This window comes from Macrococcus sp. 19Msa1099 (assembly GCA_019357535.2).
Taxonomy (GTDB): domain Bacteria; phylum Bacillota; class Bacilli; order Staphylococcales; family Staphylococcaceae; genus Macrococcoides; species Macrococcoides psychrotolerans.
In genome coordinates this window covers 1-57671 of the sequence record CP079957.1, presented here as the reverse complement: position 1 = coordinate 57671, position 57671 = coordinate 1, and the positions used below count along the sequence as shown (strand labels likewise).

The 57671-nt window shown below is 30.0% G+C and carries 59 protein-coding genes and 2 pseudogenes (1 of these 61 running past the window's edge); 11 read left to right on the top strand and 50 right to left on the bottom strand.

The window, feature by feature from the left end; all coding sequences use genetic code 11:
- A protein-coding gene (locus tag KYI10_12305) for a 2,3-bisphosphoglycerate-independent phosphoglycerate mutase (GenBank protein QYA34142.1) crosses the window boundary here: on the top strand, positions 1-305 show its 3' end. It extends 931 nt beyond the left edge of the window; only the last 305 of its 1236 coding nucleotides appear in the window; its start codon lies off the left edge, out of view; the stop codon is at positions 303-305.
- 348 nt (positions 306-653) lie between these two features.
- Here the strand turns inward: KYI10_12305 and KYI10_12815 are convergent, their stop codons facing one another.
- From KYI10_12815 to mecB, 9 genes are all read right to left on the bottom strand, one after another.
- Positions 654-857, bottom strand: coding sequence for a hypothetical protein (locus KYI10_12815; protein XBW67598.1), 204 nt, complete (start codon positions 855-857; stop codon positions 654-656).
- Between the two features lie 248 nt (positions 858-1105).
- Positions 1106-1546 carry a YolD-like family protein gene (locus KYI10_12295; protein ID QYA34141.2) on the bottom strand — a complete coding sequence of 147 codons (441 nt, stop codon included), beginning with the start codon at positions 1544-1546 and terminating at the stop codon, positions 1106-1108.
- Positions 1524-1820, bottom strand: a complete 297-nt coding sequence (locus KYI10_12290; GenBank protein QYA34186.2) for a hypothetical protein — start codon at positions 1818-1820, stop codon at positions 1524-1526. The genes KYI10_12295 and KYI10_12290 overlap by 23 nt, the downstream gene beginning before the upstream one ends.
- 444 nt (positions 1821-2264) lie before the next feature.
- Entirely contained in the window at positions 2265-3065 is an 801-nt protein-coding gene (locus KYI10_12285; protein QYA34140.1) for a DUF5677 domain-containing protein, read from the bottom strand.
- A gap of 13 nt (positions 3066-3078) precedes the next feature.
- Positions 3079-3645, bottom strand: a complete 567-nt coding sequence (locus tag KYI10_12280) for a recombinase family protein (GenBank protein QYA34139.1) — start codon at positions 3643-3645, stop codon at positions 3079-3081.
- A gap of 257 nt (positions 3646-3902) precedes the next feature.
- Positions 3903-4223, bottom strand: a complete 321-nt coding sequence (locus tag KYI10_12275; GenBank protein QYA34138.1) for a hypothetical protein — start codon at positions 4221-4223, stop codon at positions 3903-3905.
- Between the two features lie 236 nt (positions 4224-4459).
- Positions 4460-5589 (bottom strand): IS3 family transposase gene (locus tag KYI10_12270; protein ID QYA34137.1). Its coding sequence is split into 2 segments (ribosomal slippage): positions 4460-5343 and positions 5343-5589, totalling 1131 coding nucleotides; the frame shifts between segments, so codons are not numbered across the junction.
- A 121-nt stretch (positions 5590-5710) separates the two neighbouring features.
- A complete protein-coding gene (gene bla, locus KYI10_12265; GenBank protein ID QYA34136.1) occupies positions 5711-6571 on the bottom strand; it encodes a class A beta-lactamase in 861 nt (286 codons plus the stop codon).
- Between the two features lie 6 nt (positions 6572-6577).
- Positions 6578-8602: a PBP2a family beta-lactam-resistant peptidoglycan transpeptidase MecB gene (mecB, locus tag KYI10_12260; protein ID QYA34135.1), complete on the bottom strand. Its 2025-nt coding sequence runs from the start codon at positions 8600-8602 to the stop codon at positions 6578-6580.
- A gap of 83 nt (positions 8603-8685) precedes the next feature.
- On the opposite strand from mecB, the gene KYI10_12255 reads away from it, so the two are divergent.
- Together KYI10_12255 and KYI10_12250 are read left to right on the top strand one after the other, a co-directional pair.
- Positions 8686-10389, top strand: a complete 1704-nt coding sequence (locus KYI10_12255) for a M56 family metallopeptidase (GenBank protein QYA34134.1) — start codon at positions 8686-8688, stop codon at positions 10387-10389.
- 16 nt (positions 10390-10405) lie between these two features.
- Positions 10406-10783, top strand: a complete 378-nt coding sequence (locus KYI10_12250; protein QYA34133.1) for a BlaI/MecI/CopY family transcriptional regulator — start codon at positions 10406-10408, stop codon at positions 10781-10783.
- Between the two features lie 30 nt (positions 10784-10813).
- Here KYI10_12250 and KYI10_12245 read toward each other — a convergent pair.
- Positions 10814-11012: pseudogene (locus tag KYI10_12245) on the bottom strand (IS256 family transposase).
- 76 nt (positions 11013-11088) lie between these two features.
- Between KYI10_12245 and KYI10_12240 the strand changes: the two are divergent.
- The 3 genes and pseudogenes from KYI10_12240 to KYI10_12230 all read left to right on the top strand — a co-directional run bounded on the left by KYI10_12240 (position 11089) and on the right by KYI10_12230 (position 13203).
- A pseudogene (locus KYI10_12240) lies at positions 11089-12194 on the top strand (IS3 family transposase).
- 22 nt (positions 12195-12216) lie between these two features.
- Positions 12217-12831 carry a hypothetical protein gene (locus tag KYI10_12235; protein ID QYA34132.1) on the top strand — a complete coding sequence of 205 codons (615 nt, stop codon included), beginning with the start codon at positions 12217-12219 and terminating at the stop codon, positions 12829-12831.
- 54 nt (positions 12832-12885) lie between these two features.
- A complete protein-coding gene (locus KYI10_12230; protein ID QYA34131.1) occupies positions 12886-13203 on the top strand; it encodes a hypothetical protein in 318 nt (105 codons plus the stop codon).
- Here KYI10_12230 and KYI10_12225 read toward each other — a convergent pair.
- Positions 13195-14154 (bottom strand): IS30 family transposase, encoded by a 960-nt coding sequence (locus tag KYI10_12225; protein QYA34130.1) that lies wholly within the window; start codon positions 14152-14154, stop codon positions 13195-13197. The genes KYI10_12230 and KYI10_12225 overlap by 9 nt on opposite strands.
- Positions 14155-14433: 279 nt before the next feature.
- Between KYI10_12225 and KYI10_12220 the strand changes: the two genes are divergently transcribed.
- Positions 14434-15246 (top strand): N-6 DNA methylase, encoded by an 813-nt coding sequence (locus tag KYI10_12220; GenBank protein ID QYA34129.2) that lies wholly within the window; start codon positions 14434-14436, stop codon positions 15244-15246.
- The gene (locus tag KYI10_12215) at positions 15239-15853 is read left to right on the top strand and encodes a restriction endonuclease subunit S (GenBank protein ID QYA34128.1); all 615 of its coding nucleotides are present in this window, start codon (positions 15239-15241) and stop codon (positions 15851-15853) included. The genes KYI10_12220 and KYI10_12215 overlap by 8 nt, the downstream gene beginning before the upstream one ends.
- Before the next feature lie 641 nt (positions 15854-16494).
- Here KYI10_12215 and KYI10_12205 read toward each other — a convergent pair.
- From KYI10_12205 to KYI10_12110, 20 genes are all read right to left on the bottom strand, one after another.
- Positions 16495-17358 carry an SEC-C domain-containing protein gene (locus KYI10_12205; GenBank protein QYA34127.1) on the bottom strand — a complete coding sequence of 288 codons (864 nt, stop codon included), beginning with the start codon at positions 17356-17358 and terminating at the stop codon, positions 16495-16497.
- A gap of 25 nt (positions 17359-17383) precedes the next feature.
- Entirely contained in the window at positions 17384-18028 is a 645-nt protein-coding gene (locus tag KYI10_12200; GenBank protein QYA34126.2) for a class A sortase, read from the bottom strand.
- Between the two features lie 306 nt (positions 18029-18334).
- Positions 18335-18553 (bottom strand): hypothetical protein, encoded by a 219-nt coding sequence (locus KYI10_12195; protein ID QYA34125.1) that lies wholly within the window; start codon positions 18551-18553, stop codon positions 18335-18337.
- An 82-nt stretch (positions 18554-18635) separates the two neighbouring features.
- Entirely contained in the window at positions 18636-18959 is a 324-nt protein-coding gene (locus KYI10_12190) for a hypothetical protein (protein ID QYA34124.1), read from the bottom strand.
- 33 nt (positions 18960-18992) lie between these two features.
- A complete protein-coding gene (locus KYI10_12185) occupies positions 18993-19478 on the bottom strand; it encodes a restriction endonuclease (protein QYA34123.1) in 486 nt (161 codons plus the stop codon).
- Positions 19475-20773, bottom strand: coding sequence for a DUF3991 and TOPRIM domain-containing protein (locus KYI10_12180; GenBank protein QYA34122.1), 1299 nt, complete (start codon positions 20771-20773; stop codon positions 19475-19477). Before KYI10_12180 ends, KYI10_12185 begins: the two co-directional genes overlap by 4 nt.
- A gap of 146 nt (positions 20774-20919) precedes the next feature.
- Complete coding sequence (locus KYI10_12175) at positions 20920-21360, bottom strand: CPBP family intramembrane glutamic endopeptidase (protein ID QYA34121.1); 441 nt, start codon at positions 21358-21360, stop codon at positions 20920-20922.
- A gap of 48 nt (positions 21361-21408) precedes the next feature.
- Positions 21409-23544 (bottom strand): DNA topoisomerase, encoded by a 2136-nt coding sequence (locus tag KYI10_12170; GenBank protein QYA34120.1) that lies wholly within the window; start codon positions 23542-23544, stop codon positions 21409-21411.
- Positions 23545-23600: 56 nt separating this feature from the next.
- On the bottom strand, positions 23601-25091 hold the full coding sequence (locus tag KYI10_12165; protein ID QYA34184.1) for a zincin-like metallopeptidase domain-containing protein: 1491 nt from the start codon (positions 25089-25091) through the stop codon (positions 23601-23603).
- Positions 25092-25093: 2 nt separating this feature from the next.
- Positions 25094-25282: a hypothetical protein gene (locus tag KYI10_12160; protein QYA34183.1), complete on the bottom strand. Its 189-nt coding sequence runs from the start codon at positions 25280-25282 to the stop codon at positions 25094-25096.
- Positions 25283-25314: 32 nt separating this feature from the next.
- Complete coding sequence (locus tag KYI10_12155; protein ID QYA34182.1) at positions 25315-25608, bottom strand: hypothetical protein; 294 nt, start codon at positions 25606-25608, stop codon at positions 25315-25317.
- 59 nt (positions 25609-25667) lie between these two features.
- Positions 25668-27083: a MobP2 family relaxase gene (gene mobP2, locus KYI10_12150; protein QYA34181.1), complete on the bottom strand. Its 1416-nt coding sequence runs from the start codon at positions 27081-27083 to the stop codon at positions 25668-25670.
- Between the two features lie 17 nt (positions 27084-27100).
- Positions 27101-27451 carry a hypothetical protein gene (locus KYI10_12145; protein ID QYA34180.1) on the bottom strand — a complete coding sequence of 117 codons (351 nt, stop codon included), beginning with the start codon at positions 27449-27451 and terminating at the stop codon, positions 27101-27103.
- A 24-nt stretch (positions 27452-27475) separates the two neighbouring features.
- Positions 27476-27742, bottom strand: coding sequence for a hypothetical protein (locus tag KYI10_12140; protein ID QYA34179.1), 267 nt, complete (start codon positions 27740-27742; stop codon positions 27476-27478).
- Positions 27743-28062: 320 nt separating this feature from the next.
- Positions 28063-28905, bottom strand: coding sequence for a hypothetical protein (locus KYI10_12135; GenBank protein ID QYA34178.1), 843 nt, complete (start codon positions 28903-28905; stop codon positions 28063-28065).
- A 21-nt stretch (positions 28906-28926) separates the two neighbouring features.
- The gene (locus KYI10_12130) at positions 28927-29601 is read right to left on the bottom strand and encodes a hypothetical protein (protein QYA34177.1); all 675 of its coding nucleotides are present in this window, start codon (positions 29599-29601) and stop codon (positions 28927-28929) included.
- A 17-nt stretch (positions 29602-29618) separates the two neighbouring features.
- On the bottom strand, positions 29619-30770 hold the full coding sequence (locus tag KYI10_12125; GenBank protein QYA34176.1) for a lysozyme family protein: 1152 nt from the start codon (positions 30768-30770) through the stop codon (positions 29619-29621).
- A gap of 54 nt (positions 30771-30824) precedes the next feature.
- Positions 30825-32798 carry a hypothetical protein gene (locus tag KYI10_12120; protein QYA34175.1) on the bottom strand — a complete coding sequence of 658 codons (1974 nt, stop codon included), beginning with the start codon at positions 32796-32798 and terminating at the stop codon, positions 30825-30827.
- Positions 32799-32893: 95 nt separating this feature from the next.
- Positions 32894-33454 carry a hypothetical protein gene (locus tag KYI10_12115; GenBank protein ID QYA34174.2) on the bottom strand — a complete coding sequence of 187 codons (561 nt, stop codon included), beginning with the start codon at positions 33452-33454 and terminating at the stop codon, positions 32894-32896.
- 30 nt (positions 33455-33484) lie between these two features.
- Positions 33485-33817 carry a DUF5592 family protein gene (locus KYI10_12110; protein ID QYA34173.1) on the bottom strand — a complete coding sequence of 111 codons (333 nt, stop codon included), beginning with the start codon at positions 33815-33817 and terminating at the stop codon, positions 33485-33487.
- 145 nt (positions 33818-33962) lie between these two features.
- On the opposite strand from KYI10_12110, the gene KYI10_12105 reads away from it, so the two are divergent.
- On the top strand, positions 33963-34055 hold the full coding sequence (locus tag KYI10_12105; GenBank protein ID QYA34172.1) for a type I toxin-antitoxin system Fst family toxin: 93 nt from the start codon (positions 33963-33965) through the stop codon (positions 34053-34055).
- 119 nt (positions 34056-34174) lie between these two features.
- Positions 34175-34267 carry a type I toxin-antitoxin system Fst family toxin gene (locus tag KYI10_12100; GenBank protein ID QYA34171.1) on the top strand — a complete coding sequence of 31 codons (93 nt, stop codon included), beginning with the start codon at positions 34175-34177 and terminating at the stop codon, positions 34265-34267.
- Between the two features lie 208 nt (positions 34268-34475).
- Here the strand turns inward: KYI10_12100 and KYI10_12095 are convergent, their stop codons facing one another.
- From KYI10_12095 to KYI10_12050, 10 genes are all read right to left on the bottom strand, one after another.
- The gene (locus tag KYI10_12095; protein QYA34170.1) at positions 34476-37406 is read right to left on the bottom strand and encodes a pLS20_p028 family conjugation system transmembrane protein; all 2931 of its coding nucleotides are present in this window, start codon (positions 37404-37406) and stop codon (positions 34476-34478) included.
- Between the two features lie 9 nt (positions 37407-37415).
- Positions 37416-40346, bottom strand: a complete 2931-nt coding sequence (locus KYI10_12090) for a VirD4-like conjugal transfer protein, CD1115 family (protein QYA34169.2) — start codon at positions 40344-40346, stop codon at positions 37416-37418.
- Positions 40347-40371: 25 nt separating this feature from the next.
- Entirely contained in the window at positions 40372-40917 is a 546-nt protein-coding gene (locus KYI10_12085) for a hypothetical protein (protein ID QYA34168.1), read from the bottom strand.
- Positions 40918-41853, bottom strand: a complete 936-nt coding sequence (locus KYI10_12080; protein ID QYA34167.1) for a hypothetical protein — start codon at positions 41851-41853, stop codon at positions 40918-40920. It abuts the gene before it with no gap.
- Positions 41854-41876: 23 nt separating this feature from the next.
- Positions 41877-44336 (bottom strand): hypothetical protein, encoded by a 2460-nt coding sequence (locus tag KYI10_12075; protein QYA34166.1) that lies wholly within the window; start codon positions 44334-44336, stop codon positions 41877-41879.
- 52 nt (positions 44337-44388) lie between these two features.
- Positions 44389-44706 carry a TrbC/VirB2 family protein gene (locus KYI10_12070; protein ID QYA34165.1) on the bottom strand — a complete coding sequence of 106 codons (318 nt, stop codon included), beginning with the start codon at positions 44704-44706 and terminating at the stop codon, positions 44389-44391.
- Between the two features lie 12 nt (positions 44707-44718).
- Positions 44719-44982 (bottom strand): hypothetical protein, encoded by a 264-nt coding sequence (locus tag KYI10_12065; protein ID QYA34164.1) that lies wholly within the window; start codon positions 44980-44982, stop codon positions 44719-44721.
- A 71-nt stretch (positions 44983-45053) separates the two neighbouring features.
- The gene (locus KYI10_12060) at positions 45054-48419 is read right to left on the bottom strand and encodes an isopeptide-forming domain-containing fimbrial protein (protein ID QYA34163.1); all 3366 of its coding nucleotides are present in this window, start codon (positions 48417-48419) and stop codon (positions 45054-45056) included.
- A 189-nt stretch (positions 48420-48608) separates the two neighbouring features.
- Positions 48609-49799, bottom strand: a complete 1191-nt coding sequence (locus tag KYI10_12055; protein QYA34162.1) for an XRE family transcriptional regulator — start codon at positions 49797-49799, stop codon at positions 48609-48611.
- Positions 49800-49829: 30 nt separating this feature from the next.
- On the bottom strand, positions 49830-50579 hold the full coding sequence (locus tag KYI10_12050; GenBank protein QYA34161.1) for a hypothetical protein: 750 nt from the start codon (positions 50577-50579) through the stop codon (positions 49830-49832).
- 170 nt (positions 50580-50749) lie between these two features.
- On the opposite strand from KYI10_12050, the gene KYI10_12045 reads away from it, so the two are divergent.
- Positions 50750-51337, top strand: a complete 588-nt coding sequence (locus KYI10_12045) for a DUF6037 family protein (GenBank protein ID QYA34160.1) — start codon at positions 50750-50752, stop codon at positions 51335-51337.
- Here KYI10_12045 and KYI10_12040 read toward each other — a convergent pair.
- From KYI10_12040 to KYI10_12005, 9 genes are all read right to left on the bottom strand, one after another.
- Positions 51300-51677 (bottom strand): hypothetical protein, encoded by a 378-nt coding sequence (locus KYI10_12040; GenBank protein QYA34159.2) that lies wholly within the window; start codon positions 51675-51677, stop codon positions 51300-51302. The two genes, KYI10_12045 and KYI10_12040, sit on opposite strands and share 38 nt — an antisense overlap.
- Before the next feature lie 169 nt (positions 51678-51846).
- Positions 51847-52152 (bottom strand): hypothetical protein, encoded by a 306-nt coding sequence (locus KYI10_12035; protein QYA34158.1) that lies wholly within the window; start codon positions 52150-52152, stop codon positions 51847-51849.
- Positions 52153-52208: 56 nt separating this feature from the next.
- Positions 52209-53117, bottom strand: coding sequence for a hypothetical protein (locus KYI10_12030; GenBank protein ID QYA34157.1), 909 nt, complete (start codon positions 53115-53117; stop codon positions 52209-52211).
- 25 nt (positions 53118-53142) lie between these two features.
- Positions 53143-53400, bottom strand: coding sequence for a hypothetical protein (locus tag KYI10_12025; protein ID QYA34156.1), 258 nt, complete (start codon positions 53398-53400; stop codon positions 53143-53145).
- A gap of 42 nt (positions 53401-53442) precedes the next feature.
- Positions 53443-53595: a hypothetical protein gene (locus KYI10_12810; GenBank protein ID XBW67599.1), complete on the bottom strand. Its 153-nt coding sequence runs from the start codon at positions 53593-53595 to the stop codon at positions 53443-53445.
- Positions 53592-54056, bottom strand: a complete 465-nt coding sequence (locus KYI10_12020; GenBank protein QYA34155.1) for a hypothetical protein — start codon at positions 54054-54056, stop codon at positions 53592-53594. The genes KYI10_12810 and KYI10_12020 overlap by 4 nt, the downstream gene beginning before the upstream one ends.
- 443 nt (positions 54057-54499) lie before the next feature.
- Positions 54500-54835 carry a hypothetical protein gene (locus tag KYI10_12015; protein ID QYA34154.1) on the bottom strand — a complete coding sequence of 112 codons (336 nt, stop codon included), beginning with the start codon at positions 54833-54835 and terminating at the stop codon, positions 54500-54502.
- Positions 54836-55400: 565 nt separating this feature from the next.
- Positions 55401-55877 carry a hypothetical protein gene (locus KYI10_12010; GenBank protein QYA34153.1) on the bottom strand — a complete coding sequence of 159 codons (477 nt, stop codon included), beginning with the start codon at positions 55875-55877 and terminating at the stop codon, positions 55401-55403.
- Positions 55878-56180: 303 nt separating this feature from the next.
- Positions 56181-57671, bottom strand: coding sequence for a primase C-terminal domain-containing protein (locus tag KYI10_12005; GenBank protein ID QYA34152.1), 1491 nt, complete (start codon positions 57669-57671; stop codon positions 56181-56183).

The window sequence follows — 57671 nt, the reverse complement described above, 5'->3', positions numbered from 1 at the left end:
ATCAACCACATCAAAAAGCAAAAGCAATTGAACTTTTTGATACATTAGTACATGATATACACAAGAAAACACGAGAACAAGTGTATATTGCATTAGCAGCAGACCATTCAACACCTTGTGCTAGAAGAGAACATAGTGGAGAAGCTGTACCTGTGTTGATTCATGGTTCTGGAATTCGAACCGATCACGTTACAACATTCGATGAAATTGCTTGCGCTACTGGTGGACTAAGCACATTAACCGGCAATGAATTCATATCACTCCTATTAGATTATATTGAAAAAACTGTAAAGTTAGGTAATTGATACAATAAGTAGACACCCTCCACGTTTTTCAACGTGGAGGGTTCTGATGTCATGATAATATTGTTATACTCACTAATATAATCATGACATATTTTTATATACTGTTACAATTATACTTTATAATCATATTAATACTTATTAGAAGTAGTATTATTCAATTTTTTTATTTTTATTGCAACCTTTAAATATACAACGACAAACATTATTTTCAAATGATCCAAATAATGTAATTATGTTTAAACCAAAGTACTTACTTGTAGCACTTAATGATTTTACTCCATGACCTACTTTTAAGTGGTTATACATTGCGCCGATTTTTGAAAACTTTTTATTAAATACTGATAACATCTAGAAGATTGAACCGATTAATTCAAAGTATCCTGCGATTTTCATCATACTCGGAGATAGGTTGAATCCTTCTTTAAATTGCTGAACCATCGCCCTTTCATTTTTCACTTTCAGTAAACTACTTTTAAGAATGTCTTTTGCTACGTATCCATTTACAATATGTTTATGCAGTCTATTGCCTCCTAAAACTAATATAATTAACATACTAGAATATACTTAGTGTACCAGAAATCCATTAGACTGATTTTCACTTTGAGGATAGCGTAAAGATAAAACTAATCCAAATAATGAAAATAAGAACATACTTATATAAGTAATATTCATTTGAAATCCCGATTGTACTGACAAATTCATTATCGTAATAAATATTGCAGTTCCGATAGCAGCCGATATTTGTCGTATCATATCTTTCATTGACTTATAGATTTAAAAATTCGACTTAATAACCAAATTTATATAATCTCTATAATCTTATTAAATTCTAAATCTTTAAACTCTTGCTGCACGACTAGAAAGACATTTACCCTCATATTATATTCATCTAATTTATTTATAACTGTCTGAAGTAAATGAATTTTTTCATCTTCATAGTAATATATAAAACATGCTGATGGCTTATTACTGTAATGATTTAGTTTATTGTTGATATCGTCTATTTGTTCCTGAGATAAATCAGGCATAAACTCTTTAGTTTGTTGTTCAATTTGTTTTCTTATGTCTTCGAATTGTTGTGGCATCGTTGCAAATGGGGCCCATTTTATCATTTTTCGACCTTCTGGAATGTTCCTGGATAAATATTCTCTTGGTATCTCTTTATAATTTGTCACTGTCTCTAACTCAACCGGGACTTTTGGATGCAGTGGATTTAGATTATGGGCTTTCAAGTGATTCACCTGCTTTATATACGATACAGTATGATATATCTGAACTATCAAATCCATCTGATTCAAATAAAGTTCCTACAGGAACCATCGTAGCTTCAGCTAAAACTTGTTCGTCTGATATATCAAAATTGCATAGCATATTTACGATATGTCCCTTCTTAGTCTGAAGATCCTCTAGTCCAAATTTACGTTCATGATATAAATCTTTTAGAATCTCAAATGTTATTTCATCAATTATTACACATTCGTATTTTTCCATAATGTCTTTATGGCTAATCATCATAAGCCACCTCTTTCGCCTAATTACAGAACATACGTTCTCTATTTTCAAGCATTTTCAATGCTGAGAAAGCGATTTTAACGCCTCGAAATTGATTTTTGTGGACCGTAGTAAGTTAAATGTCTTAAAATCTACTTTAGAATTATAACTTAAATAATCTTTCTATTTATATTAATAAAAATTCTAATAATTTTATAATTTAATGTATAGCACCATACTTTTCATATGGAAAGGAGGTGCTGGTGTCATGCTTGAAGTTGTTATATCCGTTTTAACAGTACTGATTTGTCTTATTATCACAGGTCTAGCAGTAAACTACATCTATGTTAAGATAAAAGGATAGACAAAACCCCACGTCGGCCAACGTGGGGTTTTCTGATGTCATGATGATATTTGTTATATTCGTTAATACAATTCTAACATATTTTTATATAATGTTAGAATTATTCATTTTCTTTTTTTAATTATATCATCAGCTTTATATTTAAGATTTATATTAAATAATGCGAGTTCATTTTTCATTTTATATTTTAAATATATCATCCTTACTATATCTATAGTTAACCTTTGTACAGATTTAATTATTAAATCTGTTTCTATTGGATCATATTCTATTAATTCTAAATATGCGTTATTGGAGTCAATATTTGTAAGATTAAAGTTCTTATTACCTCTAACATGAACGTCTAAAGACCATGACTGATAAAGAATTTCATATAATATTGATTCGTTTAGGTATTCACATAGTTTAGCAAAATTATTTATATTACCGTTATGATTATACCAGTTCCTTTTATTTTGTAGTATTTTTTTGTATTCAATAATAAATTCTTCTTTTTCTTGCATGTAGTTTGTTTCTTTAACAAATTTTTGTATTTTTTCGTAATCTAAATTAAATTCTTTCCTTATTTCACTGCCTCTATCATTATCAAGATAGATATTCTCATATATCTTTCCACGCTCATATCGAGCATGAAATAAAAATTTTTTTGCTCTTGTCTCTGTATCAGCTTCTAGTAGATATTTAATATATATATAATGTTCAAATAAAACTCTAGTAATAATACTAATTGAACTATAAGTGTTATTTTTGATTAACACTTCTATAGATTTATAATGTGAAGCATAAGAATCAATCAGCTGGATAAATGCGAGATCTTGACTACTAAGTTCCCTTGGTTGAACTTTTTCTATTAATTGTAAAGGAATTTTGTTTAGATATTTACATTTAACAATTATTTCATTCATACATTGTCCTTTCCTACTTATCATTGTGTTTCATTTCTTTTATAATATTATAAATTGTGCCTCTACTCACACCAGCCATTCTTGCTATTTCTTCCCCAGTATAGTCTTTACTATTATATAATCTTATAATTAAATCTTTTTTCTCTTCCGAAATAGATGGTCGGCCACCCAATCGCCCTCTTGATCTAGCAGCTGCTAAACCTTTTTTTGTCCTTTCACTCAGTAGATTTGCTTCTAATTCTGCAAAAGCTGACATCATAGTAAAAAACATTTTGCCCATCGCATCTTTGGTATTAATATTATTATCTATTATAAATAATTCAATTCCTTCATTTTCTAGATACTGTGCTAGTTCGATTAGTTGTTTGGTTGTTCTGCCTAGTCTGTCTAGTTTCGTGATTACCAGCATATCTCCTTCCCTCATATAATCTAAACAATTATCAAGCTCAGTTCTATTTATTTTTCTACCACTGGCTTTCTCTGAAAATATTCGGTCACATCCGAACTGTTCCAATGCATCTAACTGATGATCTAACGACTGATCCTTAGTACTTACTCTTGCATATCCAATTTTGGCCATATTTATACGCTCCTTATTTTGTCTTTAAAAGACTATCTATCACGAAATCATTTAAAGTGTGCTTAAAATCGACTACGATATGTAAAAAAACTCAAACATTTTTTTAATAATATACATAGATTATTATACACAGTTTTTATACAAAATGAATATAAAAATATCCAGAAATTTTTATATTCCTGGATTGTATAAATAACGGTCGTTTTATAAACTTTACTTTAATAGAGTTTCTTTAGTATAAAAATTAGATTTTAAGTTCAATAAGAAGCAATTTCTTCTATTTTTAAGATTTTATCTATCATGGGTAATGAATTATGTGAATTAAAGTCCTGCTCTTTTAATTTAGATCTTAGTATTTCTCTATCATATCCAAATAAGAATTTATACCTTTCATAAAAATCTTTATATTTAAATTTTTCTACAATATAATGTTTTTTATTTTCCCATGAATAGTATTCATTAATGTCAAAATATAATAATGTTCCATGCCAAATATTAATCTCTTGTTTAAATTTTGGATTAATATTAGATACTGTATTTAAAATTATATCAATATCTCCAATTTTATTTCTTTTCATTTCATCGTATAACAAGTTTAAACAATATCTCCTTATGTTCACATAATATCCATTCTTCTTAAAAAAAGGATTTTCTTGATATTTTCTAGGAAAAGAACTTAATACTCCAAATGAAAACTTTCTATTATAAAAGATATAATCACTTAGTATAATATTTTTTAAAGTTTCTATATTATTTCTACTAATTAATACTAAAACTATCTCCAGGTATGAAAAATTGGAATGTCAACAGTTTCTTAGACACTTTTCATGTGTAAATTTTTAAACGCCACAGGCGTTAAATAATGTAATGAAGAATGTGGTCTAAAATTGTTGTACCAATTCACATAATCAAATAATTCGGCTTCTAACTGGTTCAAGTCTTCAAATTTCATTTGTTTTACAAATTCAGTTTTTATTGCTTTCATCGTTGCTTCTGCAACTGCGTTATCATAAGGACAGCCTTTTGTACTTAATGAACGTTTGATGTTAAATGTTTTTAATACTTCATCTATTAATTTGTTGTCGAATTCTTTACCTCTATCTGTATGGAATAATTCTATTTGTTCTAAATTATGATTAATTTTACTAATTGCTTTCGTCACTAAATGGGCGTCTTTATTCTTACCTGCACTATAACCAACGATTTCTCTATTGAAGAGATCAATAAATAAACATATGTAATGCCATGTTCCTGCGACTTTAACATACGTTAAATCACTGACTAAAACTTCTAAAGGCTGTTCCCTTGTAAATGAACGATTCAAGTGATTTTTTATTAATTTTTCATTTGTTTCTTTCTGATGATTTTTATATTTAGCTTTAGTATAAACTGATATTAAATTATATTTTTTCATAATACGACCTATTTTTCGTCTAGATACAATAATACCTAATTTATTTAATTCGTTTTTAATTTTTCTTGTACCAAAGCTCTTTCTATTTGAGTTAAAAGTACTAACAATAGCTTGTTCTAATTCCAAGTCATCTTTTTTGGGTTTATTTGGCATTCGTTTTATTGAATCATAGTAAGTGCTTCTTGGTATTTTTAGGACTTTGCACATTGCTGATACTGAATATTGATAAGCATTCTGTTGAATGACTTCTATTTTCGTCCCATGATCAGCGCTGCTTGCTTTAAAATATCATTTTCCATCTTTAATTGTTGATTTTCTTTACGCAATTTTCTCAGCTCTTTTTCCTCATCAGTTAGATTATCAACAACATTAAATGAACCACTATTTTGATGATTCTTAATCCATTTATCTAACGCCGAAGGTGTTAAGTCATATTCTCTAACAATATCAGATTTAGATTTTCCATTTTCAAATAATCGCACCATTTGAAGTTTAAATTCTGGTGTAAATGTTCTTCTAGTTCTAGCCATAAATAAATCGCCTACTTTCTTAATTTAACAATACATTCCCTCAGGGGAGTTGTCCAATTAAGTGTAGACGATTCAAATTGTTTGCGTTCTATCAAATATTAATATTTCTCAATAACAATATCTATTTAATATTTTTATTAATAACTTTTGATATTTCCACTATTGGAGTATCACTAGGTTTTTGCTTTTCATTTTTTGCTTTAGTAAATACCACAACTATAATAGGTTTGTTGCTTTGCTTTTTATAAACAACAGCAATATCATTCCTCACTCCATAATTAGCTCCCTGCCCACTTTTATCACCAACAATGAATTTTTTATCCATTCCTTTTTTAATTAACGTTGTTCCTGTCTTATTCTTTTTCATTAAATCAATAAGAAATATTTGTTCTTTATATTCTAATACATCTCCCGTTAACATCTTTATTAATGCCTTACTCATGTTTTTCGCTGATATTGTATCTTCATTCTTTTTTGGATCATAAAAATTCAAAGCAACTTCTTTTCTATTTACATTAACACCTTTAATACCTAATGCAGAGAGTCGTTTTTCAACCTCTTTTAGACCGCCTAACTCTTCTATGATTAAATTATTAGCAGTATTATCACTATAAAGTAATGCAGCCTCAATTAACATTTTTAAAGAAACATTTTTATTTTTGTACTTTTCAATTATAGGAGAATAAAGAACGATATCTCTTTCAGAAACTTTCACTTCTTTATCAAGATTATTCATTCCAAGTTTTTCTATTAGTAAAGCACTGTTAATAACCTTAAACGTTGAGGCATATGGGAACAATAGTTCCTCATTATATGACAATTTTTGTTTATCAGTTAAATCATTAACATATACACCCGCTTGAATATTGTACTTATTTTCTATAACTTTAATATCCTCTTTTATTTTCGAACTGTTGATATTATTACTATTGCATCCAGATAAAAATATTAGTGCAATGATAAGCATTAAGAATTTCTGCATTTTATATCACCTATCTATTTCATATTTTTTCGTTCCATTTTCATATAATTCATCCATTATCTCGGCAAACTTTCTTGCATTATAACTCGACATACCTTTATTCTCTACATTCTTCACACTTATACCTAACATCATATTGGGATTATTTTGATCATATCCAACAAACCAACCGATTTGAGCTCCTAACCCCTCTTCTCTAGAGGTTTTCAATTCTGCAGTGCCAGTTTTTCCAGCAAACTGTGCATAATTTCTTTCTGCATCCAATCTATGTGTCCCAGTAACTACTTTTCTCATGCTTCTTGTTAATATATCTACGTCATCTTTTGAAATAATATGATTTTTCCAAATATCTTCTTTTGTTGTTTCAAATAATTTAGGTTTCATCATTTTACCTTCATTAATTAAAGAACTATAAATAGATAATATTTGTACTGGACTTATAAGTATTTCTCCCTGGCCATATCCTGAATCAGCTAGTAATATTTCATTTTTAAAATTATTTTTTAAACTTTCTGGATTTGCAATTTGTCCTTTTTGAAAATAATAATCAGAAGGAATATTTCTCCCAATGTCTAAAGCTTTCATGCCCTTAATAAATTTTTCGGAACCCATATCGAGGGTAGCTCTTGCAAAAAATATATTATCAGAATGTGCTATCGCTTTTTCTAAATCAATATCTCCATTAACTTCCTCAAACCTTGTAACTTCATATCCTCCCCATGAAGAATTTCTCTGCCATCCCTTAGTTACTATGTTGTAGCTGGTTGATGCGTCTATAGTCCCATTTTTCAAACCTATGATAGATGTTATTAATTTCTGAGTAGATCCTGGGGAAGAGGTTGTCTGAAATTTATTTAACAGGGGCTCTTTCTTATCATTAACTATCTTTTTGTAGTTTTCGTCGGAAATGCCGAACATAAACTCATAGGGGTCATATGCAGGATAACTAACTAAAGCTAATAATTCACCAGTTTTAGGATTCATGGCTACTCCTGAACCATTATCTTCTTTTAAATGACTATATATACTTCTTTGTACTTTGCTATCAATTGTTAATATAATGTCCTGTCCATTTTTTGGTTTCTTTTCTAACAAGACATCTTCATCATTATTTAATGCATCATCACTAGTTATGACAACTTTATAACCATCTTTATTTTGCAATTGTTTATCATATTGTAGTTCGATACCACTTTTTCCTACGATTGAGTGTTCATCATAATCCTTAAACTTTTTATTCTTTAATTCTTCAGCATTAATTTCTCCAACATACCCTACAAGATGTACTGTTGCTTCTCTTAATGGATAAACCCTACCTTTTGTTTGATTAACCGTCAAATGATATTTTTGGATACCCAATTTAAGTTCATCATCCAACTCTATGTACGATTTTAAAGGTAAAAAAACACCTTCTTTTACCCATGTTTGTTTTAACTTTTTATTTAGTGTCGATTCACTTATTGATAACAATTTTGAAATATTTTTCTTATTTTTTTTATTTAAATTTTTAATATCTATTCCAACTTCGTAATGAATTCCGTCTTTCGCTATATCAATCCCGTTTCTGTCTAGTATTTTCCCTCTGAAAGATTCCAAGGTTTCTATACTGATTTGATTTCTATCAGTCAATCCCGGTATTATAACCTCAGGTGACCAATCCAAAAGCCATTTTTTTGTTATTTCATCCTTTTCAAAAGAATAGTTCCCTTCTCTAGAAAAATTACCATATTTAGTTCTAAAATTTAAATTTGCACTATATTGACGTTTATTTTTTTTCTTTTGCACGAGTCGTACATTACTAACTTTCACTTCTTTAATACCAAGAGAAGCATCAATCTTATCCATTCTTTTATATCTCTGATCTTTGTCGTAAAGACTTTTAGATAAGAATGTCGCATGTTCATTCAGATATTCCGAATCCCTTAATTCAATAGCATCAAATATTTTATCAACTTCATCTTTTTTCACAAAATTATATGCTATTAAAAGGCAAATACATATAATTAAAATTGCTAAAGCTTTATTTTTCATAACAACCTCCTTGATTACATTTGTAATATATCACAAATGTAATCATCAGTCAAAATATGTTATAATTATATTGGAGGTGTCTAATGAACTTTATAATTGTTAGTATAATAATAAGTGGGCTATCTTATACTCTCGCTCAAATGTATAAATTATTACTGTATAAATATAAAAGAGTAGATTATAAAATATTTCCTTGGGTTATTGTACTGTTAAGTACATTTATACCTTTAATACAATTTAATTTTTCGCCCTTTAAAAATGCAGAATTACTTATTGAACCGATCGGTAAAAATTTAAATCCACTTCCAGTTCCTATCAGGAAAATAGATACGAAAGATTTAGCGGTTTCAATATCCAACATAAATTATAATTTTCAAGAGTTAGTTAATTACTTTTGGTTTATTGGTATTTTTATATACTTTCTTTATTATTTAATGTTGATATCAAAGCTTATAAAAATAGTTAACAGTTCTAAGCTATCATTAAATTATTCTTGCAAATATGATTACAATATATACATTTCTCAAGAAACAACCACACCTTTTACATGCTGGATTGGTAAGCATGCAATATTTATACCTGCAAAATTACATAAGAAATTAGACAGCAGGGAAATAGATGCAATTATTAAACATGAAATTACTCATATACGAAGAAAAGATATTTTTAAAAATTATCTTTTTATTATCAATAAAATTGTTTTTTGGTTTAATCCTTTTGCTCATTTCATATCGAAAAATGTAGTAAATGATTTAGAAACAGCTTGTGACATGGAAGTGATTAAAAGTTCATCAAAAGCTGAAAGAAAAATCTATGGCATGACATTATTGAAAATCAGTCTTATGAACAGTAAAAAAGAACACTTTATATTGAACTTTGGTTCACCCACTAAATTTTTAAAAAAACGAATAGCTTTTATAAGTAGAAATGATTATATATCCGTTTCTAATAAAGTACGAATTCTTTTTATAAGTTCTACACTGCTAATACTCATAACAATAAAGCCTTTGATGGCATATGAAAATATATCAAATTCTAGTTACTCTGATGTCAATCTAAAATCATTAAATTATAAGAATGTTAACTTACAAAAATATTTTTCCGGATATGAAGGAAGTATTGTTGTATACAACATTAAACGTGATAAATTTTTTATCTATAACGAAAATATAGCGTTAGAAAGAACATCTCCTGATTCAACTTATAAACTGATTAGCAGTATTTTTCACCTTAACAATAAAACAATATCCATAAATCAAAATAAATTACTTTGGAACGGAAAGAAAACCCCTTTTAAGGTATGGAATAGAAATCAAAACCTCGATACAGCATTAAGATATTCGGTAAATTGGTACTTCGAAACATTAGATAATTATACTGATAAGAAAGATTTATCACATTTTTTATCTGAATTAAATTATGGGAATAGCAATATTGAAGCTTCTTTAAATAGGCCGTACTGGTTAGAATCTAACTTAAAAATTTCTCCATTAGAACAAACTATGATATTGAAGCGATTCTATATCAACGATTCATTATTTAAAACAAAATATACTGATTTAGTAAAAAATTCTCTATATACTTCTAAAAATAACTATAAGCTGTGGGGAAAAACTGGTACTGCTATTATTAATAAACATGAGATAAAAGGCTGGTATGTAGGTGGTTTTGAACAAAATCAGGAACCATATGTATTTGCAACATTAATCAAAAAAAATGATGAGGCAAATGGAGAAAAAGCTAAAAAGATTTCTGAGAAAATTATCAAAACAAATCACTTTTATTAAAAGGATGTATAAATCTATGAATAAAATAAAAGAATTACCTTCTAGTGAATTTATAATAATGCAAGTTATTTGGAAAAGTAATGAGGCATTGAGTGCTAAACAAATTATTGATTTGGTACTTAATGATAATGAATGGAGTCCCAAAACAATTCGAACTTTAATCGGAAGACTTGTTGATAAAGATTTTCTATCAAAAAAAAGAAAACAAGATGTCTACATGTATGCACCGATTATAGATGAAGATATTTATAAAAGACATTCTACAAAATCCTTCTTAAATAAACTTTACGATGGCACCCTTAGTAGTCTTGTAATGAACTTTGGTACACCTGAAGAATTGACCGAAGAAGAAATAAAGGATTTGAAAAAATTACTTGATAAAATAGAAAAATAATTATTGGGTTTGTCAAATTAAGTGTGTAAGTTATTCAAGATACTTTATAACTCTATCCTTAATTTGATCATGTAAAAGAAGCTGATTCATTACCATAGACCAGTTTGGAATGAAGCCAGTTGACCATTTCTTTTCAAATTCTTTAGTTCGAATAAACAGAAGTTTTAGGAGTGCATTCTCATTAGGGAATGCGCCTTTTTTTGTTACCTTACGGGTAACTAGAATGAATGTGAATCGTCTACACTTAATTGGACAACTCCCCTGAGGGGATGTATTGTTAAATTAAGAAAGTAGGCGATTTATTTATGGCTAGAGCTAGAAGAACATTTACACCAGAATTTAAACTTCAAATGGTACGATTATTTGAAAACGGAAAATCTAAATCTGATATTGTTAGAGAATATGACTTAACACCTTCGGCGTTAGATAAATGGATTAAGAATCATCAAAATAGTGGTTCTTTTAATGCTGCTGATAATCTAACCGATGAAGAAAAAGAGCTCCGAAAATTGCGTAAAGAAAATCAACAATTAAAGATGGAAAATGATATTTTAAAGCAAGCAGCGCTGATCATGGGACGAAAATAGAAGTCATTCAACAGAATGCACATCAATATTCAGTATCAGCAATGTGCAAAGTCCTAAAAATACCAAGAAGCACTTATTATGATTCAATAAAACGAACTTCAAATAAACTAGAAAATGATGATTCAGAATTAGAAAAAACTATTGTTAGTACTTTTAACTTAAATAGAAAGAGCTTTGGTACAAGACGAATTAAAAATGAGTTGAATCAATTAGGTATTATCGTATCTAGACGAAAAATAGGTCGTATTATGAAAAAATATAATTTAATATCAGTTTATACTAAAGCTAAATATAAAAATCATCAGAAAGAAACAAATGAAAAATTAATAAAAAATCACTTGAATCGTTCATTTACAAGGGAACAGCCTTTAGAAGTTTTAGTCAGTGATTTAACATATGTTAAAGTCGCAGGAACATGGCATTACATATGTTTATTTATTGATCTTTTCAACAGAGAAATCGTTGGTTATAATGCAGGTAAAAATAAAGATGCCCATTTAGTGACGAAAGCAATTAGTAAAATTAATCATAATTTAGAACAAATAGAATTATTCCATACAGATAGAGGTAAAGAATTCGACAACAAATTGATAGATGAAGTATTAAAAACATTTAATATCAAACGTTCATTAAGTACAAAAGGCTGTCCTTATGATAATGCAGTTGCAGAAGTAACGATGAAAGCAATAAAAACTGAATTTGTAAAACAAATGAAATTTGAAGACTTAAACCAGTTAGAAACCGAATTATTTGATTATGTGAATTGGTACAACAATTTTAGACCACATTCTTCATTACATTATTTAACGCCTGTGGCGTTTAAAAATTTACACATGAAAAATGTCTATGAAACTGTTGACATTCCAATATTATGCTGTCCTTCCTTATACAAAAAAAGATGTAAAAAAACCAATTCCATCAAGTGAACTAATGACAACAGCTCCTAACCTAGTTAAGTATTATAGCAATATAAAAGAAGATATAATTAAAACAGAGTACAATTCAAAAGTTCAAGGTAAAAAAGGAGAATTTTATAGTCTAACAAGAGTTGGAACATATACTTTTTCTCCATATAAAGTGATTTTCAGAAATAATACAAAATGGGTTGCAGCTGTAGTTGAAAACATCCCTACAATATGGGGAGAAGGTAAGCCACCTTTATTACTTGATCATGCTTGTTCTATTTCACAAAATATTCTCGGTGAGAATATTACCATTGATGAAGCTCATTACATTTGTGCAATAATGAATTCTTCAATTGTAAATGAGTATATAATTGGTTCTTCAGACAAGCGTTCCTTTAAAACAGACTTACCACTAAATATCATTAAATATAATCCGAATGATGCAATACATTCAAAATTAAGTGCATTATCAAAAAAAGCTCATGTTAGTGAGTCCAACAATCTTATAATCAAAGAAATTGATTCTCTTGTACTAGATTATTTAAAAAATATATAAAAACAGTCTATGGTTTTTAAACCATAGACTGTTTTTTTAAGGAGATAGAAAGAAATGAGAATAATTAGAGATTTTATTGACTTCCAAAAATTTATCAAGAATACTAAAAATAATTCGTATATATCGATTGTGAATACTATTTATTGGACAAGTTTTGATAGCCTTAGTAATAAGTGCAATATCATTCTTTTAGAAAATGGTGACAGCTTGAAGCAAATATTTTATATTTTTGATAGAAAAGATTCTTTGAACGTTTATATTCCCACTCATTTAGAGTTTATTAATGAATTTATTATATTAAAATTTGATTTTAAAGATATATATATAGTAATCGATAGTACAATATTATCAAATTTTCGTTTGTCAAAATAAGCTAGACAATTTCTCATCTTCGATGAAACTCATAAATACTTCCAATGGTGTTTTATAGCCCAGCGATTTTCTGGGACGATGATTAATATTTTGAGCAACACTAATAATATGATCATCAGTGACTGAATTAAAGTCTAATTCTTTATCTAATCCACTGCGTCTAAGTATCCCGTTAGAATGTTCATTCAATCCACGTTGCGACGGAGTGCCGGGGTCAGCAAAGAATATCGAGATATCGTGTCGGTTACAGATTGTTTTCCAGTTGGAGAACTCCTTACCACAATCGAAAGTAATCGATTTAAATATATGAGCAGGTAAAGCTGAAAACATAGAGTGAAGCGCATCTTCAATATCATCTGCCTTGCGACCTTGAGGTCGTATAGTGATAATCATCTTAGAGATCCTTTCTACTAAGGTTATGACAGCACTCCCATGATTACGGCCAATGATAGTGTCACCTTCAAGATGACCAAATTCTTGAAAGAAGAAAGGAAACTCTTCTATTCTTTCAGAAATGTGTCTTTTGAAAGCCTGTCTACCTCTTTTTTCACAATGACCATTTGGCTTCCTTTTACCTTTCATAGGTAAAGATTGTACCGAAAAGACGTTTTCCTTAAACATTCTATAAAGAGTTTTTACAGAACAATCAATCGGGTGTTCACCTCTGCCAATAATGGTGTCAGGTGTCCAGCCATCGGCTACTTTTTCTCGAATATAAGCTGACTGATTTTCTGGAAGTACTATTCTATGTCTGCCACAATTTGATTTTCTTTGCTTATACTCTTGGTAATATTCCAGTGCAGTTATACCTGTCTTAAGTGCATTTATTACGTTATAAATTGTCTGTCTTGATCGTTTCAATCTCTTTGCGATTTCTTTTACCGAAAGATTTTGATGATAATATGATTCTATGAACGTGAGTTCATCCGTGTTAAGATGTTTATAGGCCATTCTGTACTAACTCCTTATGTTTTCTTTGGTCGGAAATACATATTGAGTTTAGCACAGAAGGCTTTTTTAGTTGTCTAGCTTAATTTTACAATCGACGAATTCTGAAATAGAATATTTTAATTACTATAAATAGACACAAATCCACATTGAAAGTATATTCAAATTAATAACCTCATTACTTATGATACGATTCTCTCAAAGGAATCCTAAACTAATTTATTTAAATACATTCATTTTGCATATACTTAGTTTTATTTATGGTAGGCCTGGGGTTTCCTTATTTCTGCTATGAACAGAATGATTTCACAAGCTGTTAATGAAGATGAAATTGAAGATATTAAGAAAAATAAACTCCATGGTGTTGAACTACAACAGAAGTTATTTACTATTGCCACAACAAACATGATTTTACGTGGTGATGGTAAAAGTAATCTCCGTCGTGATGATATATTCCATGTGGATATAGACGATTATAATGATAAAATCACTAAGGTGCTTATCAACCCACCGTATTCACAAGCGAAAAACAAAGACCTATTACATCTGTCAGAAATAAACTTTATTAAACACGCCCTTATGCTAATGACACAAGGTGGTAGATTAGCAGCCATCGTCCCACAAAGCACAATGATTGGTAAATCTAAAAAAGAAAAAGATTATAAACGTGCTATATTAGAGAACAATACACTTGAAGCTGTTATCACAATGAACATAAACACATTCTATGGTGTTGGTACAAACCCTGCAATCGCAATATTTACAGCTGGTATACCTCATCCAGAAAATAAACGTGTTAATTTTGTAAACTTTAAAGATGATGGATATATTGTACGTAAACACGTAGGACTTGTTGGTGATGGGACTGAAAAATCTAAGAAAGAATTCTTGATTGATGTCTTATCAGGTAATGAAGATGCTGATACAAACTTTATTGTGAAATCAAAGATTACTTGGGAAGATGAATGGTTACACAGCTTTTACTACTATAACGAGGAAATTCCTAATGAAGAAGACTTTGAAAAAGTGATTGCTGATTATATGACATTTCAAGTGGATATGACACTTAACGGTAGAGGTGATTTATTTGAATAAAAAATGGTTGCCTTTTGAATTATCAGATAGCAGATATTTCACACTAACATCATCTACATGTTTCATTGATGCTACAAATATAAAAAACCTCGGTGAACAGATTTACCCCTATATCACACGAACTGAAAAAAATAATGGTATAGCTAAATTCATATCACAACAAAAACATCCTATTAACAAAGGAAATGTCATAACGATAGGTTTAGATACACAAACAGTATTTTATCAAGAATACGACTTCTATACAGGTCAAAACATTCAAGTGTTAAATGTAAAAAACCTCACTAAGAATATTGGTTTATTCTTAATACCATTGATAAAAGATAGTTTAATGTATTTAAATTGGGGTGGCAATGGTGCAACTCTAGGACGTTTAAAAAGAAAAAAGATTATGCTACCAGTAAACCAAAATAATGAACCTGATTATGAATACATGGATCAATATGTTAAATCCCTACACAAAAAAACATTAAAAACTATTCAAATCTTTAGAAAGAATAATGTAACTAATATTTCAAACCCAGCATATTGGAAGCCAGTTTCTATCAATGAAATATTCAAAGAAATCAAACGTAGAAAAAGATTAATCAAAAAAATCAAAAAATAGGTAATATACCGTATATAAGCTCTACTGCTTTAAACAATGGTGTAGATAACCTAATATCAAACAATAAAAATGTGAGATTTTTTTCTAACTGCATAACACTAGCTAATAGTGGAAGTGTAGGTGCTACTTTTTACCACCCGTATAAATTTATAGCTAGTGATCATGTTACAAGTTTAATTAATAATGATTTTAACAAATATATTTACTTGTTTATCACAGCTACAATAAGACATCAGATACAAGGAAAATACGATTTCAATCGAGAAATAAGTGACAAAAGAATTAATAAAGAAATGATAATGTTGCTGTTTGACAAGAATAATCAACTAGACTTTTACTATATGGAAAACTATATGAAGCAAATTCAAAATAATCACATTGATAAATTATCGATATTAAAATAAAAAAATTTGATAAGCTCTTTATAAATTTGATACTTAAAAATCGAAAACTTTATAAAGAGCTTTTAAATTTAAAAACAAAAAAATTAATTCAAAATTATATTTATAGTAATTATACTCTTGCTTGAATAACAAAATATAATTTAAATATTTGAATTTGTAACTATCGTTCTTTTACATACTTTTTCTTCAATATCCACTTTTATATAGTACAACTGTTATTAAGAATCTTTTTTAAAATTATTTAATATGGCATTTTTTCACTTTCTTTCCACTTCCGCAAGGACATAAATCATTTCTATTAACTTTTACATCATTAATATCTGAATATAACTTTACAGTTTTCTTATTTAAAGTATTTATAGATTTTTCCACTAACAAGTTATGAAATTTATGATCCCAATTACCCTCAGTAGTATCCCAATAGTGAAAACCTGCTGTCATCTCTAAAAGATAATCAGGTTTCTTACACAATGCTAGACCTATAAATGTAGTAGCTAAAACTTCTATTTGTTCCCATGTTAATGGCATAATATTTTTTAAATCAATCTTTTCAGATTCTTTTTTCGACCAGATTACTGGTAATACATATGTTAAAAAATTCATTTGATTTAATCTAGCTATTTTTACTGATTTTTCATATGAAGAATAATTTGGTTTTTGGTATACCTCTTTAAACTTTGATAATGATTGTTGGTAAGATTTATTCATAATAATATTTTCACATTCTATTTCAAAGGGTAATACCTCATATGTTTCACAGTTTTTAGGTATTTCTTTAACTAAATACTCTACTGGACCAGTAAAATTTGCATCTACAACATAATCTAATGGATTCAACAACCCTTGATTTACATCATGTAGTCTTATAGCTTTGTACCACTCTGATTTATCTATTATTAAATAGTCTTCGGATTCAAAAATATATAGTTTTTCAGGATATCTTAAACAAGTTAAAATAGAATTTGTTATTAAATTTTGTAAATTATCAGCATTTATACACCATATATAATAATCGTTTTTCGTTACATAATGAATATTCTTAAGTTCATTAAATTTAGTATATTTTGAATAATTTGTACTTCTCCAAGTAGCTAATAACATCTAATTCACCTCTTATAATATATTTTTAATTATTAATAGTCTTAATTAACTTTCCTCTAACCATCCAACGTGCTGTTCCTTTTATATCAGTACAAGTAATTAATGTAATAATTTTATCTCCCTCTGCATCTGCAACTACATCTCCTCTATTAACGTCTAGTACTTCAGTTTTAATAACTTTATATACATATGTTCTATCCTTATCTGTTAGATATGCTAAATTTCCTTTTTTTACTCTCATTAATGGTGAAAACAATAAGTTCTCATTCGGCATATGATGTCCTGCAATCGCATAGTTACGTTTTCCCATCTCTTGACCTGGCTTCATCGTTCCAGTTGCAACATTTAGATTTTCATTTGTTAAGCCTTCTAATACGGGCAGTTCCAGGTTCACTTCAGGTATCTGAATATATCCAACAAGAAAGTTCATATTCACTTCTTGAAATTTGGGAATTCTGCTTAATGATTGAATAGCACTTGGGTCATATGATATAGAATCATAATTCTCTGTATTTTCTTGATAACCTATATTGTTTTTATCGGCAGTACCATTATTATTAGTCGATGATATACTATCATCTGTCGCCTGCTGCATTGCATTGATTTTCTTTTTATTTTCTTTGATCGTTCCTTTAGATACATTGATTGTTTCTTCATGAATTCTATTCATATGATAAGGTTCTATAAAATTATTAATTACATAAGGGGTAGCACTTATCAGTAAACCTACTATTATAAATAGTATAAATAAGAATTTTATTATTTTATTTTTATTCAAAATTGTTCCTCCATTAAATAAAAAAACTGCCTAAAATGATTGAAATCATTTTAGGCAGCTTTTAGTTTTTATAAATCTTCTTGGATTGTAGATACTGGGATTTCAAATTTCTCACCATCATATTCAATCGGCTCATTGTCTATGATTGTAACGCCATTTGATATATTTTCTTGTTCATAATTCATTTTATTTTCCTCCTTACTTTTTCTTTTTTTGTTCTAGGTGATCCTTATAAGCTAACAAATCGCTTTTCAAATACAGATGTGTGGGCTTTGTGGATTCTGAATTAAGATTTAACGTTACAAATGGCTTGATGATACCTCTATTACATGAAGATACAAAAGCTGTTCTTGATTGACCTGTTATCTTATGGGCATCCATACCCCTAATAATATTTTCTTCTATCCACTTTTTCATGTTTGCATCACTTTTATTCATATGTTCACCTTTTATTAAACTATTTTAATAAAGTTTAACATATAACATTTAACATATAAAATTATAGATAATGTTCTTTTATACTCTTTATGGTCTTTTTATATTCAGTCAATCTTTTTTCTTCAGATTTAATAAATATAAGTTCTTGTTTTGCTAGAATATCTAAAAAATAGGAAATAAGTTCTTTATTTTTAGTAAAAGCAACGGTCCCTCTGCCATTTGAAAGTCTAATGATTTTATCTATATCAGAGTGGTTAATATGTCCTTTTGCTAAACAAGGGTGATATTCTATCGTATACATATCTTTCAATTCTGCCTTAATATTTAATTGAAAAACATCAAACGTATCTTTCTTATTACAAAATACACAATATATCTTTTCCATAGTACCTCTCCTACTAATATAATACTATAAGTCTTACAAAATAGCTATATATATACATAGCTGTTTTGTAAGTTTTTTTATTTCCTTTAACTTATCTCTGTCACATAAATTAACTCCAATTGATTCAGCTAGTTTCTTTGCACTAGACGTAAAATAAGAGTTTGTAAATACAAATGCCTCCTCTGCCCTATAGTACCCTTTTGCTGAATATACTTCCTGGACTGCTTTAATTCCAACTTTCCCTTTATATCTCTTAGCTTGAATTACGATAATATCTTTTTCACTTTTTAACACTAAATCAGCACCAAAATCATTTGATGACTTTGTAACTATCGATCTATATCCCATTTCATGAAAAAGTGATTTTAAATAGTTCTCAAATTCTTTGCCAGTCATATGATCTATCGCAGATAGACCAGAAGAAGCTAATCTTTTATTAGCTTTTTTGTGTCTCGATTTCTTTATAGTAAAGTAAATACAGACTATCAAAAATCCTGAAAAAATGATAATCTCTATCATCTTTCAATCTCTTCATCTTTATTTTTTACTGGATTAATATCTATATCTTGTGTACTTGTTCGTACTAAAGGTCTATTTAGCTCTTTAATATTATTTTCTTTTATATACTTTAATACTTCATTCCAATCTTTCGTTGTTTCAATATAACTGATATCAAATTTGATTTCTGACATAGCATCTTTAATCTTCTTTTTACTATGCGCTTTGCCATCTAAGGTATAGTCCAGATCATTATAGTTCAATACATACTCATCTTTAACATTTCTGTACAGCTTAATACCTGTATTGTTAATTGTAATATTAGTATTATTATCATGTTCTAAAATCTCTAAGAAACTTTCTATATCCATATTTGAATTGGTTATTTTATTTTTTTCAAATCTTGGAGGCAGAGAACTATATGTTGTCGTCTCTTGATTACCTATTTGTACTGAAGCTGATTTTTCACTTACAAATCTTCTGCCTGCTTTGTCATTATCTACACATAAGACAACATTTTCTGGTAATTTACCTGTATCATCATAAATATCTTTCATTGCCTGGTACATTGTATTTTCTTTCAATCCATTCATACTTATAAATCTAGAATTTATTGGCTGATAGATTGATGCGTATGATAATGCATCTATCGAAGATTCGAATACAAATAGATTTTCTGGTTTACCAAAAGTGACCGAAAAACCTCTATTTTCAGGTACACCTGATGCTATTTTCATGAATCTTTTTTCGCCTGTACCTCTTTCTTCGTGACCAATAATTTCACCATTTTTATGCCACATAAATGCAACGTTTTCATATTTGTCAGTTTGGCGGATTATACCTTTATCTATTAGCTTTTCTACTAAAGTAGGATTTATTCCTCTTTGTTCTACTAAATATTCTTCTGCTTTTGATGTATTATCTCCCATATGATTTCTATCATACGTATATGGTTCTTCTACCTTCTTATATTTACTATAATCAACTGTCTTTATCAGTTCATCTGCATTTTCCATAACATCTCTGACTGCACTTCTAAAGTCCATATCAAAATACACTCTAGCAAATCCTACAGCACCATAACCACCTTCATCACGACTATACCAGTTAAATACATTTTCAGATGGTGTTATTTTTAATGAATCATGTTCAGCTAACTGAAATGTTCCCTTGGAAGATTTTTGGACCATTAACCCTTTTTTCTCGATATAATCCATAATATTAACACTATTTGCCTGTTTTACCAGTTCGTCAGGTAATTTTCTATTTTTCACTGAATAAATTTTTGCTATTTCTTCATTAGAATATTTTTTCATAATATCTCTCCTCAAAATAAAAGAAGCTAGATCCTATTTTTAGAATCTAGCTTCTTAATTTATATAATTTTGGTGGTCTATAAATTTAGTAAAGTACTTTCGTTATCGATCCCTTTTTACTGATAATCCGTATTCTTTCATAACGATCACCTTGTATTGATAAGTAGTATAGTGAATATAAAGATGTTAAAAATACTATGTGTGATGATAGATACAAAAATACTATTAGATTTATGATAGACTAAACAATAAATTAGCCCATTAATTATAAGAGGTATTGTTAGTATCATATCTTTACCATGTACTAACCCAAATACAAAAGAACTTATAATTGCAGTCACAATATTTATAGGGTATTCAGCATCTTTACGAAATAACAAGTATCTAAAAATAAATTCTTCAATTACAGGAGCTGCTAAAAAAGTAATAAACTTCGCAGATATATTATTTAACAATTCTCCTGTTTTATTTATATCATTGTTTACGATGTCTATATGTAATAGATTAAATATTATTCCACATATTAGCTGAGTAAAAATTAGTAACAATACCCCTATTGTGCACCATCTGATATATTTATTAATCATAAATCCCCTCCTATAATAAAATAAATAACGCTATATATAAATATAGCGTTATTTATTGAAATTGAAAACTGTCTTGTAATCTTTATCTAGCATTAATTCTGTATCAAATGTCCCTTTCTTTCCTTTAAAGCCTTTAATTTTTGTTGTTTTACCTTTATTTATTAGCTGTTTTATATTTGATTCACTTAGTTTTTTAGATGCAATAACACTATTTATGGTAAAGCCACATTTTTCACTACACGCATAGAAATCATATTTATTCGTCTTGATATGCTTGATATAACCCTTATTACATTTCGGACATATTCCTAATCCTTTACCTTCACTTTGTTTAACACTTTCTAAAGTTGAAGTCTTTACATTTTCATTCACCATAGCTGGTATATCCTTAAACAGTTGTTGAATAAATATTTCGATGCCTTCTATAAAGTTTTGTTGAGTTTCTTTGCCATCACTAATGAATTTTAATTTCTCTTCCCATTTCCCAGTCATCTCAGCACTACTTATCAATGATCCTTCCAGGGCACTACATAATAACCTACCTTTCTCTGTTGTTCTCAACTTTTTCTTATCAACTGTAATATAACCTTTATCGATTATATTCTTAACAATAGCAGAACGTGTAGCCGGTGTACCTATCCCTGCTGATAGACTTTCTCTTAGTTCTTCATCCTCTATTGTCTTTCCACAAGTTTCCATCAATCCTCCTTCTCCTCCAAGTGTTGCTTCTGTTAGGTATGATGGTGGCTTTGTTCGTCCTTCCTTACCATATATACTAAGTTCAACTTGTTCACCTTCTTCAAATGACGGTAAAGTTGTTGTCTTTTCTTCTTCAGTATCGTTACTTAAATTTTTCCACCCTTGAATTTTTGGTGTATTACCACTAGTTTTAAATATAACATCATTCACAACTATCTCTACTTTAGTTTGTTCATAGTGATAATCATCTGCAAAGATGGCCAGAGTTTGTTTCACTACTGCATCATATATATTCTTTTCTTGAACAGATAGGTCATCATATTGTTGCTGAGATGGTATTGTTTTTGTAGGAACGATAGCATAGTGTTCTAACACCTTATCGTTATCTACATAAGTCTTACGTGGTTCTGTATATTTAACATCAAATGTAAGATTCAAAAGACTTTTATAATCTTCTAAATGATTTTTCAGATACTCGAACTCTGCTGTTGTAATTAAACTGCTGTCTGTTCTAGGGTATGATAAGAACCCTTTATCATATAATGACTGTACATAGCTTAGTGTCTGATCCAAGCTATATCCCCATTTATTATTTCCGACCTTTTGAATACCACCTAATTTAAACAATTTAGGTGCCTTTGTTGTTTTAGGAGTAACTGTAATTGATTTAACTTCTCCTGGAATATCACTTAATCCGTTATTATTGATGTATTCATTTATTTCATTATTACTATCTAATCTTACATCACTTTTTAACTGATATTTAATACTATCTTTCTTCCCATCAGCGACTAAATCAAAGTATATTTTCTCTTTGAAGTTCTCAATTTCTTTTTCTCTGTTATAGACCATAAATAATGTTGGTGTCTGCACACGTCCTACAGAAAAAGCACCGTCTGTTCTAACGCCTTTATTTTGAAGTAGTAGAGTAATCAACCTTGTTAGATTCATACCTACTAAGTAATCGCTCTTTCCACGTGCTTCGGCTTCTACATAATATCTATATGTTTCTTTTCCATCCTTTAATTTTCTGAAGAAATTCTTTAACTCAGTTGGCTCTTGTGTATTTGCCCACAATCTTTTAATTGGAATATCTTTGATGCCTAATAAATTTAATACATAGTACGCAATAGCTTCTCCCTCTCTATCAGGATCTGTAGCAATAACAATTTGATCATTATTCGTCAGACCTTTCAACAATTTCCTCATAGAATTAAACTGGTCCTTAACTGAATATTTCGATTGATATTTAAATTGTTTAGGTAAGAATGGTAAATCCTCTAAGTTCCATTTTGCATATTTCTCATCATATTCTCTCATCGGTGCAAGTTCTACAAGATGACCAATACACCAAGTGATATAAACTTCACCTGGAAATACATCCGTTTTACCTTCTAAATAACTTGTTTTTCTACTAAAACTACCTAATGCTGCCCCATATTTTTTCGCTTGATCTGGCTTTTCAGCAATTATGACTGTTTTCATTAATAATCCTACTTTCTATTCTAAAATTTACTTAGCCCCTGAATTGGGGCTAAATATTAATTTAATTCCATCTTCTTTTCGTGTGTGCTTTCTCTCGATATATTACTTTCTTTCATATTATCAATAGATTTTTGATATATATCAGGAACACCATTTAAATCTGCATCAATTTTCACTTGTTCCATAACTGTCTTATTATTAAATACATTAAAATCCCCATCAAATAATTTTTGATGAGGATTAGTATATACTTCATAAGTAAATGCTTCTATATCAAAATCATTACTCTTTATATTCTTTGATAATACTTTAAGAGGCATCACTTGGTTAGTTTCTTTTATATGAATGATTGGTTGTTTAAAATTCCCATCTATATCTAACCCCACTGTTTTAGTCTTAGATAGTTCATCCAATCTTTTTACTAAATACGATGGTTTAGATATTTCTGTAGTCTTTAGTGCAATCCCTGTTTTAGTATTTGATTTAATAGGTAAATATGATTGAAGTTCTTTAAATTCTTCAAAATCCATAGGGTAGTTTCCATCTAATGAAATATTATCAATAACCGTTACATTTTCCATTTCTTTTAAAAACTCCTTAGAAATATTTTCTTCAATTCCATTTATAATACGAGATGACGTATGCTGTATATCCTTTAAAGATGATTCTACATCTTTTATGTTCTTTAGATTATCAGTCCAGCTAGCTATATATGGAATTGTTTGTTCAGACGTATCAATACCAAAATGTTTATTAACAACAAAAGATGTTAATTCTGCTTCTAATTCTTTTACGTTTAGTCCCTTATATTCTTTAGCATAGGTACTTTCTTTGTTATGCATTAGTGCATGTGCTGTTTCATGTACTAATGTCATTATATTTTCACTTTCAGTATTTAAACTATTAAGTGCAATCTTATGATTGAGTGGTTCATAGTAACCTTTTGCAGTACCTAAACCATTTACGCTGAAATTTTCAACGCTAACAGGTATTCCTAATTTCTCTAAGTATTTTATATTAGCTTTTTTAATTTCTAATGCTAACTTTGGATTATCTAATTTCAAATCTATTCGAGCATTTGGATATACCTTCGGATAATCTTCTGGTTTCGCATTAGTTTGTGTTAAATCATAAACCGGTGCTAGTTTATAGAAAGTTTTTTGCACTGTTATAATTTCTTTATTTTTTACTTTCTCTCTTTCTTCTTTAGTAGCATACTTCAATTGTTTTAAATTATCATTTCCAAGTTTCATATAAGTAACTTTATTTGGAGCTAGTATTTTTATCGGCTTTTGATTTTCAAGGATATCGAAACCTAATTCTTTAAACTTCTCTTTTGATGCTACAAATTCTGCACCTGGATATTGATTTTTCATCATTCCTATATTTCTAGGCGAATAATCGTACATATTTGACATAAACTCAAAATATTCTTTGACATCTTCTACATTCATTTTATGAAATGATATTTGTTCAAGTGCATCATCAGCCCATTTTTTCTTTTCTTCTTCTTTTGCTTTAGCCCAGGATTTTTTATTATATGCCATAACTAGTCCTCCACTATTTTATTTTCTGATAAATCAACTGTTACAAATATTTGTTCTTCAGATTCATTGATAAGTTCATAATATTCTTTAGTAGTACTCACAATAATTTCTTTTTTTAATAACGGACTGTAGACTCGAACTTTAAGTTCTTCGTCACTGACAGCAACAACTAAACATTGATCTAAATTCATCTCACATACCTCCTGTCAAAAAAATTTTAATTTTAATCAATATAAAAATCTCGTAAATCAAAATTATCAAATAACCAATCTGTAGGTTCGCTGTTGCAATATTCTATCCAGCACTCATCTATTGAATTATTTTGGTCTAACCTGTAATGCACAGCTAGAGCTTTATCACCTTTAATCAAATCAATGCAAGTACTATTTGTTAAATGCTGAAGGATTACTATTAGTCCAACTAACCTTTCTTTTTCATATGATTCTTGAAATTCTATAATTGTTTTTTCATCTCTGTTATTTTCATAGTTGGTATAAAGTACATAACGTTTTTTCATTGTCCTCACCTCCTTTAAAATAAAAAAATTCTTTTAGTTTAATCCAACTAAAAGAATTTTTATCTACCATATTCACTTTCATATCTCTGTCTTTCTAAATCTCTCTGAATATTACTTTGTAATTTATCATGTTCAAACTCTAACTCTCTATTCCTGCGGTAACTTCTAAATGTACTTCTGACAGCTTGATTAACTTTAACAGGAGTAATAGGAGGTTTAAACTTTATTGTTCCATTAGATTTTGTTTTTAAATTTCCATCAATATATTTATTCCTATCAACTAATCTTGAATTTTTCACTTTAGTTTTTTCATTGTTTATATTTCCATTATAATTTTTATAAGTCATACTCCTATTCTCTTTTTTTAATTCTTTAAGTAATGCATTCCCCATTCTTCCTTTTAAATCTTCTAATTTATTTTTCGATGGGTCTTTATATCTATTATCTTTTCCTTCACCATATAGATCTTTGTAGAAATCTTCCTCATCTTTTAGTAATTTAGTATATACCTGATAATCTTTTTTATTATTAGTTTTAATATAGTTCATTGTATAGTTATCTATTAAAGGTCTTAAGTTTTTCATTTCTTTATTATTATATTGCCACTTACTTTTTTCTTTCGGTAAGTTTTTTCTGATTGTATTTAGCAATTTTATTTGAGATGTTTTTGAATCATCTAACTTTATTGAATGATGTAAAGATGTTCTTAAGTCGCTAATAGCTTTCATATCTTTAGAACGATCTATTAATTTATTTGCAAATACACTTTTCATATTATCAAGCGTTTTTTTCTTCAGCTTTGCTTTAGGCTGTAATTCAAACTCTCCTGTAGGTTCGTAATGTTTACTACCAAGTTTTTTCATTTTCTCTACCATAACAATTGGTCTTGTATTTTTCATTTCGACGATTGAAGTATGAACATGAATATTGTCTGTATCATAATGTATCTCACCACACCATACAGCCGAGCTATCTATTTTTTCTTCCTTCAACATAGTTCTAATAGAAGATCTTACAGCTTCTTTTATTTTTATCTCGTTTAAAAAACCTGTTTCTTCATCATAGAGTTTATGTTTTTTTAAAAATTCATTATCAAACGAATAGACATTCCCCCAGAGAACACTACCGTTTTCTTGGCCTTTATTAAATGCTTCTTTCATTACTTCTTTTTCGTCAGAAGTAAAATGATTAGTATCATCTCCAAATAATCCTGAAGATTTTATATTTTTATTCATATAATTTATATAATTTCCAAAATTGATATTAGGAGGATTATCATAAGTATTATTGATAAACTCAAATAATGTTTCATCTCCACCATCTTGTTCATAATCATAAAATTCAGATAATACTTCTTTTTCATTTTGTATTCTTGTATTTTTTTCTTCATACCTCTCATAATAATCAATAATTCCGCTGTAGTTCTTTTTATTATTTCCAACAACAAAATTCGAAATGACTACGATACCAGCCATTCAATCACCTCATTTTTTTAATCAAAAAACATTTCCTCTTTTTTATTTTTTGTTTGTTCTTCAATTGCATTTTCTACTAATTGTTTAGCTGCATTGTATGATGTTGACAAATTTTCAGTATAAGAAAAGTTAGGTACTAATCCCTGAGTATCTAACTGCATCGTTAACATCTCTAATACAATACATAAATTTTTATCCATGATATTCATTTTCTTTTTAAAATCATAGTCTTCATTGTTAAAGGAATCACTCTTAAATAAAACATATTCAAGAACTTCGTTCATGGTTTTTAAATTTTTTTCAGCTTTTATTTTATGCAAAACTTCATCAACACGATCATCAATATACCAAGTTCTTCTGACACCCATTTCATTTCCTCCCCGTATACTTTTTCAAAATATTTTTTTTATTTCTTCTGTATAACTATTAATTTTATTTGTTTGTTCTTCAATGACATCAATTAATTTATTATTACTAGCTACGACATTCTTTAAAATCTCATCAACTTCTTGTTCTCTCAATTTAAAATTGTCGTGTATCAATGCTTTCTCTAGTATGATATTTATTAATTTATTTTCTGAAATCTCTTTTTCACTACTCAAACTTTTTAACTTTGCTATTACTAACGGATCTTCTATTCGTATTGTTCTTTTAATCATCTCATCTCTCCTACGCTAAAATTATTTTTAGATTTATTTTTACGTATGTATACTGTATGCATACGTACGAGTTATGCATACGCATATTGTATGTATGCATACAGTATGCGTATAGGTATGTTTTATATGCATACACTATACATATAGTGGTGGCACAAAAATTTAAGGGTAAATAACTCGGCACTGCCGAGTTCACCACGTTTTGGCACAGCCAAAACATCAAAGTGGTGGCATTACCCCTTATGCTCATGTTTTAAATCCTTAAAAATCAGTAGAGATTTACACCCTACACAAGACTTCAACTCCTTTGATGTTGCGCTTTAAGATGATATCTCTGAAATGTCATCTTCAATTTTTATCATTTTGTTTCTCAGGTTTAACAATTCTTCGTTATAGTTTGAGATTTCTTTTTCTTTTTCCTGAATAGAATTCTGCAATTCACTGATCTTTGCTTCAGCATTTATTTTTTCATTTTCATCAAGAACATTGAGTTCTTTTTGTATTGAAGTGATTTGCTTTTCAGTAAGTTTAATCTCTTTTTGCTGAGTATCTATTTTCTTTTCAACACTTTTTTGTTCATTTTTGTTAAAAGATAAATGTTCATTCAGACCTTCTTTTACATAAAAAGATTCAGATTTTAATTTCAATTTATCATCAAATATTTTCTTTGGTGTATCAATATATAATGATAATTCACTAGCTTTATTTTCTTTGTCCTGTGTAATAACATCTTCTTTCATTTTTAAAACAGTCCTTACAAGATGATTTCTCTCTACATCTTTAACTGAAACGACCAGATAATTCTTTGTAGGTAAATGAAATTCTGTTTTTAATTTTGTTGTAATATCATCTTGATAGTTAGCTTCTGTTTGAAAATTTTCTTTAGCAATCGGAATATAATTTTCATCACTTTTATTATTTTTAAAGTATACCTTTGCAATTAATTCTTTAGTATCTGGATTATATTTCTTTTCAACAAGATAAAATGTATAATCATTTAAACTCTGTCCTTTATACATCTTTGTAGCCAGTTTATTTCCATCTTCTTTAGTAAGATAGCTATAAGCCCAAAAACTAATGTAAACTGCTATCAAAATAAAAAGGACCTTTTTATAAAAAGGTCCCTTATCTCTACGAGATTTATTTGCGCTAAATAAATTCATACTATAATCTCTCCTATACATTTAATTAAATATTTGTTCAGCTTTTATATCTGATACTGGTGATATTGATACTATTTTTTCAATTTTCCATTCATTATTTTGTTTAATATATGTCGCTTTCATTAAAAAATTCCCGACGGTGCTATCTTCACCAATATGTGATATTGTTTGATAAGTTGTTATACCTTCAGCTTGGCTTTCTCCCTTCTCTTTAATATATGTTCTAATATTCTCTGTATCAATACTCACTTCTTTTTGAATATATCCTTCGGTTACATCTTTATTCTTTTGTTGATCTATATCTTCAGTACTCAACTTACTTATATCATGAATATAGTGATTTTCAATTAAATAATCTTGTGCTTGACCCGTTGTATATGATTTTAATCTTTCATTTGTTTTTTCAATATCTGAGCTATCATTTAAAGTTTTTATAAAATCTTCAGTAAATGATACCAAATATTCTTGTGCATCATTTTTGTTTACAGTTGTTGGTTCTTCGATAGTATTTTTTTCTTTAGTAGCTGAAAAATTTTTTTCAGTTTTTTCGTTAAGTTTTTCAAAATTTTTGATTTTATTTTGAAGTATTTCATTTTCTTTTTCTACATTATTTATTTTAGAATGTGATATGAAGTACCCGATACACAATACGATTGATAAACCTATAATTATAATTCCTGATAATTTGTTATTCATATTAAACATCTCCTTTTTTATAATCCACAGCCGAGACTACCTTTGACATTAAATTTTTTCTCCAATGGACTGAACCAATCAACAGCTGCACTTATAGTATATTGATTATTTTTTAGCGCATCTAAATGTAAATGTGGACCACTTGTATAACCTGTATTACCAGAAAGTCCAACTTGCTGTCCTGCTTTTACAGTATCACCTTTTTTTACTAACACGCCATTTAATTTTAAATGTCTATAGTTCATATATAAGGTTGGATTGTCTTTAGAGATTACAGTGACGTGATTATCTTTACCTAATAATGAACTTGACAATCCACCAACCGTATATCCATTTACTGCCTCAACTACCTTACCGTCAGTGATTGCGTATATTGGTGTGCCTTCTGGCAATGCTATGTCTATTCCTGGATGACCAGGATATCCTCCGATCTTACAAGTAACACGATTCAAAAGTTTTGGATCAACGGGTGAACCAATTGCGTTTCCATCTAATGTCCCACCAGATGCCTGTGATAAATATCGCATAACATGTTCAACATATTTAGGGTCACCATAACTTGTCCATCCTGTTTCTTTTGCCATTTTCTTTGAAAACTGTTGTGCAATATCTTCAGAGAACTTTGCGCCTTTCTCAAAAAAGAAATCTAAAAATCCTTCACCAAAATTGTAACTTTGTAGTGCTGCTTTCCAATTGTCATCTCCAATTTTTTTTGCTTTAGATTTATTTAACACTTCTTTATATGCCGACACTCCTGCTTTAATTGATTCCGTCGGACCTATTGTGTTTGGTGGTAGCCCTTTGCTTTCTGATGCTTGGAATATATCCGACACACTTCCTCCACTTTCCTGTGCACAAATTGCTAGCATGACATTTAAATGACTTTCATCTACACCTTGAGATTTAAGTTCTTTTTTTATTCTGTCTGAATGTTTGGTACATCCTTCAGGTAAAGCTACTCCGTCAATCGTACCCATAGATGATGATTGTTCTTGTTCATATCCTTCATTTGATCCACCTAGAAATAAGAGCATACAAATTAGAACTATCGGGACAGCAGTTATCAAAGCAATTGTGAAAGGTGTAGATGACGTTGCAATTCCTGCAATCCATAGCATTATTTTTTTTCTTGTTGCTTTCTTCAATTTATTTTTTAGAAATTCTATCATTTAATATCCTCCAATAAAAAAAGACACCCTTAATAATAAGAGTGTCTGTAAATTTTATTGCCCCCCACTGAATCGACGCAATTGTTCTTCTGATACATCATTGTGGAAAAGCGTATTGTTTGCACCTTGTATGCTTACGATTGCTTCACCTTTTCCTAGCGTTGGAATGATTTCGTACTCACTTTCTTTTATTGTTTCTCCTAATACATCTCTTACGGAATCAATATCTGATCTATCAATCTGAAAGAAAAATTTATATTGCGTTAAGGCAAATATTTGTTTCAGTTGCGTTGTTGCATCATTATTACTGTTTTCAGGTAGTAACTGCTTAGGAGATTGTGTCGCAAAAATAACTCCTGCAAGATACTTACGCATTTCTTTCATAAAGTTAACAACGAATTCAACTGTATTTAAGTTATTTACATTTACGATATTTTGACATTCATCAATGAATACCATAAATCTTCTAGCGTTACGAGGATCAATTTTACCGTCTTCTATCATCTTCTTATATTTTTTCCCGTTCTTTAAAGCTTGTGACCAAATTAAAGATAACGCTACGAATAACTGACATTTAAATACGTTTGGTGATAACTTTTCAAGCTGTTCTATGTTATAAAATACAATCTGTTCTTCGTCCATGTTAGGGACAGTCGTGTGGCCATCAAAAACACCACCATAAACATTAATCATATTATCTAAAGTTGTTAATATTTTTTCTTTAGTTACTCGTTTTTGACTTGTCATCTTAGATTCATCCAGGTTATGAATAAATGCTCTAAATTCGCTTAGTATTGGATATTCTTCTGGTCTGTGGCCTGTAACTACCATTTGCTTTCTTTTACTTCTATCAGCCGTCCATAAACCTACGTGGATATAAAAATCATTAAAGTAACCTACACAATCCATTAAATCTGTATCTGTTAAGTCACCATTCATCAATGACATCTGCATTTGAAGTTTTGATAAATGTTGAGTGTAACAGGCTTCTTCATTAATCATAAGATCATAACCTTCAATATCAGGATTATCTTCTTTGTCATACGTTGCTGTAGGCAATATTTCAAGCATGTTAATCATACCTTGTGATCCATCCAGTGATATCATCTTCCCTCCCTGTTCACGTACAACTTGCTTGAAGTCTCCTGCTTTATCAAAACCTCTAATGAAATGATTTCTAGCAAACTGTTCTTCTTCAATCACTTTTAGAAAAGTAGATTTACCACTTCCCATCATCCCAAAGACAATCGAATTAAATGACTTTCTTACGTTATCGACTTTGAATAAGTCTAGGTATACAGGACCACCTGTTTCAGTCGTACCGATAAATGCACCATGTTCATCGTTGATTGACGTATGGTCAAAGGGATAACCACCCCCAAGCGTTGATGCTGGAATCTGTTGTCCATCTTTAAAATTCACACCATGCACTTGTTTTTGTCTGCCATATTTCATAACCAAACTTTGCCAGTTTTCTTTTGTCTCAAAGTTCATTACTTGTGATTTTATACCTCGAGCTTCTAAATCAACTCGTATTCTGTGAATTTCGTTATCTAATTGTTCAAGAGTTGGTTTATAAATAAACATTCTAACAGTAATCTTTTTGATTTGTTCACCTAAATCATTAATCATATGAGATACACCTAAAAGTGTCTGATACTTATCTGTAGATGAACTTTTTGTCATAGCATCTGCTTTATTATCTTGAATACGAGCTGATTGTTCAGAAAGCGATCTCTTTAAGTTTTCTTGTACCTGTTCTCTGTTTGCTGTAGAGATATCTTGAACAGTGATGACACCCTCACGATTTACGATGTGTCGCATCCAATTGTCATATACCGTTGATGGATAATCATATATCGTCAAGCATGCTTCATAGCCATCACCTTTTTTGATGTAGTTTTCATGAAATGATATGCCCCCCTGGGGCTGTGTCTTAGCAATAAATTCTAAATCATAATTATCTTCTACAAAATCATCAATTTTCTGCTTAACAATCTGTTCATCTTTTTTCTTAAATCCAAACATATTTCATTCTCCTTTAATTTAAAAAGCCACGCATCTCAATGAGTTACATAGCTTTTATATAGTATGTTACATAAAACATAAAACATAAAACAATTTTATATATATTGTGTGTTCATGTTATTCAATTGAAACAGTACATTCGTTTTTTTCTTTTGTGATAGAGGATTTTTCCTTAATAAGCCTCCTGAAGTCTGTCTGATGTTATCTTTAACGACAGACATACCTTTTTTACTATCTGCATATACAAACACATAATGATCCATCTCTTTATGTGTTTTTGCTGAAATCTGTAAACGTCTGATGTTATCCTGTTGATATGCACGTTGTAACGGATTTGTAGTCGTTTCATATTTGTGTAGCCAATAAAGCTGTTGAGCCTCAGAATCTGAAGGATACTTAAATGAAATGACTTTGATATCTTCTATATTGATACGATAAAATGATGCAAGTTGTGTCATTAGCTGTGCTTTTTCATCTGCGTTGATTGTATTTAGTGCATGTGTTTCAAACTGATATATTTCTGCGTAAGTATTATCTTCTAATAAAAGATAACCTTCTTTTGTTATCTGTTTATAAGGGATAACATGTAATATATTTAAATCAATCGTTCTATCTTTATTTTTCTTTCTTTCATTTCTATCTCTCTTAATCGCCACTTTTTTTGGCTCGACAAAACCTGACATTCGTTACTTCATCTCCTTTTTAATATATTTCGTATAATCTAAACTTCTGTAACCATTCTTATCCATCCTGAACATAGATGCGATTACTAAATACATCGGTTTATCAGGGTTCGTTTTAGGTTTTGCAATCGCAATCCCACCTACAAGAAATTGAATAATTACAATAATAGTTGTAAGTATCGGGCCACCATCTATAAAGTTTGCTAACATAAAACCCAAAACAACGAATATAATAATGACAATAATATCTTTTAACGTTGTTTTTCCGATGATTAATATATCTGCTTTCATATCTCTTGGTATTGTATATCCTTGATTTCCAATATTTTTACTCATTTTTTCCTCCTATTTATTTCAGATAATAAAAAAAGGCATTTGCTAACGTATCAGATAGCAAATGCCTTTTAAACAATATTAATGATATAATATTAAAGCCGTCTTTACTTCCATAGGCGAGATCTTGTGGAAGGAGGTGATCTCTGTGGAAATAATCTTTGTTGACATTATTGCACCGATTATTGTCGGTGTCATCCTTACGTTGTTTTCTCACTGGTTAGATCAACGTAAGTCGTAAGACGGCATACCAGCACCTAAAAACCCCCTAACTGTTCGCAGCAGTTAGGGGGTTCGGTGTTTCTGTGAAAATAATCTTTGTTATCATCATTATATCTTAATTAATAGATATTTACAAACATGGATTACATCTTTATAAATATCGTTGTACCGATTATTGTCGGTGTCATCCTTACGTTGTTTTCTCACTGGTTAGATCAACGTAAGGCGTAAGGCGGCATACCAGTACTTAAAAACCCCCTAACTGTTCGCAGCAGTTAGGGGGTTCGGTGATACTGTGGAAATAATAATTGTTAATATTATTATAGCTTATCCAGTCTTTTTTTACAAACCCATGCTAATCCATGGACTATATCCTTGTTAATAATATTATACCTATCAAATTTTACAATAGCATAAAGTATAATATATGCTTTATGTTTTATTCTTTATCTATTCCTTTAAATAAAGTGTTTGTATCCTGTTTTTGAACAGTGACTTTTTCAAGTTGTTGATTTACATGTTGAAATGCTGTTCTCTGCTCTTGTGTGAATGTACCTGTATTTTGTTGTATCACTTTTTCAAATACTGCTCTTTCCTGGTTAGTCACTTTTAATGGTGATGATATTACTTTCTCCATGATTTGTCTTTCTTCAGTATTCATATTTGATCCCTGCGATCGAACGAATGACTGCATAATTGGTTTTACATCAGAAGATACTGTACTTCCCAACTGCTGATTTACTTGCTGAAACGCTGTACGTTGTTCTTGATTCATATTACCTGTATTTTGACTGACAACTCTTTCAAATACTTGTTTGTCTTGACTTGTCGCTTGTGATGGATTAGAGATTACTCTTTCCATTACCTGTCTATCACCATTACTCATACTCAATCCTTGATTCTGTATAAATGATTGTATTGCAGGTTTAACATCTGGTGCAATCGTACCATTCATCTGTTGGTGTACGTTTTGGAAGGCTGTTCTTTGTTCTTGATTCATACTACCAGTGTTTTGACTGATAATTCTTTCAAATGCCTGTCTATCTTGACTTGTTGCTTGTGTTGGGCTAGAAATCACTCTTTCCATTACCTGTCTGTCACCCTTACTCATACTCGACCCTTGATTCTGTACATATGATTGTATTGCAGGTCTTAAATCTGGTGCAATCGTACCATTCATCTGTTGCTGTATGTTCTGGAAGGCTGTCTTCTGTTCCTGGTTTAAGTTGCTCATATTTTGACTGATAACTCTCTCAAACGCTTGTCTATCTTGACTTGTTACTTCTGATGGATTAGATAACACCCTTTCCATCACTTGTCTGTCGTTTGTGCTTAATTGATTATCATTTGATAGAACATTTTCTATTGCTGTTCTATCTGATGCAGTTACACCATTATTTCCTGTCTGTAACAACCTTTCTATAGCTAATCTATCTTCTGCTTTTAGATTACTGTTACCATTAGATAGAACACGTTCTATAGCTAACCTATCTTCTGCTGATACATTAGAAGGATCACGTATTAATCTTTCAAGTGCTGTTTTATCTTCTGAATTTATATTATTTCCAGATTCAGTGAGATATCGCTGTACTGCTGTTTGGTCTTCTAGTTGTCCTGCATTAGATGTATGTGTTAAAACATTTCTTAGGATGTCTCTGTCATTTTCACTTAATGATCCCGAATTAGATAATCTTTCAACTACATTTCTTTCTTCATCTGATAACCCTGAATCTCCACGTATTACTTTTTCTAATACATTTCTTTCTCCTGTTGTTAATAAGCCTGAATTGTTATCGACAACTTCACTTACAGCTTTTTGCATAGCTGAAGGTATAGCTTGTGATGTAGAAGTAGAATCTGCATAAGCTTGGGCATTTGCCTTACCTTCTGCAAACGATTCAGTAAGTCCATTATCTGAAATGCCTGACTTAACAGCTTCTGCTGTACCTGTAATGCCATCTTTCATTTTTCTCATTGCTTCATTCGATTTATTAGATACATATCCACCTACACCTGCTGAAGATAATTCGCCAGCTTCACGTGTCATACCTTTGATTGCATCTGCTGTTTTACCACCAAATCGCTCAGCTAGTCCCTTATGATTTGGATCTGCTTGTTTTTCACGTAGATTATTCACTCCATCTTTTGCTGAAGATACACCTTTACCTAACATCTTACCAGCACCAATCATGGCTCCACCAGCTGCTAAACTTCCCATCAGCGCTTTATATCCATCTTGAACACCAACGTCTATTCCTAGTAGCCTTTTGGCTGTTTCTGGACCATCTATAACAAATTTTCCTAGTGCGATCATGGCAACTGATATAATCCAAGGATTCCATCCTAAAGTCGTTATATACTGCATCGCAAGTAGATATAATTTCATAACAAACGCTAGAATTCCGATAGCTGCATAATTCATAACAAAGTCGTTCATAAATGTTTTCATCTTTTGACCTGTTGTAATATCTGTAGCTGCTATCCATGGTGCAATTAATTTTTGGAATGCAATCTCCATCATAAGTAACATCGTCTTGAACATCGCGAATATTAACACGAATCCTAACACTCCAAACTGAATGAACATCGTAAAGAAGTTGGCATTATATCGGTAATACCATTTATTCAGGAATCCCACCTGTCCGATAAATTTAAATTCTGCTGGTTCAATTTTTTCAAAAGATATATTACCATCTTCCGAATCAATTAATTTATGACCAAATACTTTTTTTTCTTTACTATCTAAATTATAATCTCTGTCTCCGGCCTCTTTTATTCCATCTTTATTTGAAGGATTTACTAATCCCGAAAAGTCTTTATATTTAATATTGGAGCTCGAAATATCATTATTGATATATGTCTTTTTATCCAGCTCCCAATCCATTTCACGACTTAGATACAGCAGGTCTACTGTGTTCATCGCAACAATCTGTGTCGCAAAGGTCTCTGATTTTAAGGTTTCACCACTCCCTGCATCCTTTCCAGCCTGTACAAGTTCTGTTGAGATATTGTTTAACTCCGTTGTCAGATAAGGTATCCCTAATATCAGACCAAAAGCAAGAAGCACATTCATGAATACATCTCCCTTCTTGATGCCACGACCAGACATAATAAGATAACCTATCCATATTAGAGACATTGTAAATAATGCTATCGCAATTGGCATCACAACATCATTCACTCCATTCATGGCCTCACTTTCAAAGAAACCATTGAAGGTCAACATTTTATCTAATCCTTTTTCTAGTATTGCTATAGTCGCATGACAAAATAGCACCATCCCCCATAATACTTTGAATAAAATCATCCATACCCAGTCCTGCTGTACGAATAATTCTTTATAGGTTTCTAATATTTCTTCATAGCCCACTCTTTCACCCTACTTTCCATTATTCATTAATCGTCCTTTCGCTATAGCTTTCTCCAATTTTTCAAGCTCAGAATATGCCTCATTCTTCTTTAATTCATTAAATGTAGCTTCAAACGATTTTTTATCCATTTCTATCAATTCTTTAAATACAGTGTTTGGTAATATTTTTTCGAGTTGTTCTGTTACTATATTCACTAAATTTTCATTAAAGTATTTATCTGAAATAAATTTAGACGGTTCTGCTGTTTCTATCGTTGAATGTTGACTTAAAGGATCTCTTACTTCCGTCCTACCATCTTTGATTTCTCTTAACTTTTGAGTAATTCGTCTTGCAGGTGTTTCAATTTCTTCTGCACTCCATCCTTTATTCTGTAAGATACGCTGAATCGTACTTGAAATAACATCTTCCGATTGTACTTCAAGTAATGCGTGGTAGAGTTCATAATCATTAGTGATTTCCTTACAAATTCGCATCAGTTCTTCTTTATTTTCTTTATCGAAGTATTCAAGACTTGCGATATATCCTTTTGATATCACTGTGACTTGTTCAGGTCGTTCCTTCCAGTTAATTCTATAGTCGGATAGCTTTAACTTTCTATGAAGCGAAGGTATATCAAAGTCTGCAAATTGATTTGCTGGCTCAAAATCATTTGCTAGATAACGGAATCTGAATGGTGTCTGTGTTTCATTGTGATTATAAATAGGTTCTGGTCGCATCGCTTTCTTCTTATTATCCAGTGATTTCAAGAACCTTAATATTACCTGTTCTCCTTGAACAAATTTCGGCAGTAAATCTGCTTCGATAATCGGAACCTGCTCTATACTATCTGTTTCACTGATTTCAGTATTAAACATTGATCCATTTCTATTTCTAGTCGTGGATGTCACTGTCTTCATGCCACACTTAGCAGCTATTTCATCGTTTGTTTCCTTATTTGTTGATTTAATGTAGATATGAACCTGGCAGTTATCTTTTATTGTGTCAGCATCCTCTTTACCATATTTCGCAGGTAGCTGAGTATAGCCTTGAACATAAAGTTCAAATAGTATATTTCGCCCTAAACAAACGGTCATAATATTTGCCATATCATGAATTGGTGGGAAATTACCGAATTCATCTAATCTGAATTTAACTCTCTGATGACATTTACCTCCACTTTCTGAAGCTCTTCTCGCAAGCATTGTATACAGTTGAGATATAAAGATACTCGCTACAACATGAATCGAGCTGTCATAGTCAGGTACAACCATAAATACTGCGATTGGTTTTTCGCTATAGAAACATGTCGTTTCTAGTATTCCTGTATTTTCTTTCACTGATTTCAAGTATGCAGTTTTTGGATAAATTCTGTCACCTGTATATTCATCAATTTCAACCTTTACAAATCCAGGTGCTTCACGATAAAAGATATATTCAAATACATCTCCTAAGATTTCTATTCTAATAATCTCTCCTGATTTCATGGTACGTTTAAAGTTATTTTCCATATATCCAAGTGAATCTACTTTAAAGTTTGCTCTTAATTCATCTTTTTCTCTGTAACCGTAGATCACTACGCCACGTTCATACATGTATTTCAAATCAAATTTAACTCTCAGTCGTTTATTAAACCCAACTCTTGTAAAGTCAACAGAGTTTGCCGAACCCATTTTAGAAAGTTTTTCTGATGTAAATATCTGTAGTGTCGTAGATGCTACTGTCAGAATACTTGATCTTGTATTTCCTCCTGCAAAGGCACTTGTCGCATATTGTTTCTTCGCAATGGAGCCATCAGGTAGTGACATAATATATTCATCTAATCTGTTTATAGATTCACCATCTTCATTCAGATAGTTCTCTGTTTCTGGCCCTAAAGTATTTAATAAATCAACAACATTACGCATCGTAATACGTTCAGGTTTTCCTTCTTCTAATGCTCTGTGAATAACAGTAAAGATTAAAGCATTAACTAATGATGCAGCTGCATTGTCCCAGAATGGATCTGAACCTTTCCCTGGAAAGAGTGTCTTTGTCAAAGATACGCAATACTGTTCTGCCTGTGCAAAGTCTCCTTTGATATATTCCTGTTTGATAATCTCTAGCATGTTATAGCTCATTCCATCATCTGCGTTAACAAGGTTTAATACTTCTACGTCATACCCTCGCTTTCTTAATGTTTCATAGCTCCCTGCATATAGTTCACCTTTTGGATCTGCAAATACTAAAGATGGTTTATTCTTTGCTCTCGTATCAATATCTGTCGCTGGAAAAACCAATGATTCACCTTTACCAGATCGTGATGTACCGATAACAGCAACATTAATTGTATCTGTATCAATTAAGAACTTGCCGTTATAAAAGAATTTATTAAAGCCACGCATCTTTAATAATGCTGGCAGATCATTAATATGCGTCATGGGTACACCAGGATCACCATCATATTCCAATGTTTGCTGAGGTACTGATTTATATTGCCTTTTTAATTCCCTAACTGTCGCAAATCTTGAAGTGCCTTTCTGACCATAATTCATTTTTCGATATTTCTTATAAAAACCAAATATTTTATTCTGAAAGAGATAGGAAAAGATAATAAATAAAATAGCCCAATACAACAGATGTTGTGTTTGGCTTGTTATCAATAACTTAAACTTTTCTAAAGAATTGACGTGATCTGTAAAAAATTGAGTGTTGTAACTGATAATCATGTCGATTTTCTGCCAGATATCTACATCCTTATTTTTAGGTATTAATCTGACAAAGTTTTCTTTAATACCTGAAAAATAATTAACGATTAGATTAGATATTACTGCTGTAACAAAAAAGACTGTGATTGAAAATGTATACATAATCTTTCTGTCAGCAACTAGCTCCTTAATTTTAAAGGGTTTTCTTTCAGATTTTATAATCTGCTTTTCTATTGGTTTCTGTTTATTTGTTGCAATTAATATATTATCTAACATCTTGTCACCTAGTTTCTTATAATACTTAGAAAGGTAAATCTTCATCTAGTTCTTTATCACTGATATCACTATAAGTAAAATTGTGTTGATATACTTCATAGTCAAGTTCATCTTCTTCATTAACATTTACATTATTTTCTTCTGATTTTTTACTTTCTTCTTTTGCTTCTCTTTTTTTCTGTCTTTCCATCTTTAGATACAGCATACGTTCTTCTGCATCTTCTGATTTTTCCTGTGGTACAATGCTCGTTGCAATAAAATATGGGTGTGGATACGATGGATTGCTATTATCTCTTGATTTAAAACTGTCAATCGAATACTCAATCAATATCTTCTGTCCTTCAACTAAATATTTAGAAGCATATTCTGCAACATGACCATATAGGTGGAATGGTAAAGTTGTGTAGTATGACCTGTATTCTACTTCTTTTGTTTCCTTATTTACAAACCTTCGTTTATCCATAACATTTAAGTAAATTTTTGCTGTAGACACACCTTTATCATTTTCTTTTAATTTTATGGAATTCAAGATAAATCCTAATATATGCTTGCCTCTTAACATATTAACCATTTAAAACCCTCCTTTATCTAAAGCTCTATTTATTTCTTCTAAATATTTTTCAACTACCTGCATATCTTCGATATTATCCATAACTTCAATAAACAAAGATTTTAATGGGTTATGCGATGGCTTTTGGTTAAAATATTTAAATAGGTTGAAAGTTTCTTCATTTTTGGTTGTTAATGATTTAATACTACTGATGAATGCTTCATAGCTTTTCTTTTGGATAAGTGAATCATATGTGATGATTGTTATAAGTGATAGGAGTTCAGCATCATAATCTCCCGTAGCTTTTCTGATAAATGCTTTTGAAAAAGATTTTACTTGTTCTTTATATTCATCTGTATTAATTTCCTCTTTAGATACTGAATCATATAGCTCGTGAAGTGATTGATCTAAAGAAGTTTTTAAATCCTGCTGTTCTAATGTATCTTCATTATCCTTATCAGGCTCACTTACTTCATCTATATCATTTACTAAGTTAGTTTCGGTTTTAGGTGCATCTACCTCTTGTTCTATTTCATCTTCTACATTTACATTAGATTCATCATTAATAGATTGATTTGTAACTACCTTATTTTCAGGTGATTTTTGAATATTTTGGTCTAACCTTATACCTTCACTTTTAAAAATATTATTGATATCTGTCTTAATTTCAATAATTGGTATTCTATTGTATAAATTGAATTCAATTTCACAATTTCCTTCATCATTTCGTACAATTGAAACATCAATCACAACATTTAATGTATAATCACATAATTTAATGAGTGATTTCAATTTATCTAATCTGTCTTTATCGTCAACCGATTTTTTCCACTCAAATGTATAATCTCTGTTAGTCTCACCAACTGATCCAACTAGTAACAATATTGATTCTTCATTCTCTAAACTTGTAACACTTTGTATCTCTTTAACATTTACTGGTATCTGAATAATCGTCATGATAGGTTCTCCTTTTACTATAATTATGATTCAATCTCTTTTTTTATTTTTTCATCTTTAATATCTTTAAGAATTGCTTTTGTACTTTCTTTATCTTCCTTATCAATAAATAGTTTTGCCATTTTCTCTAAGTCATCCTGGCTGATTTCTGATTTCTCTTCATAACTCATGGTCTGATATGTCTTGATAAGATCTTCAGTATTTCCGTTAGCCAGATAAACTCTTATTAAATATTCTTTATCATTTGTCTGTTTTGCTAATTCAACTGCATCAATAAAATCTTTTTCAGCTAAGGCTTTATCTTTTAGCTCATCTTTTTTATTAGGTTTAACTTTATATGCTTCTATAAAATCATGGTTATTTACAAGCATTTTATATTCTTTGTCATCAGAATCTTTAATAACTTTTTCTTGGTTATTTTTATTGTTTTTATCTCTGTCAAAATACCCATTATTTTCAGCTACAACATAACCTGTGCCCCCAATTAATGAAACAATAAGTGCACTTGTCAATAATTTGCCTAATTTATTATCTGTCTGCTTTGATGCAGGTTCTACTACATTAAATGCCTCTTCCTTCTCTTTGTTTGGTATAATCTGAGTAAGATAATTAGATTTAATTAATTTATTCATCTGTTCGTCTTCTTTTTTGTAAAGTTCCATCTCAGTCTGACGTAGTTCAAGTTCTTGTTGCTTTAATCTGTTCGCATCTTCTTCAGCCGCAATCTTCCTTAAATGATTTTCTTCTTGTTTTAGCTGTAGTTCATGTTTTCGAGCGAGTGCCTCCTGCTTAGCTATTTCAAGATCATTTGCAGATTTAATTGATTCATCTTTTATGGCATTTGCTTTTGAAATTTCTGCTTCAGCTTGTTTCATATCTAAATTAATACGTTCTTCTTCAAGTTTTAATACCTTTCTTTCATTGTCATTCTTTTCTTTTTGAAGTTTCAATTCATCACTCTTATTCTTATTTTGAATGATTTCTACACGTAGTAATGAAAGATTTTTAAATGTTTCAGAATCATATTTAATTAAGTTATAGTTTAATTCTTTTTCTAATGACGCTTTAAGCTTTAAGATTTCATTCTCTAATAACTTTATCTGTTGTTCTTTAAATACATCTACTTTTTCGTTAAGTTCGTTATCCAGGTCTTTCTTGCCACGCTCTTTTAACTTTTCGTTATCATCGTTTAGTTCTTTACGTTTTTCAGCTAAGCGTAGCTCTCTTTTTTCTTTCAGCATTTCTTTCTTAGTCTGATGTTGTTTTTTAAAGTCATCCATATCTTTTTGTAATATTAGATTATCTTCTTCTTCGAGCTTTTTATTTAGGCTGTCAATAACGTCTTTATTTAGGGGGGCTTGTTCATTAATCAGATTATCAATGTATTCTTTGTAATCTGGTTTATTTTCTTTATAGTATTCCTCTATTTTGTCCTGGATATCTTTTAAGCCATTATAGTAACTCTCTTTTAATGAATTTATTAAAGCATTGGATTGATTTTTCAAATACTTCTGTTTTTCTTCTTCTCTTTTATTTAAGAATATAATTTCTTCTCTTTCAATTTCACTCATATTTTGTAGATCAGGCTTCTCAATATGAAGCTGTGGCACGTCTATATTAAATTTTTCATCAGATACCTCATTTTTTAATACATCTTGAAACTTATCTGGTATCTCATTAATATTTGATTCAATGATTTTTTCTTCATCTACTGGCTTTGAAGTATATATTTCAATCGTATTGTCTGAATTTATCTCATTCTCAGTTTCATTTACAGAAGCATTCAAATGAGTAAGTTTATTATCATAGCTTTCTTTTTCTAAATCTTTTGTTTCGTATAATTTATCATCATTCACTGCATTTCCAATAATTTCTGCATCTTTTTGCTTTAGCTGAGAATCAGATAAATTTACAATTTCATCTTCTTTATGTAACTCATCAGATTTAGCAGAAGCAATCATGTCAGCTTTTAATTCTTCTAGCTGATCCTGTTCTTCTTCATTAAATTCTATATTCTTTTCAGTTTGTTTCTTTTTAAATGGGCTTACCTTGCTGAATATACTAACTTTTTTTAGCTTTCCATTTTTTACACTTTCATTAGTAGCTACATCATAATCCTCTGATTCCTGTAGTGCCCCAAAAAATTGCTTTTTATAATCTTCAGACACACCTTTTTCTTCTGCATTTCTATCTTTTAAGGCTTCATACTCTATGATTGATTTGATTGATTCTGGAGTATTTTTAGTAATTGCATAATTATTTAACATGAAATGTACAATGTTAGGTGCATCATAATCAACTATCTCTATATCAAATGTGTATACTTTATTATTCTTATCAGCAGATTCTTTTAATAGCTTCAGTTTTTCATTAAATTCACTGAAATAATAAGTCTTCTTTGAAGTCAGATTAATAACCTTATTTATATCTTTATCCTTTGGTAAATTTGAAACTTTTACTTTAAATATTTTTAAATTCGACATATTGTATTCTCCTTTTGAAAAGTAATAAAAGAGAGGAAATCCTCTCTTTTCATTAGAATGTTACATTAGTTGTGATCCAGTCTATAATTGATGTAGCAGCTACGATTAAAACGACACCAATCGCAGTGTTTAACAGATATTGCTTTCCTTGTTGACTACCGTTAGCACCACCCCAGATAAACTGGTAACCTGCCATTGCAACACCAATTGCCCCTAATGCAATACCGATTAATTTCAATGCATTTGATAGCTTTTTTAATCCTCCGATAATATTTTGTACAGCATCGTTATACATAAATAAATGACTAAAATCGAAGTCTCCTAACACTGTTAATAATGTTAGTAAATTCAAATCTAATATTGTATTCATCTTATTACTCCTTTAATTGTTTTTTGTTTGATCATCTTTTTGTTCTAGTACATCTGTTTTTTCCATAGTATATTTATTGCTTTTTTTGTCCGTCGCGATTTTCAATACGAGCTCTAAAGCTTTCTGTGATTGATAATCTTTTTCAATTTCTTTAAAAACTTTACCTTTGTTCAAGAAATCGAGCTGTAATTCATTTGTACAGTCTTGTTTAAACTGATTAAAGTCTAAACCTGCATTTTCTACAATTGTTTTAACCTCTTGTGTACTTAAGTTCAATGTCTTATCTCCTTTCTATAAATTTATATAAAAAAGACCAGTACAAAAGTACTGATCTTGATTATTTCTTATTATTCTTCGCTAAACTTTTTACGACACACGAAGTATCCTACTGCTCCAAATAAGGAGATTGCTGCACCTGCATATAGTAAAAAGTCTAATGACTTACTACCTGTATGAGGTAAGATACTTTGAGTTTTTGGTTTTTCAATCTTTTCTACCGAAGGCGTTTCAGTTGTCGTTGGGACAACTACTGATTCAGGTCTTTCTGTCGTTGGTGCCTCTGTTGTCGGTTCTTCAGATGTTGGTTCTTCTGTTGTTGGTTCTTCTGTTGTCGGTTCTTCTGCTTTAGGTGTAGTTGTAACATCTACTTTGTTTGATTCAATTTCTTCTTCTACAATTTTACCGTCTTTATCAATTCCAACGATTGTTTTAGCAGTATTCGGGATTACAACCTTTCCATCTTCACTTGTATACTTACTTAAATCAGCATCTTTCTTGATGAATGTATCAATTGCTAATGTTAATTTTTGACCGACATACTTACTGCCATCTTTTGCTTTCCATGTGATGATTTCTTTCTCTTCATCAATCGTTAAGATTCCTTCTGCTGTAATGTCCTTGCCATCCTTATCAAGGACTTTTGCTGTTTTTGCTTCTAATACATCTTCCAGGTCATCAATAAGAGTAACTTCTTTAACATTTTTGTCATCAGTAACTGTTGTTTCTACTGAATAACTATATGATTGACCTACTTCTAACGTATCATCGCTTGCTGACTTTTTAACAACTGTCTTAGATGGATCTTTTAATACAGTAACATCTACTTTATCTGATGGTGTCGTTGTTCCATCTACAATTACATTCGCTGTATTTGGGATAATGATATTTCCATCTTTATCTGCGTATTTAGATAAATTTGCATCTTTCTTAACTTGTGCTACAACTTCAAGTAATAACTTTTGACTAGAATATTTTGCTGGTTCTTTTGCTTTCCATGTGATGATTTCTTTCTCTTCATCAATCGTTAATGTGCCTTCAGCTGTAATATCTTTGCCATCTTTATCTAGGACTTTTGCTGACTTAGCCTCTAATACATCTTCTAGGTCATCCTGAATCTCTAATGATTTGATGTCCTTTTTATCTGTAACCGTGGTACTCACGTGATACTTATAATCTGTTGCTTTCTTAACTTCTGTTGCGTCCACTTCTTTGTCATTCGTATCTAATACTGATTTATCAACCACTGTTTTAGTTGGATCTTTCGGTGCAGGTGGTGGTGTAGGAATGAGTAAACCTAAATCGGCATCCATATTATCCTTATCTAATTTGATTGTTTGACTTAATTTTGATTTATCTACTGGTGTATATTCTTTTGGTGGTGTGAAATCTACTGTATAATCACCTGCTGGTAAACCTTTAACAACATATTTACCATCTTTGTCAGTCGTAGTCGTGGCTACAACTTTACCATCTTTGTCTTTAACTTCTACCTTTGCGCCCGGGATACCTTTTTCAGTAGTATCTTGTTTTCCATCTTTATTAATGTCATTCCATACTGAATCACCCAATGTGTATTTAAGTACAGGTTTGACGACAACAGGATTAGATGACTTAACACCTTCTTTAGTTGTTAATTTTGCAACGTTTGGAATTTCAATTTTTCCTTCTTTTGTGTAAGGCGTTAAATCTGCTTTTGTTTTTAATACTGCTGTCACTTGCATTTTTAACTTTTGGCCAGCAAATTCAGAAGGTGTTTTTGCAGTCCATGTAATTAATTCTTTTGCATCATCAACATTAACAGTTCCTTTAGATGTAATATCTGTTCCTTTTTCATCTAAAACCTTAATGGCTTTTGCATCAAGTACATCTTCTAGGTCGTCAGTTAGGACTAACCTATTATTTAATTTACTATCTGTGATTGTGTAATCGACAAAATAGTTAAATGCAGTTCCTTCCTCGACTGTAGGCACTCCACCATTCACTGGTATTTTCGCATCTACCATCTTTTTAACAGTGCTTGCTGTAGGGATATGTGTTTTAGATACAGTATGATTCGTTGGATACTCGGCTTTGTTGATAATTGATTTTGCGACATTATCAACTACATCTCCTTCTTTTAATCCATCAATAGGTTTCGCTTTAAATTCTATTGTATAGTTCTTACCATCCATATTCATCGTGTTTAGAAATTCTGCATCACCATTGAACATCAATGTATGCGTATCTTTTGAATATGTGAATGATGTCGGTGATACACTTACAGCTTTACCAGTGCTATCTAGTAATCGTGCTGAACCTTCAACATAAGTAGTGTTTTTAGGTAGATTATCTACAATCGCAAACTGACTATAACGTTGTAATGCGTCCACACCCAATGTTTGTGTTGGCTGGTTTACTTTGAACGTTAATACCTCACCTGTTTCAAACGTATTCATTGTTTTATTTACCTCATCTGAATCAGTTACAGTTTTATACGGCTTCTTAGGGGCTACGTCAAATAGTGTGGATGAACTAATAGAATTCCATGCACCATAGCGATTTGTCGTACCAACTGCGAAATCTAGTGAATCTCCTTTAACCTGGAATGATACAGTATTTCGTTTAAATGTTTCTCCACCTAACTTATCCGTAAATTCACCAACAGTACCACCATATACTTTCTTTCCATCAACAGTCATAGATTTAACATTGGTATCTGCCGTTAAGTAAGTATCTGATGAAGGATCTTGATTCTTATATCCAACGTATTCACTTGATTCGTTTTTATACAGGCTTGTAACATTAGGATTACCCTCATAATAGTTCAATGAGTTAAATGTGAAATATGCATCATTGTTGAATACAACTTTTGACCCATCTTTTTTAATGAATTCGACATTAACGTCGAAATCTCTAGCATTCAAATAATAATATCCGGAGAACATATTATCTGAAATCATAAATCCCACGTCTTTCATTTCTCCTGCAGATGGATTAGTTTCACCCTTAATATTGGAGAATGTCATCTTCACATCAACAGGCTCACCTTTATATGTTGCCTGTTGTTTATAGAGGACTGTAATGACGGCTTTTTCTGAGGTTGCTTGGTCTAGTCTAATGCTTGTTCCGCCAAACCCATCTTGGAATCGACGGAAAGTATGAGAGTCAAAGTTCTCATTCTTTTCCATATAGTAGTCCGCCGTCTGATATTCGTTATTTGTCGGTTTAGTCACTGATTTTGGCGTTACGCCTGTAACTGTGACTATCGGTTTAATCTCTTTACCAGCATCAGGAATAATTAAAAAGTTATTTTCTACAGCGCGTAATTCTCCATCTTTCACAGTTACTTCAGCTGCATCTACTTGATATGATACTAATAATGGTGCGGCGATAACGCCTGATGCTAGAAGTATCTTTAATGTCTTGTTTTTCTTGCTTATTAATTTTTTGTTCATTTCTATATTCTCCTTTAATTTAAATAATAAAAAGCCATCAAGTAATTTTCGTTACCTGATGGCTATGTCCCTTAAAACAGTTATTCAGTTGGTGCTCTCGGGGAATTCATATTAGCGACTCCTTTCTTATTTATAAATAGAACCCCAATTACAGTTACATTTGTAATTGGGGTTTTATTTTTAATATATCTAATTTTTTATTTTAAAGTTTTTTTCTATAAACATTGATGAATTCTGTTTTTCAGAAAGATATTCTTTAAAGAAATCTTTTTCTATTCCTGTATATTCACTCAGAAAGTCAATTTCAACATGCATTTCTTCTAATACTTTTTCAATATTAATAACATTATTATTAAATAAGAGTTTAAAAATACTCTTAATTTTCATTGGACGATCAATTATCAGTTTATCATCTAAAGGTTCTCTCTTTTTATAACCTTTTTTGTTTATGGACATCCAAAAGTATCTATATTGTTGCTGGCTAATTAAATTAAGTTTATATGCTCTTACAGCAATCATTTGATATGATACAAACCATTTCTCTTTTATCATGATGTATGAATCCGGGTTAGATTTTTTATTTATCTGATCAAAATCTTTTTTAAATTCATCTTCTGGTAACAAGAACATAGAAGCGAATATATTCGCTTCCTCTTCTATTACTCTGTATTCTTTAGTGTCTAATAATTCAAATTCAACATTCTGATGTAATAATAAATGACCCAGTTCATGTGATAAATCAAATGATCTACGCACAGCTATGTTTTTATCATTTCCTAAGATGATAAATGCATGTTTTTTATCTTCTGTCCAAAAACTATATGCATCGGCATCTTCATCTATCTGTTTTTCATAAATAATGATCCCTGATTTTTCTAAATTAAATAATAAGTCTTTACTGCTGTATTCATTTGGCATCAAATAATTTCTTGCAACCTTTGCTACTTCAGCTATGGTGTCATTTCTTGAACCACTTTTTTCTATAATATTCTGTACCTCTGAAGATAATTTTATAAAAAGTGAATCTGGTACTTTAAGAAATCCATAAAGTAAATTCGTCAAATTATTAAGAAAAACTGCTTGCATATGCTGTTTATAAATTATTTTATTATTAATATTATGATTTAATGACCTGAATGCAATATGACTCCTTTTAACATTTAAATCATCGTCAAATATCTTATGGATATCATTTAAGAAAAAATTGGTTTTCACATTAAATATTTGTGATAAATCATAAATATTCTTTATATCCGGCATTAAATTTTTTACTTCATACTGCCATATTGCTTGTTCTGTTACATTTATTTTACCTGCTAATTCTTTTCTACTGTATCCTCTCAACATCCTAATAGTATTGAGATTTTTTCCTATAAACATATTAAAACCTCTTTCATTTAGAGGCTGTCATCATTTATTTTTCGCCTCTACTTCAATATCTAAGCTTATACCATATTCTGTAGCATCCAATTCATAATAACTCTCATCTTTACTAAGGACCTTTATGTGTTCTTCAGTAATCATACTTGGAGAAGCACTTTCAATTTCTCTCAATAACTCGGTCAAATCATCCACTAAAACAGCTTCATCTTTATCAGGAATTGGCAACCATACTTTTATAGCATTCATTCTCATCGTTACTGAATCAATACTATATGTCACAATATATGCTAAACTATTGTCTTTTCTTTCGACAGGAGCATCTATAAACTCTTCATCTTTTAAATTTAATACTAATTGATTACTATCATTATTGACGATGTATAAATCACTTACTGAAGAAGGATTGTCTGATATATAATCTTTTAAATATTGTCTCACTCTATCATTAGTTTTATCGTTTATATCCTTACCTTTAGATACATTTTGTGGATCAAAATATTTTTCATTTTTTACAATAAAACGTTTATCAGAATCCTCTTCCGACGAATTAAATTCTAGATACTTCCAAGAAGGACCTGCGGACTTTTTTTCAAAAATCATTAATTTATTTAATGTTTCTGCAACGGCAGTATCGATATGATTACCTTTCATATATGAGTATGCATCCGAAATAATCATTTCATCCTCTTTTTTTACTCTTTCTAGTATATAGTCTGAGTACCCTTGATTAATTCCTTTTACAATCGCCTTATTTAAATCGTCACTAAATCCTACCATCCAATCACCTCATTTTATGTTTATAAATAATTATACTTTAAATATAAATGATTTTAAACATAAAAAATTAAAGTAAGATTTAAATTTCCCAATAAGCATTTCATTTTATATGTTATATTTATTGTATTGAAAAAGAACTGAGAATAAAATATTTAATTGGTGGTGATTACATGTCTAAATTCTATAATTCAATTAAAAGTCTTTATATTGATATGCGTACTAATAATGTATTTTTTCAAACATTTAGTATCAAGTTTAATAATGTTAATGCAGACTGTATTTTCTCTATACAAGATGAACCTTTTGAACTTATATTCATTAGAAAATCTGATGCACAAGTTATGAAGATAGATATAAAGAAAGGGTTTACACTAGATATTCAAAATAAATTTAGTGAATTTTATAAATTCTTTAATATCAGATATGGCAAGGGTAATTTTAGTCTTATAAGTTTCTTAGACTACTTATCAAGCAAGATACCAAAAAATGTAGACATTCTATCTAATGACGAAAGACGACTTATATATAATAGTATCGAGATAGAAGATAGTAAAAAAATATATTATCTTAGCCTTACTAATTGGGATAAAGTAAATTTAGGTAAAGTAAAAAAAGGTGGTACAAGATCAGCAAAGAATTTAGCAAAGACACAACTGCTCTTTCCTCATATTTATGAAGCTGTTAAGGATAAAGATATTTCTATAAATTATTCATCTAAACCTACGGGTAAGAAGTTTGAACTGAAAGATTTAGATTAAATATCTTACCTTCGATATTAAATTGATTACTTAATTTTTCGAATTGAATATAATGAGGATCTTTTTCTTTCTTTAATGTGTCTGAAAATTGTTGCCAATAGTTTTTTTCATTTTTAATTAAATCTTTAAGTCTATCTTCAGATATTGCCCACAATAATATATTAGAGGTATAATATTCAACCTCTTTTATAATTACACCTGTTTCTTTACCCTTTGACAAATCATGACTAATAATGTCAGTAACCAATGTAGAATCAATTGTTGCTTCTATTCCTTTGTTTATAAAGTAATAATATATTCGTATATAACAATGCCCTTCCTCTATCGTTTCTTTAATCACTTTGAACACCACTTTTCATTCATTTTTAATCTATAAAGATAATATGGAATCATATCCTCACTTAGAAATAGTCACTAAACACAAACAACTTAAACTATATATCTTAGCAAATGTTACAACTTATCAAAATAAATATTTAAACTTTAGATTTAAAAATAATATGCATAATCTACACTTTATCAATATCAATTGATATCTTTGAAAAATCACTTAAAGCGTCAATAAGATTTTTTATTGATTGTTTATTGGATAGTGCCAGCATATGTGCTTTTGTTATATCAATAATACAAATGCCATTTTCAATTTTATCTCTATAATATTTCTCTATATATTCGTTTACTTCAGCTAAAGAATTAGTATGCAACCATATAATCTTATTATCAAATAATAGTAAATATTCTTTAATTATTTCAACATGTTCCCTACCACATGATGTGTAGCTATCACTTTCATGTACAAATACCGGTATCCCCAATGTTATACTCCTTTCTACAATAAAGCACTTAGATTGAATACTTAATCTAAGTGCTTTTATTCAAATATTGGTACCATACTTATAAGCTTATGACTAAGTTCACGATGATTAACCTTGTATATCTGTTCTTCATAATTAAAAAATTCTAAATCATTATGATTAATTGGTATTAGAATCATATCTTCATCATCATATATGTTTACACTTGTTGTTAGTTTATCTTGATAAACATGACCCAAAATTGTATTTTTAACATTCGATTGATATGAATCACTTGCTGTTGCTACTTCTAAAATAGGTTTACTGGAAATAATATTTTGTATATATTCTCTTTTATATCTAAGTACATAAATAAAATAATTAATTTCTAATCCATTTGATACTAATTCATCATACTGTTCATATCTACCTTTAAGTTTCCAGCACTCTGTTATTTTATATCGAGCTATTTCATATTTTTCTTTTAATTCTTTATTATAATCATCAACATTATTCTTTCTATCATCATCCTTTTTAGAAACAAAAATATTATCATATAATGAAGATTTGCTTCTTTCTATAACATTAAATTCTTTGCAGTTAATTCTATTAATAAAGTCATCAAATGGTGAAAAATCTTTGTCATCTGGTACAAATGATATACCCTCTTTTACTTTACGATTAATTAATGTTCCAGCACATAAATATCTTTTATTAGGATAAGGCGTAATAATCTTAAACTTATTTGCTTTTAAATACTCTTTTTGTGTTTTTAAAGAAGTAACTTTAATTTCAAAATCACTAGATCTTGATTTTATATTCAAATCAAATGTTAAATGGTTGATATATAAACGAGGACAAAGTGTAATAACTTTATTAATATCTTCATTGTCTGATATATTTAGTTGTTTCATTCTACGTTCTAAAGATGGATCAAAATAAAATGTAGTATTTTTATCAATGAACTTCGCTTTATTGATATTCATTTACTGCACCTCCCATTTCTATTATTTATATTTTCTTCTTATTTTTAAATCCACTTTTATTCCATAAATAATTCGCATAGTCGCTGCGCTGATACGTATGTCTCTTATACATCTGATCTACAACGATATGTATATCTTTTCTACTTCTACTACAGACCATCACAATTTCAAAACGATTCCAGGTAGTCATACTAACAGCCATTTTTTCAGTAAACATCTTGTTTGACCGTATACTCTGGAATCGTTCTTGCAAATCAATATTTGCAACTCCATTTAGCTTCATACCATATATTCACCTCCTAATAAAAAAAGAGATTTAAAATCATTAATTGATTTTAAATCCCTCTTTTACTGCTTTATCTATAATATTCATTGTTCTTTCTAATTCATATCGACATGTTAAAAGTTTTTCCTGAAGACGATAATTTTTATACAGCAAATAGAACATGATTAATATAAGCACTATAATGATTATCATGCATAACTCAACCTGTAATCATTATTACTTTGAGCATTTAGTATTTTGTCATTTAACATGTCATAAACAATAATTTTATTAGTAAAAAGATTAAACAATAACTCTGAATCAGGTATCTTCGTTAATCCTCTAATAAAACGATACGTATTATCTGTCGCCTTACACTTTGTCCCACAACTCAAATCAATATCATAATCGGTACATATGATATCTCTATCTTTTTGTCTCAAGAAACCACCATTATTTACATGATCAACCATATAAACCTTGATATGCTCCTTTATTTCTTCATTGATACCAGGTATTTCATTCTCTAAAACAGCTATATCATTTAATACAACAATATAACTTGTTGTCACTGAAAAAGTTAATGGCAACTCACTATAATACACTTTATTAAAGTACTTAAATTTGTTCTTTATTTCTTTTAAAATATCCTCTGAAATATCATTATTTTGCAACTACATCATCTCCATACTTTATTTTATTTATATTTTTCTAGCAGATTGATTTGTGAACACTTATAAGTCTCATTATGATAAAAAATTATTTTACTTTGTTAGGTCTGTTCTATAGAATTTATGGCTTTGAATTCTAAACCTTACATATCAACATCGCTACTTTCGATTATCGCAATGACGAGATTTGCTCCCTTTTCAGATCCTGGCAAACTAATATGAGGATGAACGCTTTTTAGATAAACGATAACTGTTACCCTAATGAGTAACTCAATTTATAGACCTTCTTCTACACTAGCATTTTCGCTTTTATGTGGCTGTTTCCAGCTCATCATCCTTAGAAGTTAAAGAATGAACACAGAGTCATGTTATTTAGTTGTCAAAGTACTATATTGTGTCTACATCACTTTAAATGTATTCACAAATCAATCTGCTAGAATTGATTCTTAAGAATTTTTCAATCTATCTTTTCTTACATAGTTCACTTTTCTAATATGTCTGTCACGATTCGGTCTCTTATAAATAATCTGACCTTGTAAATTTCTTACTGTCTTGATCTGACTGAGTAACTCAGCTAGTGGTAACATTCTTACAGTATTATTTAAAAAGTTGTTGTTATCTCTATGTCTTCTAATCACAATCCCATTTCCAACGTTTACATAATCCTCATTACTAAAAGTTCTGAACATATAACCGTTTTCTTCTAATTCTGTAATATCGACAATATGATTAAAGTTATACATCAATCTAAATTTTCTGGTATTAATATTTGCTGTTTTCATAAATAACAACTCCTTTATTATTAATCACTTTGGGAATGATTAATTGACTGTACGGGAATAACGTTGCCTGCTTTGACAACTAAAAAAGAGGACCCACCAACAGCTATTTTCAGCTATCAGCAAGTCCTCTATCCTCTAAATTCATCTTTATCATAAACTAATAACACCTCCCCTCTAATTCTTTTTAACAACGTAAAGAAAGAAGTAAGGTTTATAACTCTATAATTGTAGACAGAACGTCATACAACACAGATTTACTGTATTGAATAAAACACAGTTATAGTTTATTATTGAGATACTGTGCATAACAAATATTATAGCCGCAATCTATAGTATTTGTAGCACAGGGTTTAGAGGGGATAAGCCAATAGCTATTTGCAGTAGCTGTTGGTGATCAGGATAGATAAGTGTTGGAGCACTTATCCGTCCGTCCCCTTTTTTAATTGTCAAAAAACAGGTTTTGTTATATTCGATAATAAGTTACATTTATCTTTAAGTCAACATAATACACCAAAGTTTTTCCACAATTAAAAAATTTATATAAAATTAAATTTATATAACAAACTTATTTTTCCTTTAAGTATACATCCAATGAATCGTCATTAGATTTATCAGTTGTAGAAATAGTTATCTTACATTTCTTCTTCTTCATATTTTCTGGATTATACAAACAATCTTTTTTTACATACCGTAATACTGGATTATTATTATTATCTTTATCTAAAGCCCAATAACCTGCTGTTGGCTCATCATTAACATAACCAGCACCTTGCTCTAACTTATCGAAAGTAACATGGTAATAACCATCTTTTGATTTCTCCTTAGAAACCTTGTATTCACCTTCATCAGTTCTACCTAGATTACCATTCTCTTTAACCTGCAATGTACCATCATCTCTGAAAGTTAAGAGATATTCATTATCTCCACCTTGCGTTGCTTCAAAGGTTTTACCCTTCAATGCAGCATCACCTTCCTGATTAGATCCACATGCAGTTAATATTAATGACAATCCTAATAGACCACCAATAACACTCTTTTTCATAGGCATTTCCTCCATCAGTTATAATACTATTATACCAATAAGCTATATATATGAATAGCATAATATATTATTTTATTCTAAAAAGTTTTTTATGGTAACTATGATACTAAAATATACTGGGAATACAACTGTTTTCTTTACATTAACAAGATTAACATAAATGCTCCCAAAACACAAACGTATGTTCGTACAAACAAATGTTCGTATATAGTCGAAAATATATTTATATATATTTCATAATATATAACTACACAAGTCTATATAAAAATATATTTATGTAAGGGACAACGGACAAAATGTATTTTATTCTAATTTTACACCTAAATCGTTGATTTCATCGTGTTTCAACCCATCACTGGCGATTGTAAAATGTCTGATAATCTGTTCTTTTTCTTGCAGGTTTAAATAAGGCATCACTTTTGTTAAATACATACGATATTGAGCCTTCAGGTTCTTATTCTGTTCGATTAATGTCTGAATATAGTTGTATAGGGATGCTTTTGTTGCAAGTACAACCTTACTTCCTTCTTTGCTTATTAATACTGTTTTAGTTAGCTTCAGGACATCATAATACGTTGATCTTGGTATGTTTAACGCACTTATAACCTCTTTAGGACGCATTACAACCTTACCTTTTTCCGCATTCTCATTGATAAAACGAATCATATCCCCTTCCCACTCATACCAATGAGATCTTTCACGCTCTTCTCTTGGCTTTGCATGGTGTCTGAAGAAGTAATTGTTCTTGTCATTGTCTGTAATTTCGCACCAAGTATACAATAATAGGTCAATAAATTGCTTTTTAGCACCTTTATATTGCCCTGAATAAGCGCTGTTTACTTTCTGTACAACAATATTTTCGTCTAATGGTTCTTCAAGATTACTGTTAAATTTCTGCATCATTAACAGAGCCTCCTCTTTTTCAACTTTTCCAGCATAGAGTTGAAGGCTCATAGTAAATATTGCATTGTCACGTCCGATCTGTCCGTTACTCCCCTTAATGTGGGTACAGTTAATAAGCATGTGGAACCATGGTTCATGAATGCTTCGTAGAGATGCGAAATCATAGACCTTTGCTGTATCTTTAGTCAATTTTCTACTCTCGATATTTAATTTTTCAAACTCCATAGAGAACTCAATAAATTGGTCTAATGAATGAATTGAGTTCGGGCTGTATGACAAAATATTTTCTTCTTTTGGGCATCTGAAGAATCCAAAGTGATTACATGCCATGTCAACTTCTTCAAACACCTGTCTGTAGTGTTCTCTGAGGTTCATGCTGATTCTCTTTGCCATCTTTACTGCTTTATTATCATTCTTTTTAATAAAGATTGGGTTTTTAAGATAATACTGTACCTGGTAACCGTTAGGCGTATCTAAAATGATTGTTGGCTGTAAACCTGCTTCCATCCCTCTGAATACGACATCCGTACGTTTTACCTTGTTTTTATCAATCCCATCAATATCAATTACAAATGCATTTATCTGTTTTAAGTTATCTTCTCTATGACCTATTACCTTATCATCACCAATATATTTCGCTGAACGAAATACATTTGGCGTAATATGAGTAAACGTATTATGATTATCTACTAATGCCTCTACTGAGCCGATGATTAAGCCTTTTGCCCCTTTCAGACCAGACTTTGTATTGATACCAATCACTTTTCCAGGTCTGAAGACAGAAACAGGCTCACTGAATGCGAACTTTGACCCTTTAGGACGCTTTACAGATAGTCCCCCGTTCGTCATCTTCTCAAAGATCTCTAGCATATTCAGTTTTTCTCCATACAT

What these genes read in the sequence shown, in the direction of transcription:
- KYI10_12815 (XBW67598.1), bottom strand. Translation starts at nt 857, where the DNA reads ATGTTAATTATATTAGTTTTAGGAGGCAATAGACTGCATAAACATATT.
- KYI10_12290 (QYA34186.2), bottom strand. Translation starts at nt 1,820, where the DNA reads ATGATGATTAGCCATAAAGACATTATGGAAAAATACGAATGTGTAATA.
- KYI10_12285 (QYA34140.1), bottom strand. Translation starts at nt 3,065, where the DNA reads ATGAATGAAATAATTGTTAAATGTAAATATCTAAACAAAATTCCTTTA.
- KYI10_12280 (QYA34139.1), bottom strand. Translation starts at nt 3,645, where the DNA reads ATGGCCAAAATTGGATATGCAAGAGTAAGTACTAAGGATCAGTCGTTA.
- KYI10_12275 (QYA34138.1), bottom strand. Translation starts at nt 4,223, where the DNA reads ATGAAAAGAAATAAAATTGGAGATATTGATATAATTTTAAATACAGTA.
- bla (QYA34136.1), bottom strand. Translation starts at nt 6,571, where the DNA reads ATGCAGAAATTCTTAATGCTTATCATTGCACTAATATTTTTATCTGGA.
- mecB (QYA34135.1), bottom strand. Translation starts at nt 8,602, where the DNA reads ATGAAAAATAAAGCTTTAGCAATTTTAATTATATGTATTTGCCTTTTA.
- KYI10_12255 (QYA34134.1), top strand. Translation starts at nt 8,686, where the DNA reads ATGAACTTTATAATTGTTAGTATAATAATAAGTGGGCTATCTTATACT.
- KYI10_12250 (QYA34133.1), top strand. Translation starts at nt 10,406, where the DNA reads ATGAATAAAATAAAAGAATTACCTTCTAGTGAATTTATAATAATGCAA.
- KYI10_12235 (QYA34132.1), top strand. Translation starts at nt 12,217, where the DNA reads ATGAAACTGTTGACATTCCAATATTATGCTGTCCTTCCTTATACAAAA.
- KYI10_12230 (QYA34131.1), top strand. Translation starts at nt 12,886, where the DNA reads ATGAGAATAATTAGAGATTTTATTGACTTCCAAAAATTTATCAAGAAT.
- KYI10_12225 (QYA34130.1), bottom strand. Translation starts at nt 14,154, where the DNA reads ATGGCCTATAAACATCTTAACACGGATGAACTCACGTTCATAGAATCA.
- KYI10_12205 (QYA34127.1), bottom strand. Translation starts at nt 17,358, where the DNA reads ATGTTATTAGCTACTTGGAGAAGTACAAATTATTCAAAATATACTAAA.
- KYI10_12200 (QYA34126.2), bottom strand. Translation starts at nt 18,028, where the DNA reads ATGAATAGAATTCATGAAGAAACAATCAATGTATCTAAAGGAACGATC.
- KYI10_12195 (QYA34125.1), bottom strand. Translation starts at nt 18,553, where the DNA reads ATGAAAAAGTGGATAGAAGAAAATATTATTAGGGGTATGGATGCCCAT.
- KYI10_12190 (QYA34124.1), bottom strand. Translation starts at nt 18,959, where the DNA reads ATGGAAAAGATATATTGTGTATTTTGTAATAAGAAAGATACGTTTGAT.
- KYI10_12185 (QYA34123.1), bottom strand. Translation starts at nt 19,478, where the DNA reads ATGATAGAGATTATCATTTTTTCAGGATTTTTGATAGTCTGTATTTAC.
- KYI10_12180 (QYA34122.1), bottom strand. Translation starts at nt 20,773, where the DNA reads ATGAAAAAATATTCTAATGAAGAAATAGCAAAAATTTATTCAGTGAAA.
- KYI10_12175 (QYA34121.1), bottom strand. Translation starts at nt 21,360, where the DNA reads ATGATTAATAAATATATCAGATGGTGCACAATAGGGGTATTGTTACTA.
- KYI10_12170 (QYA34120.1), bottom strand. Translation starts at nt 23,544, where the DNA reads ATGAAAACAGTCATAATTGCTGAAAAGCCAGATCAAGCGAAAAAATAT.
- KYI10_12165 (QYA34184.1), bottom strand. Translation starts at nt 25,091, where the DNA reads ATGGCATATAATAAAAAATCCTGGGCTAAAGCAAAAGAAGAAGAAAAG.
- KYI10_12160 (QYA34183.1), bottom strand. Translation starts at nt 25,282, where the DNA reads ATGAATTTAGATCAATGTTTAGTTGTTGCTGTCAGTGACGAAGAACTT.
- KYI10_12155 (QYA34182.1), bottom strand. Translation starts at nt 25,608, where the DNA reads ATGAAAAAACGTTATGTACTTTATACCAACTATGAAAATAACAGAGAT.
- mobP2 (QYA34181.1), bottom strand. Translation starts at nt 27,083, where the DNA reads ATGGCTGGTATCGTAGTCATTTCGAATTTTGTTGTTGGAAATAATAAA.
- KYI10_12145 (QYA34180.1), bottom strand. Translation starts at nt 27,451, where the DNA reads ATGGGTGTCAGAAGAACTTGGTATATTGATGATCGTGTTGATGAAGTT.
- KYI10_12140 (QYA34179.1), bottom strand. Translation starts at nt 27,742, where the DNA reads ATGATTAAAAGAACAATACGAATAGAAGATCCGTTAGTAATAGCAAAG.
- KYI10_12135 (QYA34178.1), bottom strand. Translation starts at nt 28,905, where the DNA reads ATGAATTTATTTAGCGCAAATAAATCTCGTAGAGATAAGGGACCTTTT.
- KYI10_12130 (QYA34177.1), bottom strand. Translation starts at nt 29,601, where the DNA reads ATGAATAACAAATTATCAGGAATTATAATTATAGGTTTATCAATCGTA.
- KYI10_12125 (QYA34176.1), bottom strand. Translation starts at nt 30,770, where the DNA reads ATGATAGAATTTCTAAAAAATAAATTGAAGAAAGCAACAAGAAAAAAA.
- KYI10_12120 (QYA34175.1), bottom strand. Translation starts at nt 32,798, where the DNA reads ATGTTTGGATTTAAGAAAAAAGATGAACAGATTGTTAAGCAGAAAATT.
- KYI10_12110 (QYA34173.1), bottom strand. Translation starts at nt 33,817, where the DNA reads ATGAGTAAAAATATTGGAAATCAAGGATATACAATACCAAGAGATATG.
- KYI10_12100 (QYA34171.1), top strand. Translation starts at nt 34,175, where the DNA reads ATGGATTACATCTTTATAAATATCGTTGTACCGATTATTGTCGGTGTC.
- KYI10_12090 (QYA34169.2), bottom strand. Translation starts at nt 40,346, where the DNA reads ATGTTAGATAATATATTAATTGCAACAAATAAACAGAAACCAATAGAA.
- KYI10_12085 (QYA34168.1), bottom strand. Translation starts at nt 40,917, where the DNA reads ATGGTTAATATGTTAAGAGGCAAGCATATATTAGGATTTATCTTGAAT.
- KYI10_12080 (QYA34167.1), bottom strand. Translation starts at nt 41,853, where the DNA reads ATGACGATTATTCAGATACCAGTAAATGTTAAAGAGATACAAAGTGTT.
- KYI10_12075 (QYA34166.1), bottom strand. Translation starts at nt 44,336, where the DNA reads ATGTCGAATTTAAAAATATTTAAAGTAAAAGTTTCAAATTTACCAAAG.
- KYI10_12070 (QYA34165.1), bottom strand. Translation starts at nt 44,706, where the DNA reads ATGAATACAATATTAGATTTGAATTTACTAACATTATTAACAGTGTTA.
- KYI10_12060 (QYA34163.1), bottom strand. Translation starts at nt 48,419, where the DNA reads ATGAACAAAAAATTAATAAGCAAGAAAAACAAGACATTAAAGATACTT.
- KYI10_12055 (QYA34162.1), bottom strand. Translation starts at nt 49,799, where the DNA reads ATGTTTATAGGAAAAAATCTCAATACTATTAGGATGTTGAGAGGATAC.
- KYI10_12050 (QYA34161.1), bottom strand. Translation starts at nt 50,579, where the DNA reads ATGGTAGGATTTAGTGACGATTTAAATAAGGCGATTGTAAAAGGAATT.
- KYI10_12045 (QYA34160.1), top strand. Translation starts at nt 50,750, where the DNA reads ATGTCTAAATTCTATAATTCAATTAAAAGTCTTTATATTGATATGCGT.
- KYI10_12030 (QYA34157.1), bottom strand. Translation starts at nt 53,117, where the DNA reads ATGAATATCAATAAAGCGAAGTTCATTGATAAAAATACTACATTTTAT.
- KYI10_12025 (QYA34156.1), bottom strand. Translation starts at nt 53,400, where the DNA reads ATGAAGCTAAATGGAGTTGCAAATATTGATTTGCAAGAACGATTCCAG.
- KYI10_12810 (XBW67599.1), bottom strand. Translation starts at nt 53,595, where the DNA reads ATGATAATCATTATAGTGCTTATATTAATCATGTTCTATTTGCTGTAT.
- KYI10_12015 (QYA34154.1), bottom strand. Translation starts at nt 54,835, where the DNA reads ATGAAAACAGCAAATATTAATACCAGAAAATTTAGATTGATGTATAAC.
- KYI10_12010 (QYA34153.1), bottom strand. Translation starts at nt 55,877, where the DNA reads ATGAAAAAGAGTGTTATTGGTGGTCTATTAGGATTGTCATTAATATTA.
- KYI10_12005 (QYA34152.1), bottom strand. Translation starts at nt 57,671, where the DNA reads ATGTATGGAGAAAAACTGAATATGCTAGAGATCTTTGAGAAGATGACG.